The sequence below is a fragment of the Nocardia sp. NPDC004568 genome, from assembly GCF_040609955.1.
Lineage (GTDB): Bacteria > Actinomycetota > Actinomycetes > Mycobacteriales > Mycobacteriaceae > Nocardia.
The window spans coordinates 1-43,517 of sequence record NZ_JBEXLL010000064.1 but is presented as its reverse complement, the minus strand read 5'-3'; the positions used below and the strand labels follow the sequence as shown (position 1 = coordinate 43,517).

General features: G+C 70.3%; 25 protein-coding genes and 2 pseudogenes. 10 read left to right on the top strand and 17 right to left on the bottom strand.

Annotated features, from left to right (window positions below):
• Positions 1 to 117 precede the first annotated feature (117 nt).
• The 6 genes from ABZV91_RS24735 to ABZV91_RS24710 form a co-directional block, all read right to left on the bottom strand.
• The gene (locus ABZV91_RS24735; RefSeq protein WP_355246111.1) at positions 118 to 930 is read right to left on the bottom strand and encodes an ABC transporter permease; all 813 of its coding nucleotides are present in this window, start codon (positions 928 to 930) and stop codon (positions 118 to 120) included.
• A gap of 92 nt (positions 931 to 1,022) precedes the next feature.
• Complete coding sequence (locus tag ABZV91_RS24730) at positions 1,023 to 2,012, bottom strand: ATP-binding cassette domain-containing protein (protein ID WP_355246105.1); 990 nt, start codon at positions 2,010 to 2,012, stop codon at positions 1,023 to 1,025.
• Positions 2,009 to 15,547 (bottom strand): amino acid adenylation domain-containing protein, encoded by a 13,539-nt coding sequence (locus ABZV91_RS24725; RefSeq protein WP_355246102.1) that lies wholly within the window; start codon positions 15,545 to 15,547, stop codon positions 2,009 to 2,011. The genes ABZV91_RS24730 and ABZV91_RS24725 overlap by 4 nt, the downstream gene beginning before the upstream one ends.
• Before the next feature lie 375 nt (positions 15,548 to 15,922).
• Positions 15,923 to 17,584, bottom strand: a complete 1,662-nt coding sequence (gene lnt, locus ABZV91_RS24720; protein WP_355246108.1) for an apolipoprotein N-acyltransferase — start codon at positions 17,582 to 17,584, stop codon at positions 15,923 to 15,925.
• Between the two features lie 89 nt (positions 17,585 to 17,673).
• Positions 17,674 to 19,272 (bottom strand): amidohydrolase family protein, encoded by a 1,599-nt coding sequence (locus ABZV91_RS24715; protein ID WP_355246099.1) that lies wholly within the window; start codon positions 19,270 to 19,272, stop codon positions 17,674 to 17,676.
• Between the two features lie 115 nt (positions 19,273 to 19,387).
• Positions 19,388 to 20,338 (bottom strand): phosphotransferase, encoded by a 951-nt coding sequence (locus ABZV91_RS24710; protein WP_355246096.1) that lies wholly within the window; start codon positions 20,336 to 20,338, stop codon positions 19,388 to 19,390.
• Positions 20,339 to 20,445: 107 nt separating this feature from the next.
• Between ABZV91_RS24710 and ABZV91_RS24705 the strand changes: the two genes are divergently transcribed.
• Positions 20,446 to 20,847 (top strand): PPOX class F420-dependent oxidoreductase, encoded by a 402-nt coding sequence (locus ABZV91_RS24705; RefSeq protein WP_355246093.1) that lies wholly within the window; start codon positions 20,446 to 20,448, stop codon positions 20,845 to 20,847.
• A gap of 57 nt (positions 20,848 to 20,904) precedes the next feature.
• Here the strand turns inward: ABZV91_RS24705 and ABZV91_RS24700 are convergent, their stop codons facing one another.
• Positions 20,905 to 21,624, bottom strand: coding sequence for a VOC family protein (locus ABZV91_RS24700; protein WP_355246090.1), 720 nt, complete (start codon positions 21,622 to 21,624; stop codon positions 20,905 to 20,907).
• Between the two features lie 103 nt (positions 21,625 to 21,727).
• Between ABZV91_RS24700 and ABZV91_RS24695 the strand changes: the two genes are divergently transcribed.
• A complete protein-coding gene (locus ABZV91_RS24695) occupies positions 21,728 to 22,282 on the top strand; it encodes a PadR family transcriptional regulator (RefSeq protein WP_355246087.1) in 555 nt (184 codons plus the stop codon).
• 146 nt (positions 22,283 to 22,428) lie between these two features.
• Here the strand turns inward: ABZV91_RS24695 and ABZV91_RS24690 are convergent, their stop codons facing one another.
• The 3 genes from ABZV91_RS24690 to ABZV91_RS24680 form a co-directional block, all read right to left on the bottom strand.
• Positions 22,429 to 22,947 (bottom strand): FxsA family protein, encoded by a 519-nt coding sequence (locus ABZV91_RS24690; RefSeq protein ID WP_355246084.1) that lies wholly within the window; start codon positions 22,945 to 22,947, stop codon positions 22,429 to 22,431.
• 78 nt (positions 22,948 to 23,025) lie between these two features.
• The gene (locus tag ABZV91_RS24685; protein WP_355246083.1) at positions 23,026 to 23,685 is read right to left on the bottom strand and encodes a response regulator transcription factor; all 660 of its coding nucleotides are present in this window, start codon (positions 23,683 to 23,685) and stop codon (positions 23,026 to 23,028) included.
• Positions 23,686 to 23,712: 27 nt separating this feature from the next.
• The gene (locus ABZV91_RS24680) at positions 23,713 to 24,882 is read right to left on the bottom strand and encodes a histidine kinase (protein WP_355246082.1); all 1,170 of its coding nucleotides are present in this window, start codon (positions 24,880 to 24,882) and stop codon (positions 23,713 to 23,715) included.
• 80 nt (positions 24,883 to 24,962) lie between these two features.
• Between ABZV91_RS24680 and ABZV91_RS24675 the strand changes: the two genes are divergently transcribed.
• Genes ABZV91_RS24675 through ABZV91_RS24665 form a run of 3 tightly spaced genes read left to right on the top strand, consistent with a single transcriptional unit; the run spans position 24,963 to position 28,730 of the window.
• Positions 24,963 to 25,730 (top strand): TSUP family transporter, encoded by a 768-nt coding sequence (locus ABZV91_RS24675; RefSeq protein WP_355246080.1) that lies wholly within the window; start codon positions 24,963 to 24,965, stop codon positions 25,728 to 25,730.
• A gap of 43 nt (positions 25,731 to 25,773) precedes the next feature.
• A complete protein-coding gene (locus ABZV91_RS24670) occupies positions 25,774 to 27,330 on the top strand; it encodes a TldD/PmbA family protein (protein ID WP_355246077.1) in 1,557 nt (518 codons plus the stop codon).
• Positions 27,327 to 28,730 (top strand): metallopeptidase TldD-related protein, encoded by a 1,404-nt coding sequence (locus ABZV91_RS24665; protein ID WP_355246074.1) that lies wholly within the window; start codon positions 27,327 to 27,329, stop codon positions 28,728 to 28,730. The genes ABZV91_RS24670 and ABZV91_RS24665 overlap by 4 nt, the downstream gene beginning before the upstream one ends.
• 166 nt (positions 28,731 to 28,896) lie before the next feature.
• On the opposite strand, the gene ABZV91_RS24660 is transcribed toward ABZV91_RS24665, so the two are convergent.
• The 3 genes and pseudogenes from ABZV91_RS24660 to aztA form a co-directional block, all read right to left on the bottom strand.
• The gene (locus ABZV91_RS24660) at positions 28,897 to 29,871 is read right to left on the bottom strand and encodes a YdcF family protein (RefSeq protein WP_355246071.1); all 975 of its coding nucleotides are present in this window, start codon (positions 29,869 to 29,871) and stop codon (positions 28,897 to 28,899) included.
• 315 nt (positions 29,872 to 30,186) lie between these two features.
• Positions 30,187 to 30,837: pseudogene (locus tag ABZV91_RS24655) on the bottom strand (acyl-CoA dehydrogenase); the annotation flags it as partial.
• A gap of 314 nt (positions 30,838 to 31,151) precedes the next feature.
• On the bottom strand, positions 31,152 to 31,823 hold the full coding sequence (gene aztA / locus ABZV91_RS24650) for a zinc ABC transporter ATP-binding protein AztA (protein ID WP_355246069.1): 672 nt from the start codon (positions 31,821 to 31,823) through the stop codon (positions 31,152 to 31,154).
• A 59-nt stretch (positions 31,824 to 31,882) separates the two neighbouring features.
• On the opposite strand from aztA, the gene aztB reads away from it, so the two are divergent.
• From aztB to aztD, 3 genes are read left to right on the top strand one after another with little or no spacing between them, the layout of a single operon-like run.
• Positions 31,883 to 33,922, top strand: a complete 2,040-nt coding sequence (aztB, locus tag ABZV91_RS24645) for a zinc ABC transporter permease AztB (RefSeq protein WP_355246066.1) — start codon at positions 31,883 to 31,885, stop codon at positions 33,920 to 33,922.
• Positions 33,919 to 34,836, top strand: a complete 918-nt coding sequence (gene aztC / locus ABZV91_RS24640; protein WP_355246063.1) for a zinc ABC transporter substrate-binding protein AztC — start codon at positions 33,919 to 33,921, stop codon at positions 34,834 to 34,836. The genes aztB and aztC overlap by 4 nt, the downstream gene beginning before the upstream one ends.
• A 57-nt stretch (positions 34,837 to 34,893) precedes the next feature.
• Positions 34,894 to 36,048, top strand: a complete 1,155-nt coding sequence (gene aztD / locus ABZV91_RS24635) for a zinc metallochaperone AztD (protein WP_355246060.1) — start codon at positions 34,894 to 34,896, stop codon at positions 36,046 to 36,048.
• An 87-nt stretch (positions 36,049 to 36,135) separates the two neighbouring features.
• On the opposite strand, the gene ABZV91_RS24630 is transcribed toward aztD, so the two are convergent.
• A complete protein-coding gene (locus ABZV91_RS24630; protein WP_355246057.1) occupies positions 36,136 to 38,244 on the bottom strand; it encodes a hypothetical protein in 2,109 nt (702 codons plus the stop codon).
• A gap of 332 nt (positions 38,245 to 38,576) precedes the next feature.
• Here ABZV91_RS24630 and ABZV91_RS24625 point away from each other — a divergent pair, with 332 nt between their 5' ends.
• Entirely contained in the window at positions 38,577 to 39,845 is a 1,269-nt protein-coding gene (locus tag ABZV91_RS24625) for a TerD family protein (RefSeq protein WP_355246054.1), read from the top strand.
• A 93-nt stretch (positions 39,846 to 39,938) separates the two neighbouring features.
• Entirely contained in the window at positions 39,939 to 40,742 is an 804-nt protein-coding gene (locus ABZV91_RS24620; protein ID WP_355246051.1) for an FCD domain-containing protein, read from the top strand.
• On the opposite strand, the gene ABZV91_RS24615 is transcribed toward ABZV91_RS24620, so the two are convergent.
• The 3 genes and pseudogenes from ABZV91_RS24615 to ABZV91_RS24605 form a co-directional block, all read right to left on the bottom strand.
• A complete protein-coding gene (locus ABZV91_RS24615) occupies positions 40,743 to 41,792 on the bottom strand; it encodes a DUF427 domain-containing protein (RefSeq protein ID WP_355246047.1) in 1,050 nt (349 codons plus the stop codon).
• 184 nt (positions 41,793 to 41,976) lie between these two features.
• Entirely contained in the window at positions 41,977 to 43,395 is a 1,419-nt protein-coding gene (locus ABZV91_RS24610; RefSeq protein WP_355246044.1) for an aldehyde dehydrogenase family protein, read from the bottom strand.
• Positions 43,392 to 43,517 (bottom strand): annotated as a pseudogene (locus ABZV91_RS24605) (IS110 family transposase); the annotation flags it as partial. The gene ABZV91_RS24610 and the pseudogene ABZV91_RS24605, both read right to left, overlap by 4 nt.

The window sequence follows — 43,517 nt, the reverse complement described above, 5'->3', positions numbered from 1 at the left end:
GGTCGGCGTGGAACTACACAATACCGTAGGCGGGGGCGGCGCCGGGCCGCGGCGTGGTGCCCATGGTCGGCCTGCCCGGCGGGTTTGCCGGGGGCCACGGCCTCTGTCGTATCCGGGTCAGTGACTGGCGACCCGGCGGTACTGCAGCAGCGCCAGCGGGATCGCGATCAGCAGAATGGCCGCCGAGCACATGATCGCGTATTCGACGCAGTGCTCGGCCGGCCAGCCGGTCGCGGTGGGGAACATCGGGGGCGCGCTGTTGTCGAACAGTTTCCGCCCGGTCGCGGCGACCGCGGTGATCGGATTCCATTCGGCGATGGTGGCCAGCGGCCCGGGCAGGGTCTGGGCCGAGATGAACGCCGAGGAGATGAACGACAGCGGGAACAGCCAGATCAGCCCGGCGCTCTGCGCGACCTCGACATTCGGGGCGAGCAGACCGGTGAGCGCGCCGACCCACGACATGGCGAAGGCGAACAGCAGGATCACCGCGTAGGCGAGCGCCGCCTCGGCCAGGGTGCCGTTGATACTCCAGCCGACGATGTACCCGCACACGGTCATCACCACCAGGCTGACCATGCTCACCACCAGGTCCGACAGCGTGCGCCCCATGAGTACCGCCAGCCGTGACATGGGCAGCGAGCGCATCCGGTCGATGATGCCCTTCTCCAGATCGCCGGCCAGCCCCACGGTGGTGAAAGCGGCGCTGAAGGCGACGGTCTGGGCCATGATCCCGGCGATCAGGAATTCCCGGTACTGGCCGCCACCGAGTGAGGCGCCGAACACGTAGGCGAACAGGAAGACGAACATCAGCGGCTGCACCGTGGCCGTGACCAGCAATGTCGGCACCCGCATGATGGTGATCAGGTTGCGGTGCGCCACGATCGCGCTGTCGCGGAAGAAGCGCAGCCGCGGTTCGGTGGACTTCGGAATCCGGTGGGAGCCGGGCGCGTGTGCCAGTTCCGCCTCCGTCTCATCGGTCGGGCTGGTGGTTCCGTCTCGGTCGACCGCGACTTCTGCGGTACTCACGACATGACCTCCTCGGGGACGTCGCTGGTTTCCGGCTCGGAGTCCGGCGCTGCCGGGGAACCGGTGATGGACAGGAAGACGTCGTCGAGGCTGGGCCGGTGCACCCGGGCGTCCACAACGTTCACATCTGCGTCATCGAGCCGGCGCAGGGCTTGGACCATGGTGCGGGAGCCGTCGGCGACCACCACCGACACTTCGTCGACGCTCGCCTCGTGGGCGGGTTCGCCGATCCCGATCTCGGCCAGGACCCGCAGTGCGGGCGCCGGATCCTGCCCGGGGCCCAGCGTGACGGTGAGCCGGTCCCCGCCGATCGAGGATTTGAGTTCGTCCGCCGAGCCGCGGGCGATGACCCGGCCCTTGTCGATCACGGTGATCTGGTCGGCCAGCCGGTCGGCTTCCTCGAGATACTGGGTGGTCAGCAGGACCGTGGTGCCGTCGCGCACGAGTTCGCCGATGACCCGCCACATATCGTTGCGCGCCCGCGGATCCAGTCCGGTGGTCGGTTCGTCGAGAACCACCACGGGCGGACGGGCGACCAGTGCGCCGGCCAGGTCGAGGCGCCGGGTCATCCCGCCGGAATAGGTTCCGGCCCGGCGGTCCGCGGCATCCTCGAGCCCGAATTCCCCCAGCAGTTCCCGAGCCCGCGCGACGGCGCGTTCGCGTGACATCCCGTAGAGCCGCGCGACCATCCGCAGGTTCTCGTAACCGGTCAGGTTGGCATCCACCGCCGCGTACTGACCGGACAATCCGATGAGTTTGCGGGCCGCCGCCGGATTGTGCAGGACGTCGACATCGGCGACCCGGACGGAGCCGGCGTTCGGACGCAGCAGGGTGGTGACGATCCGGACCGCGGTGGTCTTACCCGCGCCGTTGGGACCGAGCAGCCCCAGCACCGTACCTTCGGGGATTTCGATATCGACCTCGTCCAAAACGCGGACGCGGCCGTAGTACTTCACCAGACCGGTGATCTGTACCGCGGGCTTCACTGAGCGTTCTCCTTCGTTTCGATACCGGGCTGTGATGTCGTGGCCGCCCCGCGCAGGTGTTCCCGGAGCACCGGTCCGAGCACCGCCAGGGATTCCGGGGTCGTCATCTCCGCGTGGGTGCATGCCAGTTCGCGGGCGTGCACGGCGCCGGTGACGAAGTCCCGCCAGGCCGCCGGGCGGCGATCGGGTGCGGCCAGGTTCACCGGGTCGGTGCCGGCCGCGAAGAACAGCAGATCGCCGTCGAACACACCGGGCCGGAACCCGTTGGCCTGGACGGTGCCGTCGGCGTAGCCGGCGTACAACCGTTCCAGATGATCCAGCGTGAGCGCCGCGAACGGGCCGGGCCGGGAGCGCAACAGTTCGGCGGCCTCGGCCAGGGTCGGTTCCGCCCCGCCGGCGACGAGGTCGCCGCCGAATTCGCCGAGGATCTCGGCGACGGTGGGCACGGCGTCGGCGGCCAGCTCATCGGAGAGCCGGTAGCTGTCCAGCATGGTGAGCAGCGCGACCTCCTCGCCGGCCGCCTGCAGTCGCACGGCGATCTCGTGCGCGATCAGTCCGCCCAGCGACCAGCCGAGCAGCTGGTAGGGCCCGTGTGGTCGCACGGTCCGGATATGGGCGATGTAGTGCTCGGCCGCTTCACCGATCGAACCGAACCCGGGCCGCCCACTCGCCTGCGGCGCCTGCAGACCGTAGACCGGCTGATCGGCGGGCAGTTCGGCGAGCAATCCGGCGTAGCACCAGGACAACCCGATCGCCGGATGGACACAGAACAGCGGCGGCCGGCCGGTGCCGGTGTCCGGTCGCAACGGCAGCAGCGGAGCCAGCGCCAGTTCCATGGCGTCGGCGGCGGTCCCGTCGCCCAGCCGGGCGGCCAGCGCGGCGGGGGTGGATTCGCCGAACAGCAACTGCATCGGCAGGTCGTACCCCGCCTCCCGGGCCCGGCCGACCACCTTCGTGGCAAGCAGTGAATTACCGCCCAGTTCGAAGAACCCGTCCCCGGCGCCCACCCGGTCGACCCCGAGGACCTCCGCGAAGATCTCGCACAAGGCGGCCTCCACCGGGTTGGCGGGTGCCCGGTAACCCTGCGCGGCGGTGAACACCGGTTCGGGCAGGGCGGACCGGTCGAGTTTGCCGACCGGGGTGAGCGGCAACCGGTCGATGAGCATGATCGACTGCGGCACCATGTAGTTGGGCACCAGTTCGGACACATGCGCGGTGAGCTCGGCGGCGGTGGCGCCCGCCCCGGCCTTCACATACGACACCAGCGCGGTCGCACCCGCCGCCGTACGATGTCCGGCGGTGTAGGAGAACTCGACCGCGGGATGCCGGCTCAGGGCCGCATCGATCTCGCCCAATTCGATCCGGAAACCGCGGATCTTCACCTGATGGTCGGTCCGGCCGACGTATTCGATATCGCCGGGTCCGCCGTCCGCGCCGGTGCGGATACGCACCAGGTCGCCGGTACGGTACATCCGCTCCCCGGGTTTCCCGAAGGGGTTGGCCACGAAGCGCTGGGCGGTGAGCCCGGGCCGGTCGTGGTATCCGCGGGCGAGCGCCCCACCGGCCAGGTACAGCTCGCCGGTGACCCCGAGCGGCGCCGGGCGCAGCCGCGCGTCGAGCACCATGGCCGCGACACCGCGGATCGGTTCACCGATCGGGATCGGACCGCCCGGTACCAGTGGCGGCGACATCACCGTGACGATGGTGGTCTCGGTCGGTCCGTAGACGTTGTGCAGGTTGCGGCCCGGCGCCCAGCGCGCCACCACTTCGGCCGGCAGGGCCTCGCCACCGACCAGGACGTGCTGGAAATCGGTGACGCCTTCCGGGTCCACCGTCGCCAGGGCCGCGGTGGTGATGAAGGCGTGGGTGATCCGTTCCGCGATCAGCACCCGGGCCAGTTCCGCGCCGCCGACCACTCCGGGCGGGGTGAGTACCAGAGTGGCCGCGCCGCCGAGGGCGAACAGCAGATCCAGCATGGCGGCGTCGAAGCTGGGGGTGGCGAAGTGCAGGATGCGGCTGCCCGGCCGGACATCGAAGCGGTGGGCCGTCTCCGCCGCGAAATTGGACAGTCCCCGGTGGGTGACCACCACGCCCTTGGGGGTTCCGGTGGAACCGGAGGTGTAGATGACGTAGGCCGGATTGTCCATCCGCAGCGGGGTGATCCGGTCCGCGTCGGTGAGCGGGGCACTGGACGCCCGCAGCACCTGTTCGCGGACCTCGGCGTCGTCGAGGGCCAGCCAGTGGGCCCCGGCGGGCAGCTGCTCCCGGTACTCGGCCAGGGTGAGCCCCAGGGCCGCGCCGGAATCGGAGAGCATATGGGTGATGCGCGCGGCCGGATAGCCGGGATCCACCGGGACGAAGGCCGCGCCGGTCTTGGTCACCGCCAGGACCGTGGCCACCGATTCGACCGTACGCGGAATACCCAGCGCCACCAGTGTTTCCGGTCCGACCCCGTAACCCACCAGCACCCGGGCCAGCCGGTTGCTCCAGCGGTCGAGCGCGTCGTAGGTGACCTCCACACCCGCACCGGCGAGCGCCACCGCCTGCCGATCGACGTTCACCGCGGCGGCGAAGACCTCGGCCAGGGTGCACGGCTGGTCCGGATCGGCACGTCGCAGCGGCGCCAGCGCCGACCATTCCGCGGGCTCGAGCAGTTCCAGCTCACCGATGACCACTGCGGGATCGGCGGCGATCGCGCCGAGCAGCCGGACCAGGCGGCGGCCGAGCCGGGCCGCGGTCGATTCGTCGAAGAGATCGCCGCTGTAGTTCACCGCGACGCCGATACCGTCCGGGGTTCGGCCATCGCCACGGCATTCGGTGAGGGTGAACTGGAGATCGAATTTCGCGATACCGGCGTCGATATCCATCGCCTCGATGCTCAACCCCGGCAGTTCCAGGGCGCGGACCGGTTCGTCGCGCACCGACAGCATCACCTGGAACAGCGGGTGGTGGGCCTGGGAACGGACCGGGTTGAGGACCTCGACCAATCGCTCGAACGGCAGATCCGCGTGCCCGAACGCGTCGAGGTCGGCATCGCGCACGGCGTCGAGCAGATCGGTGAACCGATCGTTGTGGGCGACCGGGGTCCGCAGGACCAGCGTATTGACGAACATACCGATCATCCGGTCGAGTTCGGGCCGCCCACGGCCGGCGACCGGGGTACCGACGGCGATATCGCCGACCCCGGTCAACCGGTGCAGCAGCACCGCCAGCGCGGCGTGCAGCACCATGAACAGGCTCACATTGTGGCGCGCGGCCAGATCGCGCAATTCCCGGTGCACCCCGGCGTCGACCCGCTCTTCGACAGTGCCGCCCCGGTAGGACGGCACCGGCGGACGCGGGCGGTCGGCGGGGACGGCGAGCAGTTCGGGCAGTCCCTCCAGCCGGTGACGCCAGTAGTCGAGCTGCCGGCTGATCGGGGACGTGGGATCGTCCTCGCGGCCGAGCAGTTCCCGTTGCCACAGGGTGTAGTCGACGTACTGGAGTTGCTCGGCGTCGACCTCCGGCCGGGCGCCGAGCCGGATCGCCCGGTAGGCCGTCGCCACATCGGCGGCGAGTGGTTCCAGCGACCAGCCGTCCATCGCGATGTGGTGCACCACCAGCACCAGGATGTGTTCGTCCGGCGCCACCACGAACAGCGCCGCCCGCAGCGGGATCTCGGTGGACAGATCGAATCCGGGAGTGATGAACCGTTCGATCGCCGCCCCGTGGCCCGCGTCGCCGGCCACCGGCGAGTGCAGCGTGACCGCGGCGTCGGCCGTATCGAGCACCCACTGCACCGGCTCCCCGTCGATCTCCGGGAACACCGTCCGCAGGGTCTCGTGCTGTTCCTGGACCAGGTGCAGGGCATCACGCAGCGCCGCGCGATCGAGCGGACCGCGCAGCCGCAGCACCACCGGGATGTTGTACGCGCCGCCCGAGGTGTCCGAGCCGCCGAACCGGTTGAGGAACCACAATCGCTGCTGAGCGGGGGACAGTGGGATCCGCTCGGGACGCTCGCGGCGCACCAGGGCGGCCCCGGTGCCCGCGGATTCCCCGTCGAGGCGGGCCGCGAGTTCGGCGACCGTCGGGGCGGCGAATACCGCCCGCACCGGCAACCGCACCCCGGTGGCCGCGTCCAGGCGACCCACCAGCTGGGTGGCCAGCAGCGAGTTGCCGCCGATATCGAAGAAACTCTCGTCCGCGTCGGTGACCGCGACGCCCACCAGTTCGCCCATGATCGCGGCGACCCGGCGTTCAGTATCCGAACCGAGCGCGCGACCGGGTGCGGCGGCGGGCAGGACCCGGGGCTCGGGCAGCGCGGCGATATCGAGTTTGCCCACCGGGGTCAGCGGGATCTCGTCGAGCAGGGTGAACGCGGCCGGAACCATATGCCGCGGGAGGCGGCTGCTCAGATGATCGCGCAGCTCCTCGGGTTCGGGACGCCGCGCGGGATCGGCCGGATGGATGTAGGCGACCAACCGATCCGAATCGCCGAGCCGGCGTACCTCGACATGGGCGAAATGCACCGCCGGATGCGTGGTCAGCGCGCCGGCGATCTCGCCGAGTTCGATCCGGAAGCCGCGCATCTTCACCTGGTTGTCGCTGCGGCCCAGATAGCGCAACCCGCCGCTCCTGGTCCAGCGCACCACGTCGCCGCTGCGGTAGAGCCGGGCGCCGGGCGGGCCGTAGGGATCCGCGACGAACCGGGCCGCGGTCAACTCGAAACGTTCGTGATAGCCCCGGGCCAGCCCGGGACCACCCAGATACAGTTCACCCGGAACTCCCGCGGGCACGGGTCGCAGGCGTTCGTCGAGTACCAGGGCACGGGTGCCGCGGATCAGATCACCCAGCCCGGCCGGGTGGCCGGCGGCGATCGGCGTCACCGAGACCACGACGGTGGTTTCGGTGGGCCCGTAGGCGTTGAACATCCGACGGCCGGGCGCCCAGCGCGCCACCAGCTCCGGACCCACGTTCTCGCCGCCGACCATGAGACCCCGCAGCGCCGGTAGCGGCCAGCGTTCGTGGTCGATGGTGGCGAGTGCGGCCGGGGTGATGAAGGTGTGGGTGATCTCGGCGCGGGTCATGAACTCGCCCAGTTCGTCACCGCCGTACACCTCCGGCGGCACGATGACCATGGCGGCGCCGGCCCCGGCCGCGAGCAGCAGGTCCAGGACCGCGGCGTCGAAACTCGGCGATGCGAAATGCATGGTGCGCGCGGTCGGGTTCACCGCCAGCCGGTCCCGGAACTCGTCGGCGAGATCGGCGAGCGCGCCGTGGGTCGCCGTGACGCCCTTGGGTTTACCGGTGGACCCGGAGGTGTAGATGAGATAGGCCGCGTCGGTGACCCGCACCGGGCGCAGCCGGTCGCCGTCGGAGACCGGACCCGCGGCCTCACCACCGATCTCGCTGCGGCCCGCGGGGGAATCCAGCAGCAGCCAGTCGATCTCCGTACCGCCCGCCGCGCGCAGCCGTTCGGCGTGGCCGCCGCGGGTGATACCGACCGAGCAGCCGGAGTCGGCGAGCATATGCGCGATCCGCTCGGCCGGATAGTTGGGGTCCACCGGGACGAAGGCGGCCCCGGATTTGGCGACGGCGAGCATGGTCGTCACCGAATCCACCGACCGGGTGAGCCCGAGGGCGACCTTGTCGCCGGTACCGAGTCCGCGCCGGATCAGCGCACGGGCCAGGCGGTTGGCGCGCCGGTCGAGGTCGGCGTAGGTGAGTACCGTGTCGTCCTCGTACAGCGCCGGGCGCGGACCGTGGGCGAGGGCGGTGGCACCGAACAGCGCGCCCAGGGTGCGCGGGATCCCGGGGGCGGGGCCGCGGGCCGGGCACAGGGTGTCGCGTTCGGCCGCGGTGCGGGTGTCGATATCGCCGACCGGGACACCGGGCCGGGCGCCGATCGCGGCGAGCACCCGCAGGAACCGGTCCGCGAGCGTTTCGACCGTGGCCGCGTCGAACAGTTCGTCCGCGTAGACGAATTCGAGATCACCGTCGGTGAGATCACCGGCACGCAACTCCAGATCGAATTTGGCGCGCGCGATATCGAGCGGGGCCGCCCGCACCGCCAGCCCGGGCAGTTCCAGGTCCGGCACCGGCGTGTCCTGCACGGTGAGCGCCACCTGGAACAGCGGGTGGCGGGCGGCGGCCCGCGGATCGTGCCCGAGTGCAGCCACCACCTGTTCGAAGGGGATGTCGGCGTGCGCGAGCGCGGCCAGTTCGGTGTCCCGGTCGCCGCGCAGCAGCTCGGTGAACGGGCGGGCCGGATCGACCGCGGAGCGCAGGACCAGTGTGTTGACGAACATCCCGACCAGCTCGCCGAGCCGGCGATCGGTGCGCCCGGCGACCGGGGTCCCGATGGCGATGTCCCGGCCGCCGGTGACCGCCCGCAGCAGGACCGCCAGCGCCGAACGCAGCAGCATGAACGGGCTCACGCCCTCGATGTGGGCCAGGTCCACCAGGGCGCGGCGCACCGGCTCCGGAATACGGCGCCGGACCGAGGCGGCCGTCTGCTCGGGTTCGGCGGGGCGGGGCCGATCGTAGGGCAGGGGTAGTTCGTCGGGCAGGCCCGTGAGCTGATCCCGCCAGTATCCGAGCTGGCGGGCCGCGAGGCTGTCCGGATCGGCCTCGTCACCGAGATGTTCTCGCTGCCAGAGCCCGAAATCGGCGTACTGCACCGGCAGCGGCGACCACTGCGGCTCGGCTCCGGCTCGGCGGGCCTGGTAGGCCAGCGCCAGGTCGCGGATCAGCGGTCCCATCGACCAGCCGTCGGCGGCGATGTGGTGCAGCACCACACCGAGCCGGTAGCGGTCCGTCCCGGTACGCAGCAGTATCACCCGCAACGGCGTCGCCGCGGTGAGATCGAAACCGGTGGTGGCCGTGGCCCGGAGCGCGGCCTCGGCCCCGGCGTGATCGGTCGCCTGTGGCTCCAGGGTCGGCAGCGCCCACGCCGCGGGCAGAATGCGCTGCTGGGCGCCGTCACCGTCGGCGGGGAAAACGGTGCGCAGGACCTCGTGCCGTTCGACGATATCGCCGAGCGCCGCCCGCAACGCGGGGATGTCCAGCGCACCGTCGATATCGAGAACGAACGCGATGTTGTAGGCGCTGGATTCGGGAGCGAACCGGTTGAGGAACCACAGCCGCTGCTGTGGCAGCGACAACGGCAGCCGCGCGGGCCGCGGATCGTAGGCGGCCAGCGGGATCCGCGCGGTCGCCGGAGTCCGCAGCAGTTCCTCGGTCAGCGCCGCGACGGTCGGGGCCTCGAACACCGCGCGGACCGGTAGATCCACCCCGAACCGGTCGTAGAGCTCCGCGACAAGCCGGGTCGCGAGCAGCGAGTTGCCGCCCAGGTCGAAGAACGGGTCCTCGGCGCCGGTCACCGCGCAGCCCAGCACCTCCGAGAAGACCTCGGCGACCCGCCGCTCGGCCTCGGTGGCGGGCGCACGGGAGGTGATGCCCGTGTTCAGGAACACCGGTTCGGGCAGCGCCTTGCGGTCCAGCTTGCCCGAGGGCGCCTTCGGGAATTCCGGCAGCACGGTGACGGCGTCCGGGACCATGTACGCGGGCAGTTGCGCGCGCACGGCGGCCCGCACCTCGGCGGGGTCCACCGCGGTGTCGGCGACGAGATAGGCCGCCAGCCGCTGCCGGGCGTGCGCGTCGGTGTGCACCACCGTCAGCGCCGCCCGCACCCCGGGACGAGCGCGCAGCACGTGGTCGATCTCGGCGAGCTCGATCCGGAAACCGCGCAGTTTCACCTGGTCGTCGGCACGGCCCAGGAAGCGCAGCCGGCCGGTCCGGTCGGCCACCACCAGATCTCCGGTGCGATACATCCGTTCGCCGCGCCGGCCGTACGGGCTCGCCACGAAGCGGGCCGCGGTCAGGCCGTGCCGGCCCAGATAGCCGCGGGCCACACCGGGTCCCGAGACGTACAGCTCACCCGGCGTGCCGGGCGGTACCGGACGCAACCGGGAATCCAGCAGGAACAAGCGCATACCGCGCACCGGATGGCCCAGGGGCACCGGGCGGCCGGGACGCATCGGGCCGGACATGGTGGCGGCCACCGTCGCCTCCGACGGCCCGTACATATTGTGCATGCGATACCGGTCGGCCCAGGCCGCCACCAGTTCGGGACTGCACGCCTCCCCACCGACCATGACACTGCGCAACTGGTCCAACCCGGACGGGTCGACCGTGGCCAGGGCGGCGGGGGTGACGAACGCGTGGGTGACGGCCTCGGCCCGCAACAGCGTGGCGAGTTCGGCGCCGCCGTAGACATCCGGCGGCGCGATCACCACGGTGGCCCCGCAGGCGAAGCCGAGCAGCAGTTCGAGCACCGAGGCGTCGAAACTCGGCGAGGAGAAATGCAGGGTGCGGGCGGCCGGGGTGACCCCGAACAGATAGCACTGTTCGGCGGCGAAGGAGGCCAGCCCGGCGTGGGTGATGACGACAGCCTTCGGTGTACCGGTGGAACCGGAGGTGTAGATCAGGTACGCCGGATGCGCGGCGCGCAGCGGCGCGATCCGGTCGGCGTCGGTGATCGGCGCCGAGGATACAGCGGCACAGTCGGTCTCGACCTCCGGCGAGTCGAGGATCAGCCACGACTCCACGGCGCCGGGCGCCTCCGCCAGCACCGTGACCTGCTCCCGGCCGGTGACCCCGAGCCGGGCGCCGGAATCGGTGAGCATATGGGCGATCCGGTCCGCCGGGTACCCCGGATCGACCGGGACATAGGCGGCGCCGGTCTTGGCCACCGCCCAGACCGCGGTGATCGCGTGCAGACCACGCGGGAGCGCCAGCGCGACCACGGTCTCGGGCCCGGCACCCTGCTCGATCAGCAGCCGGGCCAGCCGGTTCGCGCGTTCGTCCAGTTCCCGATAGGTGGTGTTCCGCCCGCGGTAACGGACGGCGACCCCGTCGGGGTCCTTGACCGCGGACCGGCCGAACAGATCGGCCAGCAGGACCGGCGGTTCGGCGGGTCCGCCCGCCAGCGGCACCAGGTTGCCGCGCTCGCGCCGTTCCAGCACCTCGATATCGCCGACCGGCCGCCGGGGGTTGCCGACCGCCGCGTCCAGCACGGCGACGAACCTGCGCGCGATCGCGGCGACGGTGCGCTCGTCGAACACGTCGGTCGCGTAACCGATCTCGGCGTGCAGTTCGCCACCGGCATTGTCGTCGTGGATCTCGAGCTGGAGGTCGAATTTCGCGATGATCCCGTCCAGCGGCAGGATCTCGGTGCGCACCCCCGGCAACGCCAGTTCGAGTTCACCGGCGTTGTCGTAGGACAGCATCACCTGGAACAGTGGGTGACGCGCCCCGGAGCGCTCCGGGTTCACCACGTCGACCAGCCGCTCGAACGGAACGTCGGCATTGGCGAAGGCGTTCAGATCGGTTTCCCGGACGATATCGAGCATCCGGTCGAAATCGGCGCCGGGATCGACTTCCGTGCGCAGCACGAGGGTGTTGACGAACATGCCCACCAGTTCGTCCAGCGCCGGATCGCTGCGGCCCGCGATGGGGGTGCCGATGACGATATCGGTGCTACCGCAGATACGGGCCAGCAGTGTGGCCAGCGCGGCGTGCACCACCATGAACATGCTCGCCCCGCGCGCGGCCGCCAGTTCCGCGGCCGCGGCGCGGGTTCCGGCCGGGATGGTGAACGAGACCCGCCCGCCTCCGGTGGAGCGGCGGGCGGGACGCGGGCGGTCCAGCGGGAGGTCGAGCTGATCGGGCAGCCCGGCCAGTTCGGCCCGCCAGTGGGCGATCTGGCGGCTCAGCGCACTGCCCGGATCGGATTCCTCGCCGAGCAGCTCCCGCTGCCACAGCGCGAAATCCGCGTACTGCACCGGGAGCGGAGTCCACTGCGGTGCCCGGCCGGCGACCCGCGCCTCGACCGCGGTGGTCAGATCCCGGGCCAGCGGCACAACCGACCAGCCGTCCCCGCAGATGTGGTGCAGTACCAGCACGAGTACGTGGCGGTCCTCGTCGAGGGCGTACAGGGCGACCCGGACCGGGAACTCGGTGCGCAGATCGAACGGCCGGGAGACGAATTCGGCTGCCATATCGGTGATCCGCGCGCTGTCGGCCTCGATCACCTCGAGCGTGAGCCCGGCGTCGGCGGCCGGATGGATCTGCTGGTACGGGCCCTCGCCGGACTCGGGGAAGGTGGTCCGCAGGCTCTCGTGCCGTTCCAGTACATCGGACAGCGCGGCCTGCAACGCCTCGATATCGAGGATCCCGTCGAGCTGGACCGCGAGCGGCATGTTGTAGGCGGCGGCGTGCTCGGCGAAACGATTCAGGATCCACAGCCGCTGCTGGGCCGGGGAGAGCGGGATCCGGTCCGGCCGGACCATCGGCGCCAGCTGCGGTGAGGCGAGATCCGGTTCATGGGCGGAGAACCGATCGGTCAGCTCGGCGATGGTGCCGGCCTCGAACAGATCGCGGATGGTCAGCGCCGTGCCGAGGGCGGCGTTGATCCGGGCGACCGCGCGGGCGGCCACCAGCGAGTTCCCGCCGAGTTCGAAGAAGCCGTCCTCGATACCGACCTCGGGCACGCCCAGCAGTTCGGCGAAGATAGTGGCCAGCACTTCTTCCACCTCGTTGCGCGGCGCGACCCGGGTCCGCTGCTCGGCGGGGCCGGGGGCCGGGAGCGCCGCCCGGTCGATCTTGCCGTTGCTGTTCAGCGGCAGTTCGTCGAGCACGGTGACCGTGGCGGGCACCATGTAGCCGGGCAGCGAGCGGGCCACGCCCGCGCGGACCGCGTCCGGTTCGAGGTCCGCCCCGCCGCGCGCCACCACATAGGCCGCGAGCTGATCGCCGGCGGTGGTGCGGTGGGCGACGCAGACCGCGCGGGCGATCCGCTCGTCGGCCAGGAGCGCGGATTCGATCTCGCCGAGCTCGATGCGCAGGCCGCGGATCTTGACCTGGAAATCGGTGCGGCCCAGATACTCGAGCACCCCGCGGCGGCTCCGCGCGGATCCGAGTTGCCAGCGGGCCAGATCACCGGTGCGGTACATCCGCTCGCCCGGGGCGAACGGATCGGCCACGAACCGTTCGGCGGTCAGCGGCGCCTGGCCGAAGTAGCCGCGCGCCAGCTGCACACCGGCCAGGTACAACTCCCCGACCGCGCCCGGCGGCACCGGGCGCAGCGCGGCATCGAGAACATAGGTGCGGGTGTTCCACACCGGCGAGCCGATCGGGACCGATTCGGGGTCCGGCGGGCAGGGCCAATAGGTGACGTCGACCGCGGCCTCGGTGGGCCCGTACAGGTTGTGCAGCCGCGTGCCCGGCAGCGCGGCGTGGAAATCCCGCACAGTGGCCGGCGGCAGCGCTTCACCACTGCAGAACACCCGGCGCAGCGACGTGCAGTCGCCGACCTCGGTATCGGTGACGAACACGGAGAGCATCGAGGGCACGAAATGCGCGGTGGTGATGGCTTTCTCGCGGATCGTCCGGGCCAGGTAGGCCGGATCGCGGTGCCCGTCCGGGCGCGCGACCACCAGCCGCGCGCCGGTCTGCAGCGGCCAGAAGAACTCCCATACCGACACGTCGAAGGTCGCCGGCGTCTTCTGCAACACGGCATCGGTGTGGTCGAGCGGGTATTCGTGCTGCATCCAGCGCAGCCGGTTCACGATGGCCTCGTGGGTGATGCCGACTCCCTTCGGGGCGCCGGTGGAACCGGAGGTGTACAGCAGATAGGCGGGGTGGTTCGCGCGGAGCGGTGCGATCCGGTCGGCATCGGTGACGGGGGCGGGATCGAAACCGGACAGATCGACGGTGTCGACCGCGAGTAGTTCGGCATTGCCGGGCAGTTCGAGGCGGTCGCGAACGGCGACCAGGAGCGCGACCGGACGGGCCCGGTCCACGATCCCCGCCAGCCGCGCGACCGGATGCTCCGGGTCCAGCGGGAGGTACGCGGCACCGGTCTTGATCACGGCGTACATCGCGACCACCAGTTCGATACTGCGCCGCAGGCACAGCCCGACCACCTGCTCCGGGCCGGCGCCCGCCGCGATCAGCCGCCGGGCCAGGCGATTGGCCCGGGCGTCGAGTTCCCGGTAGGTCAGCGCCGCACCCTCGAACTCCACCGCCACGGCATCCGGGCACTGCCGCACCCGGTCGGCGAAGATTCCCGCGAGTGTCCCGGTGCCGACCTCGGCCGCCGTCTCGTTCCAGGTGTACAGCACCTGCCGCTGTTCGGCGTCGGTGAGTACGGGCAGTTCCCGGACGAGGGTGTCGGATCCGGTGGTGAGGAAGCGGTCCAGGAAGCCCAGGAACCGGCGGTGGTGGGCGGCCACCTCGTCGTCGCTGTAGAGCAGCGGGTTGGCCTCGAAATCGAGGTGGACCCGGCCGCCGTCACCGTTGTACAGGTTGACCGAGAGGTCCTCGACCGGGCCGGTGGCCAGCACATGGACCGATACCTCGCAGTCGGCGAAGCGCAGCGGCCTGCTGAACAGCATGATGTTGATCATCGGACCGAAGAAGCCCCGGGTATCGCGGTCGTAACCGCAGTCGCGCCGGATATCGTCGTGCCGGTACCGCTGGTGCCGGAGGGCACCGGTGATCTGGCGTTCCACCACCCGCACCACATCTTCGACGGTCGTCCCGGCCTCGAACCGGATCCGCAGCGGCACCACATTCGACACCACCCCGGCGGAGCGGCGCAGCGATACCGTGGTGCGCGCGGATACCGGCAGGCTCAGTACCACGTCGTTCTCCCCGGTCATGGCCCGGACGTAGCAGGCCATGGCGGCGGCGTACAGGGTCGGATCGGTCGCGTTGCGTTCGGTCGCCGCCGCGGCGACGGAGGCCTCGGTGACCTCGCTCAGGACCGCGGTGGCCAGCCGACGACCCGCGTCCGCGGTGGCCGGCGGATTGGCCACGGTGGACAGACTGACGACTTCTCCGGCACCGTCGAGGATTTCGCTCCAGTAGGCGCGGTCGTTGGTGAACCGCTGCGAATTCCGGTACTGGCGCTCGCCCTCGTACAGCTCGGCCAGCGGGGTGGCACGCGAGACCGAGGGTTCCCGGGATTCGTGATAGGCCGTGTAGATCTCCGCGGTGCGGACCAGCGCGTTCATCGCCGCGTAGCCGTCGACGAGAATGTGGTGGGCCCGGGAGTACCAGATGTAGTCGCGATCCCCGGTGCGCAGTACGGCATTGAAGATCAGCGGGTCGTGGTCGAAGTCCACCGGAGTGCGCGCGTCCTTCTTCATCCATGCCAGCGCCGCGGCGTCCGGGTCCGGCTCGGACCGCAGATCCAGCCGCGCCCATCCCGGTCGCGTCTGCGGATCGACCACCTGGTGGGGCACTCCGTCGATCTGGACGATGCGCTGGAGACCGACCTCGGTCTCCACGCCGAAACGCTCGATCGCATACAGCAGCAGACCCGGATCGAGATCCCCGTGGAACTTCACGTACTCGACGACGACGAGCGGGATCTCGGGTTGGATCCGCTGGGCATACCACATCGCTGTCTGCGCGGGTGTGAGCGGAAACGGTTCGGCCGAAACTTCTGCCGACGAACTGCTATCGACCCCGGTGGCCGACGATCTCATCAATCACTCCGTTCTACAGCTCGACACTCCCCGAACAGCCCGCAACCGGCCTGTACCGGCCGTGGGGTGTGATTCACGACTGGTTATTCGGAGCATCACGGTGAATGGATTGCAGTCGAAACCGAATGGTTACCTGGAGCCGGAACAGCTACCGGACCACGGTGTCCGATTTCCGGCGCAGTGGTGACGCGGAAACGCGGAAGATCGCTTCACTTCTGGCCCGGCGGGGCCGGACACTGCCTAGATACTACGCACATAGAGCCAGCATGTTTACCCCTCGCAACCCGAAAATAAACAACGCGCAAATCGGGAGAACCGTCGACAGCCCATGCGTTATCGAGACCCGCCGGTGGCGACGAGAATCCCGACCGGCGGTCAGCCGGACACGGGCGCCGTGGCGGTCCGCGCCGGGCCGCGAGCGGCTCGCCGCCGGACGAGCGAGATCACCACACCGGCCGCCGTCACGAATACGGCGACCAGCTCCGGCCACGGCCCCAGCACCGTCGCCGGGGTGTGCGAATCACGCAGCGGCACCTCGGCGACCAGCGCCTCGGGCGTGAACAGCGGGCTCTGCTGCCGCAGCGTGCCGTCCGCGGCGATGATCGCGCTGACCCCCGAGGTGGCGGCCACGACCAGCGAGCGCCCGTGTTCGACCGCCCGCACCCTGGACATCGCCAGTTGCTGGTAAGTCATTTCACTGTCGCCGAAAGTCGCATTGTTCGTGGGGACCGCGAGCAATTGCGCACCCGAGTGCAACGAATCCCGGAAAGCGCGGTCGAAAGCGACCTCGTAACAGGTTGCCACCCCGATTTCCGTACCTGCGGCCCGAATTGTTCCGTCTCCGTGACCCGGAACGAAGTAGCCTGCCCTGTCCGCATAGTCCGAAAAAAGCCGGAAGAATCCACGCATCGGCAGGTATTCGCCGAATGGTTGTACTATTTTTTTGTCGTGCCGGTCCCCCGGACCGCTTTCCGCGGTCCATACCATCACCGAATTCGTGGTGGTGCCGTCCCCGTTGACCAGCACCGCGCCCACCAGAATCGGTGCCGAGATCCGCCGGGCCGCCGCCGAGATGAGCGCGGCGGCGTCGGGATTGCGCAGCGGGTCTATATCGGAGGAGTTCTCGGGCCACACGACCACATCCGGGGCCGGAAACCGACCGCTCGCCACCTCATCGGCCAGTTGTTCGGTCCGGCGGACATGATTGTCGAGCACGGCCCGACGCTGCGCATTGAAATCCAGGCCGAGCCGGGGCACGCTGCCCTGAATGGCGGCCACCGTGATCGTGCGGTCGCCGTCGAGCGGACCGGGCAGGGTCGCCCCGAGTCCGAGTCCGAGCCCGGCCGCGGCCAGCAGCAGACAGGTCGACGCGGCGGCCGCTGTGGCCACCCGGCCACCGCGCCCCGCGGCTCCGTGTCCCGCCGAATCCGCGCGGGTGTCCGCGATCGCTGCCGCTGTCCGGTCCGCGGCGGCGTTCTCCTCGGCGCCGCCGCGAGGCACCGCCGCCCGGCGCGCGCCTGCCTGCCGGAGCACACCCAGGACCACCGCGGCCCCGCAGGTACCGCTCAGCGCGACGACGAAGCTCACCAGCGGCGCGCCACCGTACGCGGCCAGCGGCAGAAACCATCCGTCGGCCTGACCGAAGGCCAATCGCCCCCAGGGGAACCCGCCGAACGGAAAGCTCGACCGGCCCCATTCGGCGGCCGTCCAGGCCAGCGCGAGCCACAGCGGCCACCCGGGCAGGCGGCCCAGTATCCGGCCGAGCACCCCGAAAACGCCCAGGTACACCGCGCACGCGGTGGACAGCGCGAGCCACGGCAGCGGCCCCACATAGATGCCCGTCCACGGCAGGAGAGGAAGGAAGAAGCCGAGCCCGGCCAGGAAGCCGTACCCGAAACCGGCCCGCAGGCGCGGCCCGCTGCGCACGACCAGCGTCAGCAACGCGATTCCGGCGGGGGCGAGGAACCACCACGGCCGCGGCGGGAAACTGCCGAACAGCAGGACACCGGCGAGCACCGCGGCCACCGATCGCACCATCACCGGGTAGCGGGCGAGCCCCCCGGTCCACCGGATCGCCGGCCCGTCACCCTGGTTCACTGCTGCATCCTGTTCCGCTCGAGCCGAGATCACGCCTGGTAGATGGGGACACCGTCGCGCACAGTGCGCAGGCAGCGCGGCAGATCGGCGTCCGGGGTCAGCGGCGGCAGTCCGGGAACCCGCGAGCGGGGGTCGGTGGACCAGCGCTGGACCGTATCGGTGGGCGCGGCGACCACCAGCTCACCGGCCTCCCACACCGCGTACGACGCGGGCGCCCCGGGCACCAGGGTTCCGGCGACGCCGTCGCGCACGCCGCCGGCCCGCCACGCGCCGCGGGTGGCGGCGGCGAAGGCGGCCCGCGGGGAGAGACCGTGCCCGGAGGTGCGGTGGTGGACGGCCGCGCGGACCGCCGCCCACGGGTCGAGGGCGGTCACCGGCGCGTCCGAGCCGATGGCCAGCGAGATACCGGCCGCGGCCATGGCGGCGAACGGGTTCAGGGCCGCGGCCCGGGTGGCGCCGAGCCGCTCGGCGTACATACCGTCGGGCCCGCCCCAGGCCAGATCGAACGCGGGTTGCACACTGGCGATCACACCCCAGCCGGCGAGTGCCTCGATCTGCGCCGCGTCCAGCAGTTCCGCATGCTCCACGCGGTGGCCGCGCGCGGCCACGGCCGGACCCCCGAGTTCGGCGACCACCTGTCCGAACCCGGCCACGACCGCGTCGAGCGCCGCGTCGCCGATGGCGTGGAAACCCGCTTGGACGCCCGCTTCGGTACAGGCCCGCACATGCGCGGCGATATCCCCGGCGTCCAAGTAGGCGACTCCGGTCCCGGGGTCGTCGGCGTACGGGTCACGCAACCACGCGGTATGCGAGCCGATGGACCCGTCCACGAACAGGTCACCGGCGAGGCCGTGCGCACCGAGGTCGGACAGCAGCGTGCGCGCCTCGTCCGCGGTGCGCACCGCCTGGCCCCAGTAGGCCCGGATCTGCACACCGTGCTCGAAGGCGAGCAGTTCACGCAGATCGGTCTCTCCTTCTATATCGGGACCCGCGCATTCGTGCACGACCGCCACCCCGTGCGCGGCCGCGGCGTCCAGCGCCGTCCGCCGCGCCGCGTCCCGCTGTTCCCGGGTGAGCCGGGCCCGGGCCGCGGCGCGCACGAGATGATGGGCCGCCGCCCGCACCGGCTCCCCCGGAGCGAACCCGGTGGCAGACCGCAGTCCCGGGACGTCGTCCAGCAGAGCCGAGGAGGCCACCGCGGAATGGGCGTCCACCCGGGCCAGATACACCGCCTGTCCGGGCCGGGCCGCGGCGTCCACTTCGGCTACCGTCGGCGGCCGGCCCTCCGGCCAGCGCGTCTCGTCCCAGCCGTCGGCGAGGATCGCGCCGTCGGGGTGAATCGTGGCGTACTCGGCGACCAGTTCCAGGCAGTGGGTGAGGGAGCGGGCCGCGGACAGGTCGAGACCACCGAGCTGCAGACCGAGCGCGGTGGTGTGCAGATGGGGTTCGACGAAGGCGGGAGTCACGAGGGCGCCGTCGAGCTCGACGACCTCGGCGTCCGGATGCAGGGCACGGCCCACATGATCGGCGCCGAGCCATACGACGACACCGTCGGTCACCGCCAGGGCGGTGGCATCGGGCGCACTCGAACTGTAGATCCGGCCTCCGACCAGCAGCTGCGTACTCACGGGAGTCCAGTCTGCCGCACCGCTCCCCGAGCCGCGCGGGCCGGTCCGGGCGGGAGCTGCCCGCGCCGGTGCCGCAGCGCCCGGGCCGGTGGTGCGTTCGGGCTGCCGGCCGGTGTCAGCCGGTCGTACCGCCCGCGAAGGGCATCCGCCGCCACGCGTCGAGAGCGGGCTCGAGGTACCCCATGAGCTCGGGGAGCTGCGGTACCAGCGTGAGGGTGGCGACCACCCGCAGCATGCCCACAGCATTGACGAAGCCCATGACCTCCTCGTCGAGCGGGCGGGTGCCGTTGCGCCGCGCGCCGCGGTCGTAGGCGGATTCGTACTCGGGTCCGAGCCCGGCGAGGTCCCACTCGACCGGCCCGAGCGTGACCAGTTCGAAGTCGGCGTAGAGGTTCCCGTCCAGCCCGGAGAAGATGTTCACCGCCGGGGAGTCGCCGTGGATGGGCTGCAGCCCGACAGCTGGGAACCGATCCTGGAAAGCCCCGCGCGAGCGCGCGAGGGGTTCCAGGATCTGCCACTCATGGCGGGCGCGTTCCAGCTCGGCCGCACCGATCAGAGTGGGGTGCCGGTCGAGCCGGGCAAGGCTGTCGCCGATGAACTGTGGTTCGGCGGCGGACAGGAATTCCAGGCGGCCCGGGTAGGAGCGCATCGCCGCGTGCAGCTCGGCGACGCTCTCGGCGTTGGCCACGTAGTCGGGTTCCGTGTCCCGGTCCTGTGGAACGAACGACCACAGCGTCATCGAGAAACCGTCGCGCCGCACGGGTTCCCGCGGCACGAGCGGGCTGGGCGCGATCACGGGAATTCCCCGGCCGGCGAGCCACCATGTCACGTCCAGCTCGTCCCGCTGGCGGCGCGCGAGGGCGGTCGGGTCCACCGGGTGCGGCAGCACGGTGGGGATCCGGGCCACGACCGGCGCGGGCGCCAGATGGACGACGACGGAGAAGACATCGTGCAGCACCGTCGGCTCGGTGACGGTCAGGCCGAGCCCACGTCCCGCCGCGACGGCCGCGTCGACGGCGGCGGCGGTGCGATCGACGCGCTGTCGCGGTGTCAGGAAGGTGGTCATGGTTCCATCGTTTCAGGGGGATTCCCCGAAGTCGTCGAGGACGCAGTACGCGAGTTCTCGTGCTCGGGGCGTTCGGCCGGGGACCCCGCGCGAATTACGCTGGCCCCATGACCAACACGCTCGGCGCGGTCGGTACCGCCGACTATGTTCTGCTCACCACCTTCCGGAAGGACGGCACCCCGGTTCCGACTCCCCTGTGGGCGGCGGCCGAGGACGACAAGCTCTACGTCTGGACCGTCACCGACAGCTGGAAGGTGAAGAGGCTGCGGCGCAACCCGGAGGTGACGCTGCAGCCGTGTGATTACAAGGGCACCCCGCACGGTGCGGTCGTCCACGGCACCGGCCGGGTCCTCGATGCCGAGGGCAGTGCGCGGGTCCGCCGCCTCATCCGCCGCAAGTACCGGCTCACCGGTCCGCTGGTGGTGTTCGGCAGCGTCCTGCGCCGCGGGAAGTCGGGAACCGTCGGCATCGAGCTCATCCCGCGGGCCGAGCCGACCACCCCGGAATGACGATCCCCGGGGCCGGGCGAGCGAGACCGCACTGCTCGACGCCTCCGGCGTGACCGGTCAATCGACCTGTGGCCGCAGCCATTCCGCGAGCTCGTCGGCCGCGCCGAGTTCGGCGGCGAGCTCTGTCCGTTCGGCCGCGCTCAGCCCGAGGGCGGCCAGATCGGCCCGGCGCTCGGCCGCCCGGTCCGGGTTGCCGCGGGCGACCGCCAGTTCGGCCAGTGCCGCCAAGGCGCGCGCCCGGTCCAGCACCCCGGCCGCCGCGCCGTGGCGGCGCAGCCCCGATTCGAGTGCCCTTTCGGCGGCCTTGTCGTCGTTCTTGGAATCACGCAGGATGCGGGCATTGTCCAGGACCCGGGCCAGACCGGTCAGTTTCGACGAGCCGCCGTACTCGAGTTCCCGCGGCTCGGACCGAGCGATATAGATCACCCGGTTGCCGTCCGGGTCGATGAGGCTGAACCTGGTCTGCCCGGCCCGGTACCGAGTGATCCGCCCGGGCCCCTGCGCGGGAATCCGCCCGAACCGTTCCCGTAGCGCCGCGCTGAAGCGGCGATGCCGGTCCGCGACGTCGTCGACCATCACCAGACATCCCGCCTGCTCCGTGGCCGCGTGTCCCGCGGGAGCGGAGGTGAAGTGGAGGTCGCAGTCGTGTGCCGAGATCGCGCCGTAGACATAGGGCCGGGTCTGTTCGTAGGTGACCGTGTAACCGAGCGCCCGGTAGAAGTCGAGCGCGCGGGCCAGATCGTGGGTGGGCAGCACCGGTACCGCCGTATCTCCCATGAGAACCCTCTCAATAGTCAATTTTGACTACCGAAGGTAGGGCGCGCGGCGGCCGGAAGTCAAATTTGAGTACCGTACTGTTCCGGTGACGGAAGGAGCGGCGATGGCGGCGGTACGGTTGCTGGTTCTCGGGGTGGCACGGCGACAGCAGCCGACCCACGGTTACGCGGTGCGCCGCGAACTGCTGTCCTGGCGCGCCGATACCTGGACGAATGTGCAGCCCGGATCCATCTACCACGCCGTCAAACAGCTCACCCAGGAGGGAAAGCTGCGCACCGTGGGCACCGAGGACGGTGGCCGGGGACCGGGCCGGACTCTGTTCGAACTCACCCCCGCCGGTGAGGCGGAGTTCCTGGAACGCATGGACGCGGCGCTGACCAGCGTGGACATGGAGGAACTCGGCGCCGGCATCGCGTTCATGGACGCCCTGCCGCGTGCTCATGTCATCGCGAAACTGCGCGAGCAGCGCGCGGGCAGCCGCGCGATCCGCGACGACCTGCTGGCCATGGTCGGCGATTATCCGGGCCGCGACGAACCCCCGCACGCCACCGATCTGCTGGAACTGTGGAGCGGGGTCTTCGACAATCTCACCGCTTGGACCGCCGGTGTGCTGGACCGGCTGGAACGAGGCGAGTACCGCATGGCCGACGATTCGTAATCGCCGGCACACAGCGGCCGTCCGACGGGCGCCCGCGGCGCCGGCTCGCGACGTACCCGGCCCGGCGGACCGCAGGTCCGCTCCCGCCCAGCTCGCGAGGACCTACGGCTTCGCGCCCGGTCGAGGGTCGACGGTCACCGGGTGCGCTATACCGGGTGGCCGTCCGGACGCCGGTCCCCCGCCGGCAATCGCTTCTGCAGGGTGGTGCCGGTACCCGGCCGCTCGTCGGTGTACCACTCGCTCACGACGACACCGTCCACCACATCGGCATCGATCACCGTGGGCCGGTACGGCGCGGACGCGGCGATCTTCGCGACCCGGCGTGCGGCCAGGGTCGCCAGTACCGGCCGGAACAGCGCACGGGTCGGCGGGATGAGCATCAGCAGCCCCACCACCGAGGTGACCAGGCCGGGCACGAACATCAGCAGGCTGCCCGCACCCACCAGCGCGCCGTCGGCGACGGCCGCACCCGGGGCGATCTCACCGCGCGAGGCGCGGCGGAACTGTTCGCCGACCCGGCGCCACTGCGAACCGAGCAGCAGCATCCCCGCGGCGGAGCTGGCGATGAGCAACAGGATGGCGGGAACGGCGCCGAGCCAGGTGACGGCGGCGGCGAAGACGGCGATCTCGACGACGAGATAGACGAGGAAACCGAGGACGGGCATGGGCGAACCTTTCGGTCGGACTGCCCGTACAACGAACGAGATGTCCGATTTGCTCCCGGGACCTTCGATTGTCCTCGTTCAGCCGCCGGGACGCACCACGCCGGTCTCGTAGGCCAGCACCACCGCCTGCACGCGGTCACGCAGGCCCAGTTTGGTCAGCACCCGGCCGACGTGGGTTTTCACCGTGGCCTCGGACAGAAACAGCTGGCCCGCGATCTCGGCATTGGACCGTCCGGCGGCGATCTGCTCGAGTACTTCGCGTTCGCGAGCGGTCAGCACCTCGAGGATCTCCGGGTCGCGCGAGGGGGTGGGCTCTTCGGCGATCAGCCGGTCGAGGAGGCGTTTGGTGACCTTCGGCGACACCACCGCGTCCCCGGCCGCGACACTGCGGATGGCCGAGATCAGGTCCTCGGGCGGGGTGTCCTTCAGCAGGAAGCCGCTCGCGCCGGCGCGGAGGGCGCCCAGCGCGTGTTCGTCGAGGTCGAAGGTCGTCATGACCAGGACCCGGCTGCCGTGGTCGGCTTCGAGGATCCGCCCGGTGGCGGTGACCCCGTCCACGACCGGCATCCGGACGTCCATCAGCACCACATCGGGGCGCAGTTCGGCGGCCCGGGCGACCGCGGCGGCCCCGTTGTCGGCCTCGCCGACCACCTCGATATCGGGTTGTGCGCCGAGCACCATCTCGAGTCCTACGCGCATGAGTTTCTGGTCGTCCACAATGAGCACGGTGATCGGCACGGATCCCAATGTAGTGGCGGCCGCCGCCTATTCCCGATCCGGTGCGGACAACGGAATCCGCGCGTACACCCGCCAGGCACCGTCGGACCGGCGCCCGGCCTCGAGGCTGCCGCCGAGCACCGCCATCCGTTCGCGCATTCCGGCCAGGCCCAGACCGCTGCCCTCGATCCGGTCCTCGGGCCGCACCGGGACCCCGCCGGAGTCGACGACCTCCACCTCGATGTGGTCGGCGTGCCGCCGCACCCGCACCCACGCCTTCGGGTGGGCCCCGGCGTGACGGAGGGTGTTGGTCAGCGCTTCCTGCACGATGCGGTGCGTCCCCAGACTGATCTCGGGCGCGACGCCGTCGAGTTCACCGGCCAGTTCCAGTTCGACCGCCAGACCGGCGTCCCGCATCAACTGGACCACCGACGCCAGGCCCGCCGTCCCGTGCTGGGGCACTTCGTCGGGGGCGTGTTCGGTGCGCAGCAGCGCGACGGTGCGGCGGAGTTCGCGCAGGGCCTCGCGCCCGGTCCCGGCAATGGTGACCAGTGCCTGTTCGGTGGTGTCGGGGTCGGTGCGCAGGGCGAAACGGGCGCCGTCGGCTTGGACGATCATCACGCTCACCGCGTGCGCGACCACATCGTGCAGTTCCCGGGCGATCCGGGTGCGTTCGGCCGAGACCGCGTCGTGCGCACGGCGTTCCCGGTCGGAGTCGGCGACGGCCAGCCGGGCCGCCACCTCGGCGTCGTAGGCGCGGCGGGCGCCGGTGAATTCGCCCAGCGCCCAGCACAGGGCGAAGAACACCGAGACGAACGCGAGATCACCGGCCCGGAAACCGCTCAGCAACGCCATCCCGTACGCGGTGTCGGCGACCAGTGCCAGCACGTACCAGAGTCCGGCCCGCCGGCCGACATACGCCACCAGCGTGTACAGCATGACCCCGTGGCCGATCAGCGCGGCGTGCCCGGTGGGGTCGCCGACGAGGTAGCCGATGGTGCTGGCACAGATCGACAGCGCCAGGAAGGTCGCCGCCATCGCCCGCGGATAGATCCGGCGCAGGACGATCGGCAGCGGGATGAGCACGGAGAACACCACGAAGGCGGCGAGGTGGGTGCTCTCGCGGGCCATGGCGAGGTCGAACACCAGCAGCGCCGCGGCGAGCGCGGAGTCCGCGACGATCGGGTTGTCTCGGAGCCACAGAATGAACCGGCGCACCCGCCCAGCCTAGGAGGACACCCCCGGTGGGGCGCGTGAGCGGGTGATCTCGCCTGCGGACCGTCTGGTTTGCTGAGCGGGTGGATGTGACCGACTGGCTGATGTTGTTACCGGCCGCGGCGGCCGCCGGCTGGGTGGACGCCGTGGTGGGCGGTGGCGGGCTGATCGTGCTGCCGACCCTGCTGCTGGTGGCGCCCGGCCTCGCCCCGCAGACGGCGCTGGGCACCAACAAGCTCGCGGCGGTCGCGGGTACGGCCACGGCGGCGGCGACGTTCGCCCGCAAGGTCCCCCTCCCCTGGCGGCTGCTGGTACCCGCCGCGATACTGGCGGCGATCACCGCGGCGGCGGGCGCGGCGGCGGTGGCGCTCATCGACCGGGACCTGTTCATCCCCATCGTGCTGGTGGTGCTGATCGGGGTGGCGATCTTCGTCACGGCCCGGCCCTCGATCGGGATCACCCTGGCCACCCATCCCCCGTCACGACGCAAGGTCGTTCTGGTGGTGGCGCTGGCGGCGGGTCTGATCGGGGCCTACGACGGGTTGCTCGGACCGGGTACCGGGACATTCCTGATCATCACGTTCGCCACCCTGCTCGGCACCGAGTTCGTGCGGGCGGCGGCCATGGCGAAGGTGATCAACTGCGGCTCCAATATCGGGGCGCTGATCTACTTCGGGGCCACCGGACACGTGCTCTGGGCGTTGGGCGCGGCGATGGCACTGGCCAATATCGCGGGCGCGGTACTGGGTTCGCGGATGGCCCTGGACCGCGGCGCGGAGTTCGTACGCGCGGTGCTGCTGGTGGTCGTGGTAGCGATGGTGATCCGGCTGGGCTGGCAGCAGTTCGGCTGAGCGCACCACCCGTGATCGGCCGCGGCGGACTAAGTTGTGCAGGGTGACAGCGACACCCTCCACCGAATCGGGTGGTCTACCGCCCGGGCACGATATCGATCCGGAGTTCGCGAACCTGCCGCTGACGGCGCTGGCGGAGGCGGCGCTGGCCACGGCCCGCGCGGCCGGAGCCGAGCACGCCGATCTGCGGGTGCACCGATTGTGTACGCAGACAGTGCGGTTACGCGACGGCCGGGTGGAGGCCCTGACCGATACCGTCGAACTCGGGTTCGCGGTCCGCGTCATCGTCGACGGCACCTGGGGCTTCGCCTCGCACGCGGCGCTGACACCGCAGACCGCGGCCGAGGTCGCGCGGTCCGCGGTGGCCGTGGCGACCACCCTGCGCGCGCTGAACCGGGAGCGCGTCGAACTCGCCGGCGAACCCCGCTACGACAACGCCCGCTGGATCTCCGACTACCGGATCGATCCGTTCACCGTGCCCTCGGCCGACAAAGTAGCCCTGCTCCAGGACTATTCGGGCCGGCTGACCGCCGCGGACGGCGTCGACCATGTCACCGCGTCACTGCTGCAGGTCAAGGAACAGACCTACTACGCGGATACCGCCGGTTCCTCGATCACCCAGCAGCGGGTGCGCCTGCACCCGCAGCTGGAGGCGATCACGGTCGATACCGCCTCGGGCGCCTTCGAGACCATGCGCACCCTGGCGCCACCGGTGGGCCGCGGCTGGGAATACGTCACCGGCGCCGACGGGACCTGGGACTGGGATACCGAACTGGCCCGGATCCCGGAATGGCTGGCCGAGAAGGTGAAGGCGCCGACCGTCACCGCCGGCCCGACCGATCTGGTGATCGACCCCACCAACCTGTGGCTCACCATCCACGAATCCATCGGCCACGCCACCGAGTACGACCGCGCGATCGGCTACGAATCGGCCTACGCCGGGACCTCGTTCGCCACCCCGGACCTGCTGGGCACGCTGCGCTACGGCACTCCGGTCATGCACGTCATCGCCGACCGGGTCCAGCCGCACGGGCTGGCCACCGTCGGCTACGACGACGACGGAGTGGCGGGTCAGCGCTGGGATCTGGTGCGCGACGGGGTGCTGGTGGGCTACCAGCTCGACCGGGTGTTCGCGCCGCGGCTGGGCCTGCACCGCTCCAACGGCTGTTCCTACGCCGACTCGCCGCATCACGTACCGATCCAGCGGATGGCCAATGTCTCGCTCCAGCCCGACCCCGAAGCCGATACCAGTACCGCGGAGCTGATCTCGCGGGTGGCCGACGGTATCTACATCGTGGGTGACAAGAGCTGGTCGATCGATATGCAGCGCTACAATTTCCAGTTCACCGGACAGCGGTTCTTCCGCATCCGCGACGGCGAACTGGCCGGGCAGGTGCGCGATGTCGCCTATCAGGCGACCACCACGGACTTCTGGGGTTCGATGGAGGCGGTCGGCGGACCGTCGACCTGGCAGCTGGGCGGCGCGTTCAACTGCGGTAAGGCTCAGCCCGGGCAGGTCGCGGCGGTCAGCCACGGCTGCCCGTCGGTGCTGGTGCGCGGGGTGAACATTCTCAACACCCGGACGGAGGCGGGACGATGACGGTGATCGGCGCGGGTGTACTGCCCGCGGGTGCGGTGGTCGAGCGGGCCCTCGGCGCGAGTCGGGCCGACGAGGCGATCGTGATCGTCGGCGACGAGTACGAGGCCTCGCTGCGCTGGGCCGGCAACTCCATGACCACCAACGGCGCCTCCGTCGCGCGGCGCTGGTCGGTGATCTCGGTGTTCCGGGACGGGCCGCGCTCGGCGCGGGTCGGCAGCGTGGCCTCGACCAGCGTCGACCCCGCCGATATCGAGACCGTCGTACGGGCCAGCGAGGAAGCCGCCCGATCCGCCGAACCGGCCCGCGACGCCATGCCGCTGCTGGACGCGGACGCGGTGCCGGCGGCATCGGATTGGGAGCAGGCTCCGGCCGTCACCGGGATCGATGTGTTCACCGGGCTCGCCGGCGATCTGGCCACCGGTTTCGACGGCGGCGACCGGCTCTACGGCTTCGCGCACCATCAGGTGCAGACCACCTGGCTCGGCACCTCGACCGGTGTCCGGCGTCGCTACACCCAGCCCACCGGGTCGATCGAGATCAACGGTAAGCGCGGCGACGGGGCCGAGCTGGCCAGCGCCTGGGTGGGTGCGGGCACCGCGGATTTCACCGATGTGGACACTCCCGCGCTGCTGGCGGAACTGTCCCGGCGGCTGGACTGGTCGGCGCGGCGGGTCGAACTGCCCGCCGGACGGTACGAAACCCTGCTACCTCCCTCGGCGGTCGCGGATCTGCTCATCTACATGTACTGGTCCATGGAGGGCCGGGGCGCCCAGGAGGGGCACACCGCGTTCGCCGCCGCGGGCGGCACCCGGGTGGGTGAGCGGCTCACCGACATCCCGCTGACGCTCTCCTCCGATCCCGCGGCGCCCGGATTGCAGTGTCTGCCGTTCGTGGCCACCTCGGCCTCGTCGGAGACGGTGTCGGTCTTCGACAACGGGCTGTCCGCGCCGCGGGTGGACTGGTTGCGCGACGGCGCGATCGCCGAACTGGTGTATCCGCGCGCCACCGCCGCCGACTACGACGCCTCCCCCACCGTCCCGGTCCAGAACCTACTGCTCACCGGTGGATCCGCCGCGACACTGGACGAGATGATCGCGCGCACCGAACGCGGTCTGCTGCTCACCACCCTGTGGTACATCCGCGAGGTCGACCCGGCCACCCTCCTGCTCACCGGTCTCACCCGCGACGGGGTGTACCTGGTGGAGAACGGGCAGGTCACCGCGGCGGTGAACAATTTCCGGTTCAACGAGAGCCCGCTGGACCTGATGCGCCGGGTCACCGAGGCCGGCGCCACCGAGCTCACACTGCCCCGGGAATGGAAGGACTGGTTCACCCGCACGGCCATGCCGCCGCTGCGGATCCCGGACTTCCACATGTCGTCGGTGAGCCGGGCGACCTGAGCGTCGGCGATCGTCGTGGCCTCGCCCCGGCCGATAATGCCCTCACCTACACAGAGCCCGGCAAGCGGGACGATGATCACGGGGTAAGGATCGATGAACAGCGCTGTTATGAACACCGGCCGAGAGCGGCAAGCGAGGCGCAGCTCGCTTGGTCGCAAGGCGGTAATCAGTACCGGCGTTCGGTGGGTCGGAAGGTCTCACGGAGTCGGTTGTAGGCGTCGCGGACCTCGCCGGGGATGTCTTGTCGGACGATGTGGCCTTCGTCGGGATATTCGTCGAGGCGTTTGATCTCTCCCATGACTATCGCGACGATCGATTTCGGATGCGGTGCTGTATCGGCATCGGGCCGGTTGCCGTACTTCATGTAGTTCTCCAGGGAGACGTCGGCGGTGGACATGGCGACGTGTTCGACCGAAATACGCTTGCCGTTCATGTCGGTAATGCCCTGTTGCATGATCGTGGCCCAGACCCGGCGCGCGTGGAACGGGGTGCCTACCCCGACGAGCGAGGTGATATCGCGGCCGTGGTCGGCAAGCATTCGGATCGAGAAGGCAGCATTCTCCCCTGTGTTGGCGGCTTTGGTTTCCTCGAGGATCCGTCGAGGGTCGAGATTCATCTTCTCCGCAGCCAGCCGGAATTTGGCTGCTTCGCCGTTGCTTCCGGAGAACACGACAGGGACATCGTCGAGCCCGCGGTCGCGGAGGTTCGCGATCACCGAGGCCCCGCCGATATCCTTGCTGCCGAAGAAGATGATTCCGCCGTATTTCCGTGCTCGGTCGATCTCCCATTTCGGGTCGTGGCACAGGTACTCCCAGAGTTTTCCCAGGTCCGACATCGCCCGGCCGGTATCCACACCGCGATCGTGGAGCTCCCGGAACCATCCGGTGTAGGTGTCTTCCCGCCGACCGCCGTAGACCTGATCATTCCTGATCAACGCTCGGGCGGACGTATCGATCGGTATCGCGGCATCACGTTCCCCACGAAGGAACATGCCGGCTGATGCCCGGGTCTCGCTGATCAGCCGTCGCTCTTTGCCGACCGCGGTCGAAATACCGGTGGTCAAGGCGCGTGCGACACGACCGGCCGCGTCCCGAGCAATACCCGCCGGGCCGTTCGCATCCGGCAGATCTGGGCCGCGCATCCATCCTCTTCGAACTCATCTGAAGCGACGCGAGAACCATGTCCGCTGTCCGCCCGCTGAGGCTAGTACCGATCCTCGGTCCGCTGCATCCGGTGGAATTCTCGGATCTGGGTATCTCCCACATCCGCCGCGCTCGCGTGCGCTGTCGGGAGCCTCGTTTCGAGGCGGGGCACCGCCCTCGCGGAACTGGGCAGCTCGAATCCGGAGACCGTGCCGGCGGACGCCGGAGCGCCTTCCGCACGCGGGGTTTCGGCGTTCATCCGGATCTGGATCGCGGTACCGAGCGGTTCGGCGATCCGGTCGAACCCGATAATCCTACCTCCGCCGGTTACCCCGCTCGGACTGCCCGGACCCGACGCCCTTCACCACGGCGGGGTCCATGAATCCGAACAGGTAGCCCGCCACCCGGCGCATCTGGATCTCCTCCGCGCCCTCGGTGATGCGGTACCGGCGGTGATGGCGGTAGATGTGCTCGAACGGAGTGTAGCGCGAATAGCCGAGTCCGCCGTGCACCTGCATGGCGCGGTCGGCGGCCTCACAGCACAGCCGGTTCGCCCAGTAGTTGCACATCGACACCTGCTCCGACACCGCGAACGTCCCGTAGGTGTCCATGGACCAAGCGGTCTTGTGCACCAGCGCGCGCAACATCTCGCACTGGGTGTGCAGTTCCACCAGCTGGAACTGGATGGCCTGATTCGACGACAGCGGTGTCCCGAACGGTTTGCGCTCGTTGGCCTAGGCCACCGCGCGATCCACGCAGTACTGGGCGGCGCCGAGGCTGGACGCGGCCTGCCGGATACGGTTCTCGTTGAAGAAATGCTGGACCACGGCCGGCCCGCGGCCCTCCCGCCCGAAGATCGCCGTATCCGGGACGCGTACCTCGGTGAGCGAGACACGGGCGTGGTCGGTGGGCATATTGAAGGTCCACAGATATTCCTCGACCCGGAATCCCGCGGTATCGGCGGGGGCTGCAGGTCGGGTGGGGGCGCCGGGAGGAGCGTGTCCTCCAGCAGTTCGGCGAGTGATTCCAGCAGCTCGGCTGCCGTCGGGCGGTTCTGCACTACGGCTCCCCTCGGTCGATTGCGGCTCGGCGGGACAGGACCGACGGCGCGGACGGCTGACGAGCGACCACGTCCGACCTCCTTGTCGTCGCTACAGGCGAGCGGTGAGACAAGCAGTAGATGATGTTCTCATCGTCGCACCAGGGATGTGGGCAGGCGGCGCCACCGAACGCCCATAGCGAGACGAGAACCGCCGGGTACACGGCCCGGGGTCGGCACTCAGGCGGCCGCGGCCAAAACCGACACGGGCTTCCCCTCATCCAGAACACGGCCGTCCCGCAGTAGTACGCAGTGATCGGCTTCGTGTGCCGCGGCCGGATCGTGGGTGGCGTGCACCACCGTGACCCCGGCGTCGGCGACCTCCCGGATCGCCGCGCCGATCGCCGTCCGCGCGGCGGCGTCCAGCCCGGTGCCGGGTTCGTCCAGCAGCAGGAGAGGGGATTGCTGGGCGAGCGCGCGGGCGAGCAGTACACGCTGACGCTGCCCGCCGGACAGTGTGTCGAGACGCCGTCCGGCGAGGTCCGTGATATCCATCCGAGCCAGGCAATCGGCCACGATCGCCCGGTCCGCCCGGGTGATCCGGCGCCACAGACCCCGGTGCGCCCAACGACCCATGGCGACCGTCTCACCGACCGTGATGGGCAGTGTCGCGGGGACGGCCTGCTGCTGGACGACCAGCGCCGGGCGGCCGCCGCCGAGACCGGCCACCGTTCCGGCGGTCGGTGTGACGATCCCGGCGAGCACCCCGAGCAGCGTCGATTTTCCGGAGCCGTTGGGACCCATCAACGCGGTGACCCGCCCGCCCGGCACTGTCGCGGTGACCTGGTGCAATACCGGGTTCCCCTGGTATCCCGCCGACAACCCGGTGATCTCGATTCCCGCCGTGCGCATGCTGTGACTCCCGCCAACTACTTGTAATGACAATCGTTATCAGTTTAAGGTTTCTTTTCATGGATTGGCTGATCGCCCCGTTCGAAGTCACCTTCGTACAACGAGCTCTCTGGGGCGGACTGCTGGTCTCCGGTCTGTGCGCGCTCGCCGGCACCTGGGTCGTGGTGCGCGGCATGGCATTTCTCGGTGAGGCGATGGCGCACGGCATGCTGCCGGGCGTCGCCGTCGCGGCGCTGCTCGGCGGCAACCTGCTGCTGGGCGCGGTGGTGAGCGCCTCCGCCATGGCGGCCGGGGTCTCGGTACTGAGCCGCAATCGAAGGCTGTCCACCGATACCGGTATCGGGCTGCTGTTCGTGGGCATGCTCGCGATCGGGGTGATCCTGATATCGCGCTCTCGCTCCTTCGCGGTGGACCTGACCGGCTTCCTCTTCGGCGATGTGCTCGCGACCCGTCCCCGCGATCTGGTCTTCCTGCTGGTGGCGCTGGGCGCGGCCCTGCTGCTGACCGTGCTCGGGCACCGGGCCTTCCTCGCCCTCGCCTTCGATCCGCGCACCGCGCACACCCTGGGATTGCGTCCCCGCCGGGCGCAGATCGCGCTGCTCGCCCTGCTTACCCTGGCGATCGCCGCCTCGTTCCATGTGGTGGGGACATTGCTGGTCTTCGGATTACTGGTCGCGCCGCCCGCGGCCGCGACCTACTGCACCCACCGGATCCCGCGGATCATGCTGCTGGCGGCGGCTTTCGGCGCGCTGGCCACCGTCGCGGGCCTGGTCATCTCCTGGCACGCGGGAACCGCGGCCGGGGCGACCATCGCCGCGACGGCGGTGATGATCTTCTTCGCCGCCGCGGCCGGGGCCCGGCTGCGGGCCGCGCTGCGCGGTGGGTCGCGCGGCGGGCCGGGCACCGGCCGCGCTGCCGGGCTTTTCCGCCGCCCGGGTCGACGGGCCGGCCGGGCGGTCGGCGTGACCGCCGCCGCGCTCCTGCTCGTTCCCGTCGCGGCCTGTGGCGGCGAAACCGGCGAGGCACCGGCCGAACCGGTCCCCCACGGTTATGTCGCGGGCGCGGAGGAGAGCGCGGGCGCGCAGCCGCGACTGGTCCTGGCCGATCGATCCTCGGGCGCGGTGCGGATCCTCGACCTGGTCACCGAGGAGATCATCACCCAGGACCCGGTGCCGGGCCTCACGTATCTCGCCGACGACGGCCGCTACGCCTATCTCGCGGCGAGCGGGGAGACCACCGTCCTCGACAGCGGCAGCTGGGTCGTCGATCACGGCGACCATGTGCACTACTACCGGGCCCAGCCGCGCCGGGTCGGCGCGTTACCGGGGTCCGTCCGCTCCGCGGCCGGCGACACCGTCGTCACCGCGGCGGTACTGGACGACCGTTCGACCGCCCTCGCGGACCGGGCGGCGCTCGACGCGGGCACCCTCACCCCCGGTCCGGTGGTGGACGGTCCCGCCCTGCCCTACGGGGGTCACCTCCTCGTGGCGGACGCCGGCCGGATCCAGGTGCGCGACCGGGAGAACGCGCCGGTGCAGACCCTGGACGCGCGGTGCGATCAGCCGGGCGGGCAGGCCGTGACCCGACGCGGCGGCGTGTTCTCCTGTGCCGACGGCGCTCTCGTGGTCACCGAGCGCGACGACCGGTTCGCCGCACAGAAGGTGCCGTATCCGGCGGGGACGACCGGCAGCGCGGCGCAGTTCTTCCATCGGCGCGGCAGCGATGTATTGGTGGCCGTACGGGATTCACGGGTCCTGGTACTCGATATCGCCCACCGCGCCTGGCGGCCGATCGGCCCCGGACCCGTGGTCGCCGCGACCACAGCGGGTGCGGGCACCGACATCCTGACCCTGGACGCCGGTGGGGTCCTGCGCTCCTACGATCCGGAAACCGGAGCCGAGACCGGGCACCGGCCGCTCCCGTCGGGACCCCTGGATCCCGCGGCGTCACCGGTCCTGCTGATCGACGCCGACCGCGCCTACGTCAACGAGCCCGCCGCGCGGCGGATCCACGAGATCGACTACGCCGACGGACTCCGCATCGCCCGCACCTTCGATCTCGACATCACCCCCGATCTGATGGTGGAGACCGGCCGATGAACACCGCACTCCGACTCTGCGTGGCACTGCTCGTCGCGATACTGCCCCTCGCCGGATGCGGCGTCACGAACTCCGGAGGCGGCGGGATCGTCGTCACCACCGATATTCTCGGCGATATCACCCGGGCGGTGGTCGGTGACGCGGCAGCGGTCACGGTCCTGATGCCGCCGAATTCCGATCCGCACTCCTTCGCCCTCTCGGCGCAGGAGGCCGCCGTCCTCGACGATGCCGACCTCATCGTCGAGAACGGCCTGGGCCTGGAAGAGGGATTGGCCCGCCATGTGACGACGGCCGCGGAGGCCGGAGTCGCGACCCTGCCGGTGGGCGCCGAGATCGATCCCCTCCCCTACCGCGGCGGGGACGCCGCGGGGCGGCCCGACCCCCATTTCTGGACCGACCCGCAGCGGGTACGCCGCGCGGTCGAGGTGATCCGCGACCGGGTGATCGACACCGTCCCCGGGATAGACGCCCATACCGTAAGCGCCAATGCGGACCACTACCTCGTCGCACTCGATGGGTTGCAGCAGTGGATGGCCGATCGGTTCGCCGGTATCGCACCCGAGCGCCGGAAGCTGGTCACCAATCACCACGTGTTCGGTTATCTGGCCGCGCGTTTCGACTTCGATGTGGTCGGCGCCGTCATCCCGGGCGGTACCACCCTGGCCTCGCCGAGCGCCGCAGATCTCGCGGATCTGGCCGCGGCCGTGCGCAGCACCGGCGTCCCGGCGATCTTCGTCGATTCCGCCCGGCCGGACCGGCTGGCCCGCGCCCTCGCCGAACAGGCGGGCGTCCAGGTGCGCATCGTCGGTCTGCACTCGGAATCCCTGACCGCGCCCGGAGGCGGCGCGGCCACCTACCTGGAAATGATGCGCGCCAACACCACCGCGATGGTGGCGGGTCTGGCCTCCGCGTAACCGGGAACGCTGCGATATCTCGCTGCCGCAGCCAGCAGAAAAGAATGAGGGAGCGTTATGCACATTCGGACCGGCCCGATCCGGGCCGCGGCCCTGACCGGCCTGCTCACCGCGGTCGTCGCCGCGAGCGGCTGTGGCACCGGCAGCACCGAGGAGACGGCGATCGCCGACCCGCTGGCCGTCACCTACGACGGCGGCATCCATCTCCTGGACGGCAATACACTGGTGCGCGGCGGCGGGGTCGAACTCCCGGGATTCAACCGGGTCAATCCGGCCGGCGACGACCGACACGTCATCGTGTCGACCTCCGCGGGTTTCCGGGTATTCGACGCCGTCGGCGGACAGTTCACCGATATCGAGTTCCCCGCGCAGAAGCCGGGACACGTCGTACGGCACGCCGGTCGCACGGTCCTGTTCGCCGACGGTACCGGCACCGTGACCTCGTTCGACCCGGCCGAGCTCGCCGAGGGCGCACCGCAGACCGCCGAATACCAGGCCGCGCACCCGCATCACGGGGTGGCGGTGGAACTGGAGACCGGCGAGCTGGCCGTGACGCTCGGCACCGAGGAGGAACGGGTCGGGCTGGTGATCCTGGACGCGGATCGCAAGGAGATCACCCGCAGCGAGCAGTGCCCGGGAGTGCACGGCGAGACCACCGCGGCCGGCGAGACGCTGGTCGTCGGCTGCCAGAACGGGGCACTGGTCTACCGCGACGGCACACTCACCAAGATTCCCAGCCCGGACTCCTACGGGCGGATCGGCAATCAGGCCGGAAGCGAGAAGTCGCCGATCGTGCTCGGTGACTACAAGAAGGACGAGCACGCGGAACTGGAACGTCCCGAACAGATCTCGCTGATCGATACCGAGGCCGGCACCATCCGCCTGGTCGATATCGGCACCAGCTACACCTTCCGGTCGCTGGCCCGGGGACCCGAGGGCGAGGCGCTCGTCCTCGGCACCGACGGCGCGCTGCGGGTGATCGACCCGGGGACGGGCAAGGTCGTACGGACGATCGATGTGCTCGACCCGTGGCAGGAGCCCCTCGACTGGCAGCAGCCGCGCCCGGCGCTGTTCGTCCGGGACGGCATCGCCTATGTCAGCGATACGGCGACCAAGCAGATCCACCGGATCGACCTGGCCTCCGGGACGGTGACCGCGTCGGTGACCCTGGCGGAAACCCCCAACGAGATCAGCGGCGTCGTCGCCTCCTGATCGGGGCGCGGAGGTCCGCCCGGCACGGCGTGAGGGGCCGGGCGGGCCTCCCTGTCGCAGGCGCCCGGAGCGAGCTCGCCTGCGTGGTCAGAATTTCCACGGGTCCAGCCCTGCCGCGGGATCGACGTGATCCAGGTTCGCGACCCGCGTGGCCGAACGCAGGAGCCGGATGCGGTTGACCTCCGTCGGATCGTCGTAGTAAGCCTGCGCCACCGCGAGGTGGGCCGCCGACAACCGGCTGCCGATCGACCACCGGGTATCGCGTCCGACGGTGTTCCATTCGCCGGGCGAGATCGCGGCGCGCAGCGCCCGCGCGGAATCCCAGTTCTGCTCGACCCGGCGGATGAAGTCCCGGTCCAGCACCGCCTCCGCGGCGGGCGCGTTGCTGTGCCGGGCGAAACCCTCGGCCGCGACCACCGCCTGCGCCGCGAACGCCCGAGCCCCTGGTTCGTCCGCGCGGTTGTACGCCGCGTAGGCGGCGGCCACGGTCTTCTGGAGGGGCAGGAACCCGAACAGCCCCTGTGATCTGGCCGCCTCCTGCGCCGAGAACGCCTCCAGTGCGCCGGCGACCAGGTGATCGGGCGCGCCGATCGCCCGCAGCACCGGGACCAGCTGGGAGTCGGGGATCCGGTTGTCGCGCATCATCTTCAGCGTCCGCGCCACCCCCATCTCACTACCGGTGCCACCGAATCGTTCCGCTTCCCGCAAGGCGACCAGGCGCCAGTTGTGCCGGGCCAGATGACTCCACCGAAAGGACTCCTCCCTACCCGCGCTGTAGGCGATGGCCGCCCGCTGCACCGTGCGGGCGCCCCGCGCCAAGGGGTCGAACGGTCGCACGGTGCCGCCCGCCGCCCACGCCATCAGCGGCGAATTGTCGAGGGTGTTCAGATCGCCGAGCGTCCTGATCATCGCGGGCGGGGATCCGCCGCCGGACCGCCCGCCCGCACCACCGCCGGACCATGGTGCGGTACGACCCGCGAGGGCCGCACCGATCCGCTCGGTCACCTGGTCCGAGCCCCGGGAGAGGCCACGGCGTAGGCGGGACAGTTGCGAGATCGCCACGATCTCGACCAGTGCCGCGAGCACGAGTACCGGGATCACCTGCCCCGGGGCCTGCCGGAAGAGGTTGTCCAGGAAGAGCAGATAGACCCCGAGGAACACTATGAACGCACACATCCGGACCGCGGCGAAACCACAGGTGACGAGGTTGCGGACGAGGAAGGTCTGGGTCGGCCCGTAGACGTAACCGCCGGCGGCGAACCCGAAGATCGCCAGGAACCCGTGGTAGATCGAGTCCAGCGCGCATCGGAGCACGAGCCCGGCCAGGAAGGCGGCGAACACCAGGAGCACGGCCGCACAGGCGAGCAGCAGCAGACCCGCGCCGAGCTGTCCCATCGTCGGCTGTGCCATCCGTTCCGCGGCGGCGCGATCGCCGCACGCCGCGATACCCGCCCGCAGGGCGTCGACGTCTCCGGCGGTGACGCCCTCACTCCACACCGCGTCGCACCGCTCGTCGAGCACATGCCCGAAGTTCCAGACCTGTACCGGGCGCCGCGCAAAATCGTCGGCCGTACTCGCCGACAACGTCTCGACGAGCCGATCGGGCTCCGAACTCGCCCCGTTCAAGCCCGCCGCGATCGCCATTCCCACATCACGTCCCCGGGCCGGCAACCCGTCCGAAGACAACAGATCCGCCCCGGGGCCGAACACCAGCAGCCCGCCGAGCACGGCGACCGTCGCCATTGTCACTATTTGACGGGCCGCCGCGGCCGGCCTGCCACGAATTATGAACCACGCCACTACAAATGCGCCGACCGTCGCAGCGGTGAGCGATATCACCGGATCGGCCAGTTGCCGGGAAAGCGCTTCCGCGACACCGTGCAGAGCCGCCGAGAAAAGGTCCATCCAACGAAAACTCAACGCATATCCGATGAACCATATCGCCGTGGTCACGACCACCATGTAGCCCACGAATTCCAGGCCGATCAGCGTCCACAGGACGGTGGCGCCGGGGTTCACCAGTCCGTCGCGATCGACGAGGAACGGATAGTCGGCCAGAGCCACGCCACCCGAGTCCACCACCCCTGTCCAGGCCAGACCGTCCATCCGGGAGACCGCCGGATACGGCTGCCCGGGCTCCGCGGCCACCGCCACCGCGCCGACGCCGCCCGGGACGACGAGTATTACGTAAAGCAATGCGACGCAAACCTTCCCGCGCCGCCACCACGCATTCGCAGCAGAATTTCGCCCGCGAAACAGCGGAGATTTTAGACCCACTCGGGTCAACGTCCGAACAGAAATGACACGATCTGAATTCTCTTTCCCACTATCGCCCCCGGTTCCGGGGTACCGATGGATTATCCATTCCGGTTCCGGTCCGGCAAGAAATGAATTCTCGGTGGTGGAAATGGTTGCCCGGCGCCGGGGGCAGGCGGGACCGCGAGCGCCGGGCGGCGCGAACCCGGGCCGGGCCGGCCACCGGGACCTAGGCTGGACGCCGACCACCGAGTCGAGCTATCGGAGTGCAGATGTCCCGAGTGATCAGCAAAGGCGGCAACGTCACCGTTGCGGGCGGACAGTTGCGGGTCTCCGCGGCACCGGCCGATATCGACCTGACCGTGCTGTGCCTGCGCGCGGACGGCAAGGTCGGCGGTGACGACGACTTCGTCTTCTACAACCAGCCGGTCTCCCCGGACGGCGCCGTCCGGCTGGCCGGGGCCGCGATCGAGATCGACCTGCCGGGTGTCGCCGCGAACACCGACCGGTTGGTGGTCGCGGCCTCGCTGGACACCGGGTCCTTCGGCGGTATCGCACTGCACGTGGTGATCGCCGAGGGCGAGGGCGAGACCTACGATCTGCCGATCACCGGACTCGGTACCGAGACCACCGTCGTCCTCGCCGAGGTGTACCGGCGGTCCGGCACCTGGAAGATCCGCAATGTGGGCCAGGGATATGCCAGCGGGCCGGCGGGACTGGCCACCGATTTCGGTATCACCGTGGACGACGCGCCGGACCCGGCCCCGGGCGGCACACCGCCACCGCCGGCGGCCGGATACCCACCGCGGTCGACTGTCGCACCCCCGCAGCAGCCCGCTCCCCCTCCGCCCGCACCGCCGACACCGCCATCAGGACCCGTACCGCATCCCACGCCCGCCGCCGCGGCACCGCCCGGGGTCGACTTCTCCAAGGGCGCCGTCACTCTCACCAAAGGCGCGCCGCCGGTGCTCCTGGAGAAGTCACCGCTGGTGCGGATGCGGGTGGCTTGGGCCAGCGGTACCGATTACGAGGCCTACGCGCTGGTCGTCCTGACCGACGGGAGCGTCGTGCACGTCGCGACATTCCCGGCCGCGGGGATCCCCGCCGATCCCCGGTACGGCGATCTGGTGCGCCATCTCGGCGACCGCGGCCGCGGCGACATCCGGCGCGGCGGCGGACAGACCGAGGAGATCATCGAGGTGCGGCTCGCCCCCGAGATCGTGGCGGTGATCCCCGTGGCGTATTCGGCGATCAACAACGGCACCGGGTCGTTCCACAAGTACCGGGTGACACTGTCGATCGAGAACGGCGCCGACAGCGTGTCGATTCCCGCCGATCAGGCCAAGAAATCCAGCTGGATCTTCACGTGTGTACCGGGCATCGTCTACAACCGCCCGGAGGGTGTGCTGATCGAGCGGCTCGAGCTCTACAGCCGGCGTTTCTCCGAGCACCGGCCCGCCGCGATCCTGCAGCCGGACGGGCGGGTGGAGGTGCGGATGGACAAGGGCCCGGTGAACCGGTTCAAGGCCGACAACACCTGATCAATCTTTACAAGCATTGCAATCTTTTAAGAGCTAATAGGTTCACTGATAAACTCGCGGGATGGTGCACATTCACGACCGGAAGCGGTTCTCGTGACGACCCCCCGCCGGGGGCGGGTCACCCAGCACCGGGTGGCCCAGACCGTGGCTACCGAACTACGGACCCGCATCCTCAACAGCACCGACGACTACCGGCTGCCCACCCAGGACCAACTGGTCCAGGAGTTCGGCGTCTCCTATCCCTCGATCCGGGAGGCCATCCGCATCCTGGAAACCGAGGGCCTGGTCACCGTGCGGCGCGGAAATGTCGGCGGCGCGGAGGTCCACCGGCCCGACGAGACCTCGGCCGCCTACCATTTCGGGCTGGCCCTGCAGGGCGGCCGGGTGACCCTGCGCGACCTGGCCACCGGTCTGCAGATGCTCGAACCCATATGCGCCGCGGAATGCGCGCGCCGCGCGGACCGGCTCGAGGTGGTGGTTCCGGCGCTGACCGCGAATATCGAGAAATCCGCCGAGGTGATCGACGACGGCGTGGCCTTCACCCAGACCGCCCGCGAATTCCACGATCTCGTGGTGTCCTTCACCCCGAACGCGACCGTGCGCTACGTCGTGAGCAGTCTGGTCGCCCTGTGGTCGGCGCAGGAGGAGGCCTGGGCCGAGGCACTGACCGGGCGGGGCGAATACCCCTCGCCGGACCGGGCCCGGGCCGCGGTGCGCACCCACCAGAAGATCGTCGACGATATCGCGGCCGGGCAGGCGTCGGCGGCCGAGCACATGGCCTGCGCGCATCTGGCCGCCACCCAGGCACTGCTGCTGGAACGGTTCGACGACGGCATCGTCAACGCGTCGTCGACACTGGCCCAGCAGGCCATCCGGTCCGGTGCGGGCCGGCGCTGACTACAGCCTCGCCGCGCCGGGGATCTCGGGCCCCGGCCCGGTATCGAAGGCGCGGATCATGGCGTCCTGGGTGAACGACGCGATCAACACTCCGGCGCGGGTGCTGATCTGACCCCGGATATGGGCCATACCCGCCCCGACGAAGGTCGCTTCGTGGTGGTAGCGCAACCAGCCGTCCCACCCCACCGGATCGTGGAAGGTGATCCCGATGCCCATGGGCGCGGTCGACAGGGTGTGATGCGCCTGCGCTGTGCCCAGGCCCGGATGCGGTCGCAGCGCGGTCGAGATTCCGAGATGGCCGGTGAAATGGGCGAGCACCGCGCGCTGGAGATCGTCGGCGGCGGGCACCTCGTCGTAGCGCAGCCACGCGTCGACCACCGGCGGTCCCACCTCGTCCGGATCGTTGATATCGGCACAGTCGACAATGCGTACTTCGCGGCCCGGCAGCGCCGGACTCGCGTCCGGACCGGCGGTCTCGGGACCGGCGACCGGCGGTCCCGCGGGAGTGTCGCGGCGCACCAGGTCCGGCTGTGGGGCGTCCAGCAGGAGAGTGCAGCTGGTCCGGACCTTCTCCCCCTGCCGGACGCCGACTGTGACGGCGGCGAAACTCCGTCCGGCCCGGATCGGGGTGACGGTGAATTCCAGCGGCACCTCGGGGTCGGCCGCGGAGGTGAACAACGCGTGCGCGGTACGCACCGTCCGGCCGGGCAGGGCCCTGGTCGCGGCGACAATGCTCTGCCCGAGTAGCGGATGGGGCCGCGGATAGGTCCAGGCGATCCAGGGCCGATCGCCGCCGGGCAGAGTCCAGTACGACGCTTCACCTTTGAAAGGGCATACGGTGTGCAGCGCGACGGGTTCCAGCAGGGTGGTGTCCACCGCCTCGGGCGGGAAGTACACGACCAGACCGTGGTCCTGTTCGTCCACCAGCAGACAGGCGTCACTGGACGCCAGCTGTCGCGGGCCGACGGTCGCGGTGAAGGAGTTCGTGCGGGCCAGCAGGTCCACCCGGTAGTCGGGACGCTGCCGGTAGCCGGACAGTACTTCGCTCATTGCTGCTCCGAATCCTCGCTGCTCCGAATATTCGCTGTCGCGGGCCGCGACCGGGTCCGCACCGCGGCGCGGACCTCGGTGCGCCGATACTCATCGTGGCACCGGCAGATACGGCGCGCGGTCCGGCTCGGGGGACCCGGCAGGAACGCGGTGCCATGGCCGGCATCGCGTAGGTGACCGCGAGCTACACCTCGGCCGCGTCGGGCGCGTACCCGAGAATCCCTTTGACCTCGAGGTACTCCTCGAAACCGGCGGCACCCCATTCCCGCCCGTTACCGCTCCTCTGGTAACCGCCGAAGGGCGCCGCGAAATCGAATCCACCGTTGATACCGATCGAACCCGCCCGGAGCCGGCGGGCCACGGCGCGGGCCTGTGCCAGATCGCGTCCCGCGACGAATCCGGCCAGGCCGTATTCGGTGTCGTTGGCGATGGCGACGGCGTCGTCGATATCGCGGTAGCCGATGATCACCAGAACCGGTCCGAAGATCTCCTCGCGGGCGATGGTCCTATCGTTGGTGACATCGGCGAATACCGTGGGCCGCACGTAGAAGCCCTTGTCGAGACCGTCGGGCCGGCCGGGACCGCCGGCGACGACGGTGGCGCCCTCGTCCTTCGTCTCCAGGTCGACGGCGACCAGGTTCTTGGCCCCGGAGTCCACGACCAGCAGTTCGGAACCGCGGATCAGCAGGCCCTGTGGGGTGTGCAGACCGTCGACGACGGTGTCCACGCCGGACGCGGTGACGGCGACCACGCGACCGGCGCCGGACTCGGAGACCCGACACCTACCGTCACCGGTGAACACGACTCCGAGCGGTCTGTCGAGACCGGACGCGAGCACCTCGACCCCGCCGCCGCGGACGCCGATCACCCGGCCGGTGCCGAACTCCGCGGTCACGATGAGCCCGCCGGGCGCTACCGCGATGCCGTACAGCTGGTCGAACGGCGTCTCACCACCCGCCAGGATCTCGCTCTCCGCGGAATCCGGTCGCCAGCGGGTGGTCTGCCCACCGGAGGTGGCGACGACGAATTCGCCCGGCCCGGTGGCGGTCACCCCGCGCACGAATCCCGGATAGCCCGGATGGAACAGCATGCCGACGGTTTCGAGCCCGCCGTCGCGGGCCGCGTAGAAGTAGGTGCCGTCGGCGACGAACAGGGTGCCGTCCGGGCCCACGGTCAGGTCCAGCGGCCAGTTCAGCCCCCCGGGCAGCGTCGTGCGGGTCTCGCCACCGGGCAGGATCTCGGTGATCTCGCCGGTGAAGTTGGAGACGAACAGGCGGCCGTTCACCAGCGTGCAGTTGTCCAGCCCGGGATTCAGCTGGGCGAGCAGGGTCTTCTCACCGTTGCGCGGGTCGATCCGCAGCACCTGGCCCGAGGCGACCTGGGTGGAGACCGTGAAACCGTCCGCGTCGAACTTCACCGAATCGGGCACCCCGAGATCTCCCGCGCCCCGCTCCGGCTCACCGCCGTCGGGGTGGATACGCCAGATCTCGTTGGTGCCCATCACCGGGTAGTAGAGGAGCCCGTCGGGCCCGACCTCCATCGCGGTGGGCTGTTCGATGTTCTCCAGCAGGATGCGGGGGGGTGTCCCTATGGTGTTCGTCAAGCCGCTGAGGTTGCTGGTGACCGGTAGGGCTGTTTGTTGCCGAGCATGGCGTAGAGGACGTCGCAGCGCCGCCGGGCCAGGCAGATGAGGGCGGCGTTGTGTTTCTTGCCCTCGGCTCTCTT

Coding starts and splice junctions, on each gene's coding strand:
- ABZV91_RS24705 (WP_355246093.1), top strand. CDS start 20,446: ATGACCAACACGCTCGGCGCGGTCGGTACCGCCGACTATGTTCTGCTC.
- ABZV91_RS24625 (WP_355246054.1), top strand. CDS start 38,577: ATGTCCCGAGTGATCAGCAAAGGCGGCAACGTCACCGTTGCGGGCGGA.
- ABZV91_RS24660 (WP_355246071.1), bottom strand. CDS start 29,871: ATGCGCGGCCCAGATCTGCCGGATGCGAACGGCCCGGCGGGTATTGCT.
- aztB (WP_355246066.1), top strand. CDS start 31,883: ATGGATTGGCTGATCGCCCCGTTCGAAGTCACCTTCGTACAACGAGCT.
- ABZV91_RS24695 (WP_355246087.1), top strand. CDS start 21,728: ATGGCGGCGGTACGGTTGCTGGTTCTCGGGGTGGCACGGCGACAGCAG.
- ABZV91_RS24665 (WP_355246074.1), top strand. CDS start 27,327: ATGACGGTGATCGGCGCGGGTGTACTGCCCGCGGGTGCGGTGGTCGAG.
- ABZV91_RS24710 (WP_355246096.1), bottom strand. CDS start 20,338: ATGACCACCTTCCTGACACCGCGACAGCGCGTCGATCGCACCGCCGCC.
- ABZV91_RS24725 (WP_355246102.1), bottom strand. CDS start 15,547: ATGAGATCGTCGGCCACCGGGGTCGATAGCAGTTCGTCGGCAGAAGTT.
- ABZV91_RS24690 (WP_355246084.1), bottom strand. CDS start 22,947: ATGCCCGTCCTCGGTTTCCTCGTCTATCTCGTCGTCGAGATCGCCGTC.
- aztA (WP_355246069.1), bottom strand. CDS start 31,823: ATGCGCACGGCGGGAATCGAGATCACCGGGTTGTCGGCGGGATACCAG.
- ABZV91_RS24700 (WP_355246090.1), bottom strand. CDS start 21,624: ATGGGAGATACGGCGGTACCGGTGCTGCCCACCCACGATCTGGCCCGC.
- ABZV91_RS24615 (WP_355246047.1), bottom strand. CDS start 41,792: ATGAGCGAAGTACTGTCCGGCTACCGGCAGCGTCCCGACTACCGGGTG.
- aztD (WP_355246060.1), top strand. CDS start 34,894: ATGCACATTCGGACCGGCCCGATCCGGGCCGCGGCCCTGACCGGCCTG.
- lnt (WP_355246108.1), bottom strand. CDS start 17,584: ATGGTGCGATCGGTGGCCGCGGTGCTCGCCGGTGTCCTGCTGTTCGGC.
- aztC (WP_355246063.1), top strand. CDS start 33,919: ATGAACACCGCACTCCGACTCTGCGTGGCACTGCTCGTCGCGATACTG.